The sequence below is a fragment of the Synechococcus sp. CCAP 1479/9 genome, from assembly GCF_019038535.1.
In the GTDB taxonomy this organism is placed as follows: domain Bacteria; phylum Cyanobacteriota; class Cyanobacteriia; order PCC-6307; family Cyanobiaceae; genus Cyanobium.
This window is the reverse complement of the sequence record NZ_JAFKRK010000005.1, coordinates 163,283-207,208: the sequence shown is the minus strand read 5'-3', so window position 1 is coordinate 207,208 and position 43,926 is coordinate 163,283. Positions and strand designations below refer to the sequence as shown.

Sequence of the window (43,926 nt, the reverse complement as noted above, 5' to 3'; positions counted from 1 at the left end):
GGCACGCCGGGAATCTGCCGCAGGTCAGGGATCTGCAGCCTCTGACGGAACCTCCCGTGGCAGGAGCCTTCGCCCCTCGATCCGGCGGCGTCTTTCCTCCCTCGGCGTGCTGGGTCTGGCCAGTGTGATGGTGGCCCCGACAGGCCTGAAGGCCTCGGTGCCCCAGGGGGTGGCGCCCCATTCCCCCTGGCGGGGTGCCGCGGCCGTGAGCGCCGCTCCCCAGGCTGGCCCCGCGTCCTCGGCCCCTCTGCCCCTCACGGTCACGGAGGTTTACAACGATCTTTACGTCCTCGGCCCCGGGGATGGTCTGCAACTCACCTTCACCGACCCTTCCGCCTCCGCCATCGGCGGCCCGGTCGTCATCCTTCCCGACGGCACCTCGACCCTGTCGCTGCTGGGATCGGTGCAGCTCACCGGCCTGACCATCGGTCAGGCCACCCGCTGGCTCACCTCCCTCTACGCCAAGCAACTGGTGCGGCCCGAGCTGATTCTCAGCCTCACCTCGCCCCGCCCCGTCAAGGTGACGATCATCGGCGAGGTGGGCCGTCCTGGCCTCTACCCCCTGGCCTCCTATTCCACCCCGGTCTCCGCGATCCAGACCGCCGGCGGCGTCACCCTGAACGCGGACATCCGCAAGGTGCTGCTGCGGCGTCTGGCCGGGCCCGACGGCAGCCAGAAGCAGACCGTTCTGGACCTGGCCCAGGTCTTCCAGGTCGGCAACCAGCGGCAGAACCCGATCCTGTTCGACGGCGACACGATCGTGGTCGCCCGCACGGAGGATCTGATCCCCGAGGAAATCCTCCAGATCGGAGCCACCAACCTGGCCCCGGCCACCATCAACGTCTCGGTGATCGGCGAGGTCCGCAGCCCCGGCAACCTCAGCCTTCCCGCCAACACCCCCCTGGCCGAGGCCATCTTCCGGGCCGGTGGTGCGGAAAACTGGCGGGCCAACAAGAACGACATCGAGCTCGTCCGACTCAACCGGAACGGCACCACCACCCGGGAGGTCTATAGCTACAGGGATGGGATCGGCGTCTCCAAGGGTCTGAATCCCCCGCTCCGGGACAGGGACACGATCATCGTCAACCGCACCTTCTACGCCGAGGCCCTCGACGTCATCAATCAGGTCATCGTTCCCCTCAGTCAGGCCGCCAGCTCCTATTATTTCTTCCGAGATACATTCAACGGCAACAGAAACAACAACAACTTCCGCTGACAACCGCTTCTCGAGCCCTCCCATGTACCGCGAACCCACCATCAGCCCCAAAGCCATCGCCTGGGCCCTGCTGAGCCAGTCCATCTGGCTGCCGCTGCTGGCCATCGATGCCCACGACCGCTGGCAGTCGCGGGTCAAGGACATGACCATCCCCCAGCCGGCTGATCCGAAGGGGACGGACGAAGCGATCGCCTCAGCGCCGGAGGCAGCGCCTGCCACCCCAGCGCCCGACACCTCCTCGCCCCTCGACGATCTGGGCACCACCACCGGCCATGTGCTGAGTTCGGCCTCCGAAAGGATCGGTTCGCTGCTGGATGCCCCCCTCGCACGCAGCCTCGATCTCAGCGGTCCCTCCAACGTGTCGCAGGCCCGGCCCGATCCCGGTCGCCGTCCCGCGGTCGCCCGCCGGAGCACCGCCCCGGTCCAGTTGGCCAAGGCCCCGTCCCGCCCGGCGTCCTTCCGCATTGATGGGCCTCCCCTCGGCACCACCGGCCTCGGCAGCGCCCAGACCCTGCTGCAGCGCAACTTCTCGAATTCCGAGCTCCTCGGTGGGGTGCTCACCATCCAGGACCTGGGCCTGCCCGCCATGCCCACCGTGGCCCGGGCGGAGCGGGCCCGCTGGGCCAGCAGCGGCGATCCGATGGCTCCCATTCCCCAGAACCTGAGGGAACCGATGCGCCAGGCGATCCGCACCCTTCCTGCCCCCACGCCCACCAAGACGGCCAAGCTCCAGCAGGCCCGGGTCATCCATGTGCCCTCGACCCGGGTCAGCAAGCCCACCCAGGTGCCCCTTGCGATCCAGGCGGACGGCAGCGTCGATGTGCTGAGCCAGCCGGATGATCCGGCGGTGATCGAGGACATCAAGGAGTGGTCCAGCCGCCAGCCGGCCCAGGCCCCCGGCACCGTCACCCCCACGGTCGTGAACCTGCAGCCGCTCCCGGCTGAGGACAGGGCCACCCCCGCCCCTGTGCGGGTCTCGCCGGTGGCCAGCAGCGCCCCGATCGCCCCGCCGCCGCCGCCGGCCGCTGCCACGGTGGCCCCTGCGGCGGAAGCTGCCGCCCCCACCCCGGCCCCGGCCGGTCCAGCCGGCGCCGCGGTGGCCCAGTGAAGCGCATCCGGCTCCACCCCGGCGGCACCCCCCTGGTGGGTCTTGCCTGCCTGGCCCTGGCTGCCGATCCGGGTCGGGCCCAGTCCCTGCCGGCGCCACCGGCTCCCTGGGTCCCCATCGCCCCGGAGCCCGCGGCGGCCGGCTGGGAACCCGTCACCGACGCGGCCACCCTTCCTGCCGACTACCTCCCGCCTCCGGCCAACCGGAATCCCGCCGAGTTGGCGATCGTGCCGCGCCAGGGCAAACCGATCGAGAACGTGGGCATCTACGGCATCGGTGGTGGCGTCAATTTCGGCAGTGACCTGCCCACCAGCGGGGTGTTCACCGGTCGGATCGGGTACAAACTCAATGAAACCCTGGCGGTCTCCCTGCGTCCCAGTGTGATCTTCGGCAACCGTGATGTGCTGGGCCGCTACAACGGCCAGACCTCCTTCCAGTTGCCCCTCACCCTGGATCTGTTCCGTCGCTCCGTGGTCTCCCCCTACCTGGGGGGCGGCATCGCCACCAACACCTATTCCACCGGCCAGACGAACGCCATGCTCACCGGCGGCGTCGATCTGAACATCACCCAGAACGTGACCCTCGGGTTCAACGTCAACTACGTCTTCCTGCCCGATGGCGTCACTTTCGACGCCCTTCAGGCCATGACGCTGCTCTACCTGAAGTTCTGAGGCCCAGGCCAGCATGTTGGTTGGGCTCGTGACTCAGTCGGCCACCGCTTCGATGGCGGCCGCGATCGCCTGACGCTGCTCGGCGTCGTACCCCCAGCGGTCGAGGAAGGTCCTGTCCTCCGCCACCGCCGTCTCGGCTCCAGCGTCCGCGGCTGCGGCCGCCAGCAGGGTCTCCAGGCGCTGCTTCACGGCCACGGGCTCCAGCTGGCGCAGCAGCTCGGTGCTGCGCCACTGCACCCGCTCCGAGCCGGCCTGGTGCTCCAGGTCCCCCGATCGCCGGTGGTGCAGCACCATCGCCGTGCTCATGGCCAGATTGCGCGCGGTGAGATCCACCACCCCCGGACCCGCCTGACGCAGGGCGGCAACCAGGGGTTCCGGCAGCCGGTCGAGCAGGGGCGCCTCACCGGTGAGGCCGACCACAAAAAAACCACGGGCCCCGTCCCTGCTCGCCACCAGCTCCCCCACCCGATCGGCCAGCACCTCGTCGCTGAGTTCCCCGGCTTCCCAGAGGCCGATCCACTGGGCTGCAATCTCCATGGCCTGGGGGAAGCTCGGCGCCAGCGGGGTCCCGTTCAGGGGAGTTTCGGTCAGCGGGGCGTCATCGGTCATGGCGGCGGACGGGCGGCGGGGCCCACGGACTGGCAGTGTTGAGGCTATGGACCCGAGCGCCCCGACCGCCAGCCCCGGCGATGCCCAGCCCGATGGGGGCAGCCCTGAAGCGCCTGTCTTCCGTTCCGGCTTCGTGGCCCTGATCGGCCGGCCGAACGTGGGCAAATCCACCCTGCTCAATCAGCTGGTGGGCCAGAAGGTGGCGATCACCTCCCCCGTGGCCCAGACCACCCGCAACCGGCTGCGGGCCATCCTGACCACCCCCGCCGCCCAGCTGATCCTGCTGGACACCCCGGGGATCCACAAACCCCACCATCTGCTGGGGGAACGCCTCGTCCAGAGCGCCCGGGGTGCCATCGGCGAGGTGGATGTGGTCCTGCTGCTGGTGGATGCCAGCCAGCCGGCCGGCCGGGGGGATGGGTTCATCGTCGACCTGCTGCGCCACAGCCGCGTGCCGGTGCATGTGGCCCTCAACAAGAGCGACCGGGTGGGCGCCGACGCCGAGGATCTGGCCACCACCTACCGGGAGCTGCTGGCGGATGGTGGCGATCGCCCCGTGACCTGGCCCCTGCACCCCTGCAGCGCCCTCAACGGTGACGGCTGTCAGGCCCTGGTGGAGGCCCTGGCGGCCGACCTGCCGCCGGGTCCCCTGCTCTACCCGGCCGACACGGTGAGCGACCAGCCGGAGCAGCTGCTGCTGGCGGAACTGATCCGGGAGCAGGTGCTGACCCTCACCCGGGAAGAGGTGCCCCACTCGGTGGCGGTGCGGATCGAGCGGATCGTGGAGGAGGAGGCGAAGGGCAAGGTGCGCACGGCCGTGCTCGCCACCGTGCTGGTGGAGCGCAGCAGCCAGAAGGGCATCCTGATCGGCAAGGGGGGCCAGATGCTCAAGGCGATCGGCCAGGGGGCGCGGCTGCAGATGCAGAAGGTGTTCGACGGTCCGGTGTACCTCGAGCTGTTCGTCAAGGTGGTGCCCAACTGGCGCAGCCATCCGGGCCGGCTGGCCGAGCTGGGCTACCGGGGCGACTGAGGCCGCCGGCGCTCCGCAGCCCCCACACCACACCCCTCCAGCGGGGGGTTTGCGAGGATCCCAACCGGGGCCCACCGGCCCCGATCTCCCGCCGCCCCCGCCGTGACCAGCGCGACCGAGCCGCCCGCCGCCCCCTTCCCTCCCGAGACAATCGCGGCGTTCCTGGCCTTCTGCGCCGGCGACTGGCTCTCCCTGCGCAGCTGCTTCAGCCTCGACGAGGCGGCAGAGGCGGCCCGCGAGGCCGAGGCGGACGAGGCCAGCTGGCACAGCTCCGAGCGGGGCGAACTGACGGTCACCTACCTGGCCCCTGAGCAGGGCGGCGAGCCGGGAGGGCTGGAGATCACCCCACCGGGCGGTGGCCGCCACCGGCTGCTGTTCCGCCCCGACGGCGGCTTCCAGGGCAGCGCCCCCGACGGGGCCGCCAGCACGGGGCACTGGCAGCTGTGGCCGGATGGGAGCCTGGAGCTGACCAGCGAACGGGCCGGGGCGTCGGTGCGGGAGCGGATCTGGTTCACCAAGGCCAACCTGCGCCTGCGCAGCAGCGTGGAGCACCACCCCGACGGCCGCCCGGGCCGGGCCAGCTTCAGCTCCGAGATCCGGCGGGTCAGCCGACCCGCCGGCTGAGCTCCCCATGCGCTTCGACGTGGTGAGCCTGGTGCCGGACGCCTTCACGCCCCTGCTGGGGCTGGGGGTGATCGGCCGTGCCTTCGCCGCCGGCATCGCCGAGGTCCACACCCACAACCCCCGCGACCACGCCACGGATCGCTACCGCAAGGTGGACGACGTGCCCTACGGCGGCGGTGCCGGCATGGTGCTCAAGCCCGAGCCGGTCTACGCCGCCTTCGAGGCGATCCCGGTGCTGCCGCGCCGCCGCGTGCTGCTGATGAGCCCCCAGGGCCAGCCGCTGCACCAGCGCGACCTGCGCCGCTGGGCCACGGAGCACGACCAGCTGGTGCTGCTCTGCGGCCACTACGAGGGCTTCGATGAGCGCATCCGCCCCCTGGCGGACGAGGAGGTGTCCCTGGGCGATTTCGTGCTCACCGGCGGCGAACTGCCGGCCCTGGTGGTGATCAGCGGCGTGGTGCGGCTGCTGCCCGGCACCGTGGGCTCGCCGGACTGCCTCGAAGCCGAGAGCCACAGCAGCCTGCTGCTGGAGCACCCCCATTACACCCGGCCCGCGGAGTTCCGCGGCATGGCGGTGCCGGAGGTCCTGCGCAGCGGCGACCACGGCGCCATCGCCCGCTGGCGCCAGGAGCAGCAGGTGGCCCGCACCCGCGAGCGCCGCGCCGACCTGCTGGCCCAGTGGCAGGCGGAGCAGGAGGCCTGAGGCGCGCCCCCCGAAGCGCGCCCCCCGAAGCACGCCATCACCCCGCACCGGCGACACTGGATCCGCCCCCACCGCCCCCCATGCAGCTGCGCATCGGCAACGGCTACGACATCCACCGGCTCGTCGCCGGCCGTCCCCTGATCCTGGGCGGCGTGCGCCTGGAGCACCCCGACGGCCTGGGGCTGGACGGCCACAGCGACGCCGATGTGCTCGTGCACGCCCTGATGGACGCCCTGCTGGGGGCCCTCAGCCTGGGGGACATCGGCACCCACTTTCCGCCGGAGGACGAGCGGTGGCGTGGCGCCGACAGCCTGGTGCTGCTGGAACAGGTGGTGGCGCTGGTGTCAGAGCGGGGCTGGCAGGTGCTGAACGTCGACACGGTGGTGGTGGCGGAGCGGCCCCGGCTCAAGCCCCACATCGCCGCCATGCGGGAAGCGATCGCCGGCCGCATGGGCCTGGCCCCCGAGCAGGTGGGGGTCAAGGCGACCACCAACGAGGGGCTCGGGCCCACGGGCCGCCAGGAGGGCATCGCCTGTCATGCGGTGGCGCTGCTGCAGCGGCCGTGATCCGTCGACCGAACCGCTGGCTGGCTACCTTGCTGGCCGCGTTCTTCCTGCTCACGCTCGTGCTGGTCGGCCTCCCCGCCACGGCCCAGGCCGCCACGCCGGCCGCCCTCGCCCAGCCCCAGGGGCCGGTGGTGGAGCACCTGAGGGTGAAGGTGCCCGCCGACGCCCGGGGGGCCTGGCTGCAGGCGGAGGAGGAGAGCTGGGGACCCTGGCTCCGCCGCCAGGACGGCTTCCTGGGCCGGGACCTGCTCTGGGACGCCGAACGGGAGGAGGGACTGCTGCTGATCCGCTGGCGCAGCCGCCGTCAGTGGCTGGCCATCCCGGCCAGCGAGATCGATGCGGTGCAGGTCCGCTTCGAGGCCGCGGCCCGCCGGGCCCTGAGCCGTGATCCTGAGGCCCGGGGGCTGGCCGCGGCCGCCAACCCCTTTCCCCTGGTCCACGCCGGCGAACTGGAGTGGGTGGCTCTGACGCCGCCGGTGGAGGAGCAGGGGCGTTGAGCGAGGACGCCCGGCTCGACCTGGGCCGCCGCGGGCGGCTCGGCATGGTGGAGGCGGTCTGGGGCGAGCACAAGAGCGTCGAGCAGATCGCCGCCGTGATGCTGGAGATGCGCCGGGCCGGGGAGCTGGCCCTGGTGACCCGCGTGTCGGTGGAGAAGGCCGCGGCGGTGGAGCGGCGGCTCCAGGAGCGCTTGGACGCCCTTGGGGCCCTCGGGGACGGGGAAGCCCCCGTCCACCATCCCCTGGCCCGCTGCCTCACCTGGCCCGCCCCGCCGCCGCCGGATCCCGCCCTCGGGCGGGTGGCGGTGCTCGGCGGCGGCAGCAGCGACCTCACGGTGGCGGCCGAGGCGCGACTGGCCCTGGCCTGCCATGGGGTGGCCAGCGACCTGGTGCTCGATGTCGGCGTGGCAGGACTGCACCGGCTCCTGGGGCAGCTGGAGGGGCTGCGCCAGGCCCGGGTGCTGATCGCCTGCGCCGGGATGGAGGGAGCCCTGCCCACCGTGCTGGCCGGCCTGCTGCCCCAGCCGGTGATCGGGGTGCCGGTGGCGGTGGGCTATGGGGTGAGCGCCGGCGGCCAGGCGGCCCTGATGGGCATGCTGGCCAGCTGCGCCCCCGGGCTCACCGTGGTGAACATCGACAACGGCTACGGGGCCGCCATGGCGGCCCTGCGGATCCTGCAGCTGGACCGGGCCGGCTGATCAGCCGCCGGGACGCAGGGGCCCCGCCGGAGGGGCCTCCAGCTCCAGCACGGTCTGGAGCCAGAGGGCCAGGGGGCGCGGCAGACGGCCCTGCTCGTAACGCTCGATGGCCTCCAGCAGCACCGGGGAGTTGATCCAACTGATCCGATGGGGAGGCATCGGCGCCTGCGGCTTCTGACGCGCAGTGTGGGGGACGGCAGGCCGGCCTGCAAGGCCGCGGATTCAGAGATGCTGCAGGTTGGGGTAGGCCGTGATCACCTGCTCGGTGGTGAGCACTTCACCGGCCCCTTCCGGCTGCCAGATGACCTCGATGGCCAGCAGATCGTCCGCGCCGACCGCACCGAGCTTCTGGAGCGAATCGCGCAGGTCGTCGGCGGTGCCGGCCCCCTTGATCGCCAGGTTGCGGCGGCTGGCCACCAGCAGGGTGACGACGATGAAATCGCTGGCCGCGTCGCTGGCCCCGGGGGCCACGGGGGCGGGCTCACTGAAGCGGCGTCCGGCCACGTTGGCGGTGAGTTCGCGCTCCAGCTTGCTGCGCTCCTGCATGGAGAGCCGGTTGAAGGTGGATTCGGCGCTGGCGAAGGGCACCTGGCCCACCTCGCCGTTGGCATACACCCAGAGATCGGGATGGCGCAGCAGGGACAGGCTGGTTTCCTGCAGCACCCGCTGCAGGCCGCTGCTGCTGGAGGTGTCCGACGAACCGGCCAGCCGCCGCAGATCGTCCTGGAGGTCGCGGGCGGAGGCCAGCAGGCCCACCTGGACCTGGGCGATCGAGACCGGACCGTCCGGGCGCGGCCTGTAGGCCAGCTCGGAACCGGAACCCGCCAGGGCGGGCCCGCCGCCGCCGCCGCGCAGGGCGTTGACCACCACGCCGGCCACGGCCATCAGGATCAGGAAACCGAACAGGCCGCCGCCGCCGAAACCGAAGATCGGCACGATGAAGGGGAAGCCGATGCCGCCGCCCCGGTAGCCGCCGCCGCCGAAGCTGCCGCCCCCGTAGCCACCGCCGCCGCCGTAGCTGCGGGGCATGGAGGGCGCCGAACGGAAGCTGCCACCCCCGATGCGACCGCCGCTGGCGGCCTGGGCCGGCGGCGGGGAGGCGATCACCAGGCCGGCCACCAGCACGGGCACGACCATCAGACCGGCCAGGCGCCGGAACAAGCGGGAACCCATGGGGTACGACGTTGCGATGGCAGGAATCTAGGAACCGCCCCCCACGATGGTGACCACTTCCAGCACATCGGATTCCACCACAGCCTGGGCGGGCCAGCGATCCCTGGGCAGGATCTCACCGTTGAACTCCACCACCACCAGACGCGGCTGGTAGCCGAGCGCCACGAGCACGGCATCGAGGCACAGACCCGCCGGGCAGCGGCGCGCTTCCCCGTTGACCCGCAGCAGCAGATCTCCCGTCATGCCACTCGTCATGCCTCAGCCTCCAGCCCCGCCAGCAGGGCGGCGACCGCCGCGGCGGGGTCCTCGGCGGCCGTGATGGCCCGCACCACCGCCACCCGATCCGCCCCGGCACGGCGCACGGCGGCCAGGCTGCCCGGATCGATGCCGCCGATGGCGAAGAAGGGCAGGGGGCATTCCGCCGCCGCCTGGGTCACGTAGGCCAGCCCCACCGGCTCGCGGCCGGGCTTGGTGGGCGTGGCGTTGACGGGCCCCACCCCCACGTAGTCGCAGCCATCGGCGACCGCCTGGCGCAGGTCCTCGAGCCGGTGGGTGCTGCGGCCGATCAGCCGGTCGGGCCCCAGCAGGCGACGGGCCACCGAGGGCGGCAGGTCGCCCTGGCCGAGGTGGACGCCATCGGCCCCCACCGCCAGGGCCAGGTCGATGCGGTCGTTGACCAGGAACAGGGCGCCATGGCGGTGGCAGAGCTGGCGCAGGGCGTTCGCCTGCTCGAAGCGGTGCCGGTCATCCAGGGGGGCGTCGGGTTTGGCGCGGTACTGCACCAGCCGCACCCCCGCCGCCAGGGCGGCGGCCACCACGGCCTCCAGGCCGTCCACCGGGCTGGTGACCAGGTACAGATGGCAGCGGCGCAGCAGGGCCCGGCGCCCGTCACCGTCAAGGCCAGCCTGAAGCAGGTCCACCTCCACGTCGTAGAGGGCGTAGCGGATCGACGCCGCCTCGGCCGCCAGCTCCGGGTCCTTGAGCCGGCCGAACTCCTCCAGCACCCGCAGGGCCTCCTGCACCCGCCCGGCGTTGGCGGCCAGCACACTGGCGCCGTCCTGCCGTTCGGCCTGGGCCGGATGGGCCAGGCCCGTGGCCGGGTCGCTGGCGGTGTGCCGGGCCAGCTTGTAGGACGTCCGATGCAGCCGACCCAGGCGCTGGCGCAGGTCCTTGGTGCGGGCCACCAGGTCGGGACGGTCGAGGGCGAAACGGGCCCAGTCCTCCAGCACCCGCAGCCCCTCCCGGGCCCGATCGAGGTTGGCATCAAGCAGCCGCTCGATGGCGGCACGCTCGCTGGCAGCACGCTCACGGCCGGACACCGGCGGCGACGGGACTGGGGGCTGGGGCGTCACCGGACCGGGGCGGGTGAGGCCTCCAGGGTATGGGAGGGCTTCTTCCGGCGGTCGGAGCTGATGTCCTGCCCCTAGGTCGAGGCCTCCCCAGGGGGTCCGAGTGTCCGGCAGAGTTCGCCGGCCCGATCGGCATCCAGCTGGATCTGACGGCTGAGGTCCTCGAGGCTGGCGAACGCCTGCTGGCGCCGCAGCAGCCGCAGGGGCTGCACGGTCAGATGGGCCCCCACCAGCTCCAGCCGGCGCTCCAGCAGGTGCACCTCCACCGCCGAAGGGGCCAGGGGATCGACAGTGGGCTGGGGACCCAGGTTCATTACCGCCGCCATCGGCCCCTCACCACCCTCCCCCTCCCGCCAGGCCAGGGCCGCATAGACCCCTTCCAGCGGCAGGAACTTGCGGCCGTCCACCGCCAGATTGGCGGTGGGCCAGCCCAGCTGGCGCCCCAGGCCCCGACCGCTCACCACCTGGCCGCTGAAGCGGTAGGGACGCTCCAGCAGCCGCGCCGCCTCGTCGATGTCGCCGGCCGCCAGGGCCCGCCGGATGCGGCTGCTGCTCACCCGCTCGGCCCCATCCCAAAGCATCGGCACCACCTGCACGTCGATGCCGAAGCTGGCGCCGATGCGGGCCAGGTCGTCCACGTCCCCGCGGCGATCGACCCCGAAGCGGAAGTTGGTGCCCACCGCGATCCTGCGGGCCTGGAGCCGTTCGGCCAGCACCTGGCGCACGAAGGGCTCCGGGGTCAGCGCCGCCAGCTCGCGGGTGAAGGGCACCAGCACCAGCTGCTCGATGCCGAGGGGTTCGAGCAGTTCCAGCTTCTCCTCCGGGAGATCGAGCCGCAGCCGCGTCTCGCCATGGAGCACCTCGCGGGGATGGGGCCAGAAGCTGACCACCGTGGGCACAGCCCGCTCCTGGCCGGCGGGCATGGGCGCGGTGACGGCGGCGATCACGCGGCGGTGACCCCGATGCAGGCCATCGAAGCTGCCCAGGGCGACGGCGGTGGGGCGCAGGGCGCTGGAGGGGTCGTGAAGCGGGATCAACGGCCTCGGCCCTCGCCGGCTGGATCCTCCCATGCCAAGTTTGGGATCATCGCTCCCGTCTCCATGGCCGACCAGCTGGACCTGCAGCGCATGGCCAACGCCCTACGCCGCACGGGCTGGGTGCGCTTCTGGATCCAGCTGGCCCTCGGGGTGGTGGTGGTGGTGGTGCTGCTGTTCAACAACATCGGCGGCCGCCTGGCGGCCAACTCCTCCCGCGCCCTGGGGCTGGGCCCCGGCCTTTCCCTCACCACTCTCTCGTTCCTGGTTCTGCTCTGGAGTCTTTGGCAATCCTGGCTGGTGGTGCGCTGCGGCCGTGCCCTGGCCAGCCCGGTGCGTCCCAGCCGGGGGGAAACCTCCCGCCTGGTGAAGCGGGGCCTGGTGGCCGATGTGGCCGGGCTGACCCTGGCCTCCGTGGGTTACCAGGCCCTGGCCGGCAGCCTGTTCGTGCAGGCCTCCCAGCAGGTGCCCGGCTTCCTCGGGGCCCAGCTGCCGGCGACGGCGGGCAGCGGCGGCCGGGTGGTGGGGCTGCCGATCACCTCGATCGAGATGCTCTCGGTGCTCAGCAACACCCAGGTGCTGTTCGCCCACGTGCTCGCCCTGATCATCAGTCTCTGGCTGCTGCAACGGATCTACCGCAGGAGCTGATCCCGGCGACCCAGCGCCTCCACGGACGGCAGCGACGCCACCGGACCGCGCCAGAACAGCTCGGGCTGCAGGGGCGTCAGGGACGGTCCGCCCTGCTGCACCCAGGCCACATCGGTGGGCCATTCGGCCGGACCGGCGCCGGTGCCCTCGAGATCGTCGACCACTTCTCCGGCCAGCCAGTAGTAGGTGCGGCCACGGGGATCGGTGCGTTTCTCGAACTGATCGATATAGCGCCGCACGGCCGTGCGGCACCAGCGCAGCGGGGCGAGGTCTGCGGCGGGCCGGGGCGGGACGTTGAGATTGAGCAGCAGCCCCTCGGGCCAGCTGGTGGCCAGCATCCCCTCGGCCACATCGATGGCCAGGGCCGCCGCCGCCTCGAAGCGACGCCAGTGGAAATCGGCGCTGCTCACCGCCAGGGCCGGCAGGCCCTCGATCGTGCCCTCCATCGCCGCCGACACGGTGCCGGAATAGAGCACGTCGGTGCCGAGGTTGGGGCCGTGGTTGATGCCGGAGAGCACCAGATCCGGTGGCTGCTCCAGCAGCCGGAACAGGGCCAGCTTGACGCAGTCGGAGGGGGTGCCGCTGCAGGCCCAGGCGGTGACGCCCGCCGCGAAGAGTTCGTCGGCCCGCTCCGCCCGCAGTGGGGTCTGGAGGGTGAGTCCGTGGCCGGTGGCAGAGCGCTCCCGGTCCGGGCAGACCACGGTGACGGTGTGGCCGCGACCGACGGCCTCGGCCGCCAGGGCCTGGATGCCGTCGGCGAACACCCCGTCGTCGTTGCTGATCAGGATCCGGAGCGGTGCCATCGGCCTCGACCGCGTGGACTGCCGGCAAGCTAGACGCTGCTGCCTACAGTCGCTTCCTCCCCCCGATCCGTGCCGTGAGCACCACCGTCAGCCTGCAGCAGCTCACCGACCAGCTGGAGCGCCTGGAGGCGGAGGCCGCCGCCGCCATCGCCGCCGCCGGAGACGCCACGGCCCTTGAGGAGCTGCGGGTGGGCCTGCTGGGCAAGAAGGGACGGCTCTCCGGGGTGCTCGGTGCCATGGGCCGCCTCCCCGGTGAGGAGCGCCCCCTGGTGGGCCAGCGGGCCAACCTCCTCAAGGAGCAGGTGCAGCAGCTGCTGGGCGCCAGGCTTGAGGCCGTCCGCAGTGCCGCCATGGCGGAGCGGCTGGAACGGGAGCGGATCGATGTGACGGCGGGCTGCAGCTACGTGCCGCCGGGCCACCGCCATCCGCTGCAGAGCACGATCGAGGAGATCGTCGACATCTTCGCCGGCCTCGGCTACCGGGTTTCCGAAGGGCCCGAGATCGAAACCGACCACTACAACTTCACCGCCCTCAACATCCCCGAGCACCACCCGGCCCGGGACATGCAGGACACCTTCTACCTGGGGGGTGACCGGCTGCTGCGCACCCACACCTCCCCCGTGCAGATCCGCCACCTCGAAGCCAACCCCCCGCCGGTGCGGGTGATCGCCCCCGGCCGGGTCTACCGGCGCGATGCGGTGGATGCCACCCATTCGCCGGTGTTCCACCAGGTGGAGGTGCTCGCCCTCGACGAGGGGCTGGATTTCAGCCACCTGCGCGGCACGGTCACCACCTTCCTGCAGCAGTTCTTCGGTGATCTGCCGGTGCGGTTCCGGGCCAGCTATTTCCCCTTCACCGAGCCCTCCGCCGAGGTGGACGTGCAGTGGCGGGGCCGCTGGCTGGAGGTGATGGGCTGCGGCATGGTGGATCCGGCGGTGCTGGAAGGCCTGGGCATCGATCCGGAGCGCTGGAGCGGCTTCGCCGCCGGTCTGGGTGTGGAGCGGTTCTGCATGGTGCGCCACGGCATTGACGACATCCGCCGGCTGTTCAACAGCGATCTGCGCTTCCTGGAGCAGTTCTGATCAGCGATCTCTGAGATCGGCCCCGCACCGTGGTCGATCGCCCCCTCCTGATTCAGCCTGCTCAGATCGGTGAACTCCTGGGCAGGTCTGCGGCGAGCTGCTGGCCCATTCGATAGAAGCGGTGATTCAGACGCCTGGCCGGGCCGTTGATGAGATAGGCCAGAAGAATGGCATCATCGGTGAACCACCGCTGGTCGTAGCGGACATGGCTGCGATTGCGCATCAGGAAGTCCTTGTTCCCCATGGCGATGTGCGATCTCGTGTTGGCGATGTCCAGGCTGGGGAGGGGGGCTTCCTCAACCATCGCCAGCAGCGCGTTGACCTGGCCAAGCGTATCGAGACAGAGATGTTCGTAGAGGTTGATGCGATGGGGGATGGAAGGATCGGTGGCCAGAACGTTCAACCAGGTGCTATTGGCATGGCTCCAGTAGTTCATCGAACGGAAAGCAGAAAGCAGCCCCTTGCGGCCACTCTTGCGCTTCATCGAAGCCGTGAAGCTGCGCACATCCTTTGCCACAAGGATGAGACCGAATCGATCCTGGCTGGCAGCTTCGCTCCGCAGGGCACTGCGCAGGGCGCCCAGGGCTTCCACGGACTTGGAAGAGTCCGTCACCAGCACATCGTCACCAAGGTGGCGTCGAATGAAACTGATCAGCTGGGCATATTTCTCGACCAGGGGAAGGTCTGAATTCAGGCCATTGAGATGGGTGAGCTGTCCCCAGAAGGAACAATCCTCCCAGTCACTGCCACAGGAACAGCGACGCACGTCGTCATGATCTCCCCAGGCACGGAGATAGGCCTGCATGTGGGAGGGAGAGAAGAAGGAAGCGATCTCTCCCAGGCTGAGGCTACGGGAATGACTGCTCAGCAACTGCTCGGTGAGGGTGGTCCCGCTGTGCTCGAGACCACCGATGTAAAGAAGCTTCACCGGCAGCAGCCGACGGGACGAAGTGCCCGGATGTTAACGCTGTCGCTTTGCCTCAAACCATCCGGGCACTGGCGACTCGGCCTGCAGGCCCTGTTCTGCGACGACGGCCAGGGAGGCCGAAAGGCCATCTCCCCAACCTGGTTTCCGCCGTCCCCTGCAGCCGTGGCTGCCGTACCGCCTCCTCCTAGAGTCTCGCTGCCATTCAGCCTGCGATCGGTGCCCCGGGTCGGACTGATCGTCAATGACGGCAAGGATCTGGCGATCAGCACCGCCGACCTGATCGAGAACCGGCTGACCGCCGCCGGGCTGGAGGTCGCACGGGTGAGCAGCTCCGGTGGCGTGGTGGGTTTCGCCAATCCCGACCAGCACCTGCGCTCAAGGGGCTACGCCGCCTGCGTGCCCGCCAGCTTCGATGAGGAGATGGCCCTGGCCCTGGTGCTGGGGGGGGACGGCACGGTGCTCTCCGCCGCCCGCCAGACCGCCCCGATCGGCGTGCCGATCCTGACGATCAACACCGGCCACCTCGGCTTTCTGGCCGAGGCCTACCTCAAGGACCTGGACCAGGCCCTGGCCCAGGTGGTGGCCGGGGAATGGACCGTGGAGGAGCGCTCCATGATGGTGGTGAGCGTGATGCGGGGCGAGCAGCGGCGCTGGGAGGTGCTCTGTCTCAACGAGATGGCCCTGCACCGGGAGCCGCTCACCAGCATGTGCCACTTCGAGATCGCCATCGGCCGCCACGCCCCCGTGGACATCGCCGCCGACGGGGTCATCCTCTCCTCCCCCACCGGCTCCACCGCCTACGCCCTCAGCGCCGGAGGGCCGGTGATCACCCCCGACTGTCCGGTGCTGCAGCTGACACCGATCGCCGCCCATTCCCTCGCCTCCCGGGCCCTGGTCTTCAGCGACCAGGAGCCGGTGACCGTGTTCCCCGCCACCCCCGAGCGGCTGATGATGGTGGTCGATGGCAGCGCCGGCTGTTACGTCTGGCCCGAGGACCGGGTGCTGGTGCGCCGCAGCGAGCATCCGGTGCGCTTCGTGCGGCTGGCCGACCACGAGTTCTTCCAGGTGCTGCGCAACAAGCTGGGCTGGGGCCTGCCCCACGTGGCCAAGCCCTCCAGCAGCCACGCCGACGCCCCCCTGTGACCACGCCACCGCCGACCACGTCCTCACCACCGACCGTGGTGCTGCTGGTGGGTCCGGAGGCCGCCGACCTCGCGCCGCGGCTGGAGGTCTCCGGTTACAGGCCGCAGCTGCAGGAGTCCGGGGAGGACCTGCCGGCGGCGGTGGTCCTGTCGCCCGGCAGCGAAGCGCGGATCCCGGAGCTGCGCCGCCGGTTGGGGGCCCGCCCGCTGCTGCTCGGCATCACCAGCGACAGCGTCGAGAGCCGCAGCCATTGCCTGGAGTGGGGCGCGGATGATTTCTGGCTGCCCAGCCTGGGCACGAGCGACCTGCTCACCCGGCTGCGGCTGCACCTGGGCTTCGCCCGGCGCCAGGCCCCCATGCCGGTGTCCACGCTGCTGAAGGTGGCGGATCTGCGCATCGATCCGGTGGCCTGCCAGGGGTGGCGCGGTCAGCGCCAGCTCAGCCTGACGGCCCGGGAATACCAGCTGCTGCTGCTGCTGCTGCGCCACAAAGGCACAGTGGTGAGCCGGGAGCAGATCCTCGAGGAGATCTGGGCTGATCAGGGCGGGGGTGCCAGCAACGTGATCGAGGTCTACGTGCGCTATCTGCGCCAGAAACTGGAGCAGGACGGGGAACCGCGGCTGATCCACACCGTGCGGGGGCGGGGCTACTGCCTCGGTGACGGGCGACCCCCCGTGGGGCCCGTGCCATGAGCCGTTCCCTGCTCCGGAGCCTGACCATCGTCGGCGTCGTCGGGCTGATCGGCTGCGGGCCGGGCCTGAGTCAGAGCCCGCCCCAGTTCCTGCCCATCACCGCCCAGTGGTGCCTGGAAGGGCCGCCGCCGGCGCGCTGCATCCAGCTGGAGGTGCCCCGGGGCGAGCGCCAGTACGCCATGGGGCTGCAGATGCGCCCGCCCCTGCCCCACCTGCGGGGCATGTGGTTCCCCTACGACCCTCCGGCGGTGGCCCGGTTCTGGATGCACCGCACGCCCGAACCCCTGGACATGCTGTTCATCCGCAACGGTCGTGTGGCCGCCCTGGAGACGGATGTGCCCCCCTGCATGAACCTGCCCTGCCGCAGCTACGGCCCCGACACGCCGATGGACGGGGTGCTGGAACTGGCCGCCGGCCAGGCCGCCGTGCTCGGCATCAGTGTGGGAACGCCGGTGCGAATCACCCCGCTGCCGGGCGCGACCCCTTCAGCACCAGCACGGGATTGAGGGGCGCCAGGCGGGTGCCCTCCGCCAGGGGGGCGCCGCGCCAGGCCTGGATCTGGCTGACCGTCACCCCCAGGCCGGCCTGCTCCAGCTGGGGCCTGAGCTCGGCCAGGGCTTCGACCGTGGCGAGGGGCAGAACCACCACCCCGCCGGGCCGCAGCCGGCCCAGCACCACCTCCAGCACCGCGCGCCGGTCCCGGCCGCCGCCGCCGATCAGCACCCGGTCGGGATCGGGCAGGGGGCCCAGGGCGGCCGGGGCCTCCCCTTCCAGCACCGCCGCGGGACGCACCCCCAGCCGGTCCGCATTGGCGCCGATCAGGGCGGCGGCACCGGGCCGGCGCTCCACGGCCCACAGCTCCAGGGCGGGGCGCAGGCGCAGCGCCTCCAGCCCCACCGACCCCACCCCGGCGCCGATGTCCCAGAGCACCCCGATCTCGGGCAGCTCCAGATCGGCCAGCAGCTGGATGCGCACCTCCCGTTTGGTCATCAGCCCCGGCTGATCGGGGTGCTGCAGCCAGAGTCCGTCGGCCAGACCGAACAGGGGCAGGGCCCCCGGGGGAGGCACGGCGGGCTGGACAGCGATCAACAGCACCAGGTGCAGGGGATCGAGATCGGGCGGCAGGGGGTCGGCGGGCGCCAGCCGCTGCAGCCGCTCCGACGGATGGCCCAGGCGCTCCCCCAGCCAGAGCTCGTAGGCCGCCTCCAGTCCCGACGCCCGCAGGATTCGGCGCACCTCGGCGGCTCCTCCCCGGGCCGGATCGGTGAGCACCGCCAGGGCGGTGGGCCGCTGCTGCAACCGGGCCGCCAGCGGCTCGGGTTCGCGACCGTGGAGGCTGATCCAGGAGGCGTCCTGCCAGGGCCGCCCCAGGCGGGCGAAGGCGAGCTGCAGGGAGGTGGGGGCCGGATGGAAGCGGAGGCGTTCGGCGGGAAGGTGCTGCAGCAGCAGACGGCCGATGCCGAACCAGAGGGGGTCGCCGCTGGCGAGCAGCACCACCCGCTGGCCGGTGGTGAGGGCCCGCTCCAGCCGCGGCAGCAGGTCGGCGGGCCGGTCGCTGGCCAGCAGCTCCGGTGCGGGGGCCTCACCACACCAGGCCTCGAGGTCCGCCAGGAGACGCCGGGGGGCCGCCACCAGATCGGCCTGCCGGATCCGGTCCTGCCAGTGGCGGGAGAGACCCGCCAGGCCGGCGGCATCGGTGCCCAGCACCTCCAGCAGCGAACCCTCCTGCAGCGAACCCTCCAGCCGTGCCCCTGCGCCACTTCTGGCCATGATGCTCCCGGACGTGCCGGCCCACCCCCCTGCCCATGAGCGATCGACGCCAGCGGATCCACAGCCTGGTGATCGCCCTGCTGGCCCACCAGAGTGATCTCGAGCTGCTCGATGACGACCGCTCAGGCCCGGGCGGCCATCCACTCGGGGGCGGTGGGGACGCCGGAAACTGGCTGGAGCGCAACCGGCGGGTGGTGCAGCGCTACCAGTCCCTGGTGCGCAGTGCCGTGACCCTTGATGCCCTGATCGAGCAGGAGCTGGGCAGCGATCAGCTCGGTGGCGGCGCCCCGTCCGCCTGACCCTCGAGGAAGGCCATCAGGCGGGGATAGAGCAACAGGGCACCCGCGTTGGTGAGGTGGGTCTCGTCGCTGTAGAGGGGCGTCCCGGCCCGGACGCTGGAGCAGACGGCCTGCGTCGGCGGGCAGATGCTGTCGAAGGGGTTGAACAGGCGCGTGCCGGCCAGGTCGCGGATGGTGCGCTCCTGCAGGCGCTGGGCCGGAGCGATCGCGGCCAGCTCCTGCCGGCGCGGCCGCAGCACCGGCTGGCACTGGGAACCGAGGGACCAGGCGGGACGGAACCATTCCGTCTGGCAGAGGGTGAGCGGACCGCCGATCTTCAGCTGGGGGAAGGTGGGCAGGGGGCCGAACACCACCACGTCCGCCCCACGGCGACGCACCTCGGCATCGAAACGCCGCAGCGCGGCGGCATAGGAGGCCTCGGCCTTCAAGCGGGTCTCCCCCTGGATTCCCTCCAGGTGGCCGGCCAGATTCGACACCAGCAGGACCCGATCTCCAGGCCGCAGGCGGGCCAGTACCCGGCGCTCCTCGTTGTCGGCGAAGGGGCGACAGCGGCGGTAGCGGGCCTGCTCCGGGGCGCCATCCGCCCAGCGGGGGAAGAAGGGCACCGGGCAGCCGCCCCGGGCCATGAAGAACACGTTGAAGCGGCCGCTGGCCAGCAGCTTCTCCCCGAGGGGAATCAGCACGTGGGTGTGGCTGTCCCCCAGGAAGAAGAGGGTGGGAAGGTCCTTCCCCTTCGGCCCCAGGGCCAGGCAGGGGTCGGGCCCATCACCCCTGACTACCGGATCGGTGGGCTCCTGGAAGCAGTGGACCGTGTCGACGGTCGTGCCGCCGATGCGCTTCATGTTGGCCGTGGTGCCGACGGCGTGGCGGCGCTCACCGACAAACATCCGGCCCAGCAGCGGCCCCTGCAGGCCCGCATTGAAGACGGCGACCAGCACGGTCGTGGCCGGATAGAGAAGGCCGGGGATGGCGGGGTGGCCGTAGCGGAACAGGCACTCCAGCCGGTAGGAGAGGGCCGTGCACAGGGTGATCAGCACCAGCACCGGCGCCAGGGTGACGGCGTTGAACCCCACCGTCCAGCGGGCCAGCACGATCACCGGCCAGTGCCAGAGATAGAGCGAGTAGGAGACCATGCCGATGGCCAGGCAGGCCGGATGGCACAGCCAGCGGCCGATGCCCCTGGCGGGCTGGAGCAGCAGCAGCAGCAGCGCCGTCAGCGCCGTGATCCCAACGGTGGTGCCCAGGCTCCAGGCCTCCGGCAGCAGCAGCAGGCCCAGCAACGCCACCAGGGCCAGCAGGGCCAGGGGCTGGCGCCAGCGGGGCAGGGCCAGCTTCTGGCCCAGGTCGCGGGCGCTGCCGCTGCCGCGATGCAGCAGGTACGCCCCGCAACCCGCCGTCAGCTCCCAGAACCGGGCGGTGGTGAGAAAGAAGGCCCTTTCGGCGTTGCCGCCCAGGCTGAGGCCCACATAGAGGGCCAGGGACAGGGCCAGCAGCAGCAGGCTGGCCAGCTTGAGCCGCCGCAGGGCGCCGCTGCCGGCCCCGGCCACCCCCAGACCGCAGAGCAGCAGAACCGCCGGCCAGACCAGATAGAACTGCTCCTCCACCCCCAGCGACCAGGTGTGCATGAAGGCGTTGAAGTGGTTGTCGGTGGCGAAGTAGTTCGAGCCCTGCCGGAGCAGGTAGAGATTGGAGACCCCGAACAGGGCGGCCAGGCCGGTCCGCATCACCGGCGCGAAGAAATCATCGAGCGGCGAGACCAGCATCGAGAACAGGGCCGAGACGACCGCGATGTTCACCACCAGCGCCGGCATCAGGCGTCGGATCCGGCGGCCGTAGAAGCGGCGCAGGAACTGCCAGCGGCTGCCATCCCGCCGCGCCAGCAGCGACGAGGTGACCACATAGCCCGAGATCACGAAGAAGATGTCGACGCCGAGGAAGCCACCCGGCAGCCTGCGGGGATCGAGGTGATTGATCAGTACCGCAATGACGGCCACGGCCCGCAGGCCGTCGATCTCGGGCCGATAGGCCCTGGAGCGCTGCGGCGGCAGGATGCCCGTGCCGAAAAGCCGCACCAGAGAATTCACGCCGCCCCGACGATTGCTGGCAGGGTAATGGCGATCTGGATGGGCACTCGCTGAGGGGCCAGCTCTGACAAGCTGGGCCCACCTCGTCTGGCCCCATGGCGCCCTTCGGCCTCTCCGCTCTCCACAACCTGCGGCGCGGCAGGAGTCCCTGGCAGCCCCCCGAGGCCAGCTGGTCGCGGCCCTTCGGCCAGGGCTGGAGCCAGCCCTACACAGTGCGGTACGCCAGCAACCTCGACGACGGCCCCAACCACGGCATGCCCCTGGGGGGCTTCGGCGCCGGCTGCCTGGGGCGGGGCCTCGACGGCGCCTTCAACCTCTGGCATCTCGACGGAGGCGAGCACTGGTTCGGCGTGCTGCCCGACTGCCAGTTCGCCCTCTTCGAGCAGGACGGCGACGGGCGGCGGGCCCATGCCCTGGCCACGACCCCCGTCTCTGACGCTTCCCGCCCCGACGCCGGCCCGCCGCTGGCCGCCTGGAGCTGGTACCCCGCCGCCACGCTGGAGCAGCCGAGCGGCACCGTGGCGGTGCGCTACCCGATCAGCTCCCACCACTACGCCGCGGTGTTCAGCGCCGACGTGCGTTGCGAGGCCTTCAGCCCGATCCTTCCTGGCGACTATCAGCGCACCAGCTACCCCGTCGCCGTCTTCGCCTGGACGTTCAGCAACCCAACGAATCAGCCGCTGGATCTGTCCCTGCTGCTGAGCTGGCGCAACACCGTCGGCTGGTTCACCAACACCGACCCGGCGGCGGAGGTCCACTTCCGGGATGACGGCAGCCCGGAGCACAACTACGTGCCGGCGATCGGCCGCGGCCAGGGACAGCGCAACCGCTGGGTCGATGCCCCCGGCCTCAAGGGCCTGCTGCTGGAGGGGGAGCGCTCCCAGCCCCTGGCCGAAGGGGAAGGGCAATGGTGTCTGGCGGTGCCCGACGAGGCGGCGCTGAACCACCCGGGGCTGGAGGTGTTCCGCTGCAGCCGCTGGGATCCCAGCGGCGACGGGGCGGAACTCTGGGAACCCTTCAGCCGCGACGGCTCGATCCCCGACAGCGACAACGACCGCCGCAGCACCGGCGACGATCCCCTCAGCGCCGCCCTGGCGGTGCGCTTCCGGCTGGAGCCGGGCGCCTCGCTCGAGATCCCGGTGGTGATCAGCTGGGACATGCCGGTGACGGCCTTCGCCACCGGCACACGGGCCCTGCGCCGCTACACCGACTTCTTCGGCGCCGAGGGAGACGGCGCCGCCGCCATCGCCGGCGAAGCCCTGGCCGAGTGGCGCGACTGGCAGGCCGCGATCGAGGCCTGGCAGGCGCCGGTGGTGCAACGCCACGACCTGGCGGAGCCGCTGCGGATGGCGCTGCTCAACGAGCTCTACGACCTGGCCAGCGGCGGCAGCCTCTGGACGGCCGCCAGCCCCGGCGATCCGGTGGGTCGCTTCGGGGTGCTCGAGTGCCTCGACTACGCCTGGTACGAAAGCCTCGACGTGCGGCTGTACGGCTCCTTCGCCCTGCTGCAGCTCTGGCCCGAACTCGACAAGGCCGTGCTGCGCAGCTTCGCCCGCGCCATCCCGGCCGCCGATGCCACACCGCGGCCGATCGGCTGGTACTTCACCCAGGGACGGGGCCGGGTGGAGGCGGCCCGCAAGGTGGCCGGCGCCACCCCCCACGACCTCGGGGCCCCGAACGAGCGGCCCTTCGACGCCACCAACTACACCGCCTACCAGGACTGCAACCTCTGGAAGGACCTGGCCAGCGATTTCGTGCTGCAGGTCTGGCGCACCTACCGGCTGGCCCCCAGCGGCCCGGACATCGCCTTCCTGGCGGACTGCTGGCCGGCGGCCGTGACCGCCCTCGACTACCTCAAGCAGTTCGACGTCAACGACGACGGCCTGCCCGACAACGGCGGAGCCCCGGACCAGACCTTCGACGACTGGCCCCTGCAGGGGGTAAGCGCCTACTGCGGAGCCCTCTGGATCGCCGCCCTGGAGGCGGCCCTGGCCATCGGCCAGCAACTGCAGCTGGAGCTGGGGCTCGACACCGCCGAAGAGCAGCGGCGCTTCGGCGGCTGGCTGGAGCAGTCCCGAAGCCATTTCGATGCCCTGCTCTGGAACGGCGAGTATTACGCCATCGATGCCGGCAGCGGCACCCCGGTGGTGATGGCCGACCAGCTCTGCGGCGACTTCTACGCCCGCCTGCTGGGGCTGCCGCCGGTGGTGGCCGACGAGCGGGCCCGCTCGGCCCTGAACGCGATCCGCGAGGCCTGTTTCGAGTCCTTCGAGGGGGGCCGCCTCGGGGTGGCCAACGGCCTGCGCCGCGACGGCACCCCCCTCGATCCGAAGGGCACCCACCCGCTGGAGGTCTGGACCGGCATCAACTTCGGTCTTGCCGCCTACTACCGGCTGATGGAGCAGAGCGGCACCGCCTTCGCCATCACCGGCGCCGTCGTGCGTCAGGTGTACGAGGGGGGCCTGCAGTTCCGCACCCCGGAGGCGATCACCGCCGCCGGCACCTTCCGAGCCTGCCACTACCTGCGGGCCATGGCGATCTGGGCCCTCTGGGCCACCCACACCGGCTGGCAGCCGATCCCCGGCGCCGAGCGCCAGCCATGAGCCAGCGGATCTGCGGCCGGATCGAGCTTCTGCTGCTGGCCCCCCTGCTGGCCCTGATCCTGGCCATCGCCCCGTCGCCGGTGCTGGCCCAGGTCCATGCCCACCCGGACGCCGAAGGCACACCGGTGGTGCGCAGCCTGGAGAGCCTGCGCGACCTCGACGACCAGAGCTGGCAGGTGGTCGCCTACCGGGAAGGGCCGCCGGGTGGGCCGCTGCGGCTGCGGATCGTGGGCTACCCCGGCAAGGTGCGCCTGGACCATCCCACCGCCCTGGAGGTGCGCAGCGGCCGGCTGCGCTGGGAGCTGGAGGACGTCACCCTGGCCAGTGCCGCCCTGGCCCGGGACAACCGCGCCGCCGCGGCCGAGTTCGACCTGGCTCCGCTGCTGGCCGATCTGGAGCGCAACCGGCCCCTGCGGCTGCGGCTGCCGCGGGTGTTCAGTGAACTGGCGGTGCCGCCCTACGTGGTGGCCGAATGGCGCAGCCTGGCGGACGCCCCCGCCCCATGAGCCCAGGCTCCCCCTGGCATCCATGGATGGCCCGGGCCCTGCAGCTGGCCGCCCTCGCCGAGGGCCGCACCAGCCCCAATCCCCTGGTGGGCGCCGTGGTGCTCGACCCAGGCGGACAGCTGGTGGGGGAGGGATTCCATGCCCGCGCCGGGGAGGCCCATGCGGAGGTGGGGGCCCTGGCCCAGGCGGGGGAGCGGGCCAGGGGCGGCACCCTGGTCGTGACCCTGGAACCCTGCTGCCACCACGGCCGCACCCCCCCCTGCAGCGAGGCGGTGCTCGCCGCCGGCATCGGCCGGGTGGTGCTGGCCATGGCCGACCCCAACCCCCGGGTGGCCGGCGGTGGCATCGCCCGGCTGCGGGCGGCGGGCGTGGAGGTGATCGAAGGGGTGATGGAAGCCGAGGCGCGCCGGCTCAACCGGCCCTTTCTGCACCGGATCGCCACCGGCCGGCCCCTGGGGATCCTCAAGTGGGCCATGAGCCTGGATGGCCGCACGGCGCTGCCCAACGGCGTCAGCCAGTGGATCAGCGGTCCGGGGTCCCGGGACTGGGTGCACCGCCTGCGGGCCCGCTGCGATGCGGTGATCGTGGGTGGCGGCACGGTGCGGGCCGACGACCCCCTGCTCACCAGCCGGGGGCGGCGCACGCCCGAACCGCTGCGGGTGGTGCTCAGCCGCGGCCTGGATCTGCCGGCGGCGGCTCAACTCTGGGATCCGGCCCCGGCGGCGACGCTGCTGGTCCATGGACCGGAGGCGCCCCAGGATCGCCGCGACCGGTTCGATCGGCTGGGGGTGGAACGCCTGGCCCTGGAGGCCTGCGAACCGGCGGCGCTGGCGATCGCCCTGGCCCGGCGGGGCTGCAACCGGGTGCTGTGGGAGTGCGGGCCCGTGCTGGCGGCGGCGGCCCTGCGCCAGGACTGCGTGCAGCAGCTGGCCGCGGTGATCGCACCCAGGCTGCTCGGCGGCCACGCCGCCCGCACCCCCCTGGCTGACCTGGGCCTGGAGAACCTGGAGGACGGCTGGTCCCTGGGGGACGCGGCCATCGGCTGGCTGGGCCGGGACCTGCTCTGGCAGGGTGCTGTGGAAGGAGGTGCGCCGCTCAGCGCAGCTCCGGATGCCGGGGATCCCCCTTGAACGGTCCCTCCACGGCACTGGTGATCCAGCCGCCGTAGAAGCCGCCGGGCTGGGGGACCACCCGCTCCCCATCCACCCAGCAACCGTCCATCAGCGCCGGGTAACAGGCCAGCCAGCCGGCCAGGGCCTCGAAGGCCGGGGTGGGTGAGGGGTAGCTCCACAGCGCCCGCCGCAGGCGGCGCTCGCCGCCTGCGCCGTCCGGTGCCACCAGGTCGAAGTAGCGGGCCACGCCCTTCCATTCGCAGAAGCTGGAACCGGCCGCGGACACCAGCAGGGTCAGATCCACATCCTCCGGAGAGAGATAGAAGACGGGGGGATGGAAGGTTTCGAGCACCCGCAGGCTGCGATGGGTGTCGCAGAGCACCCGCCCCAGGGCCTCCACCCGCACGTGCTGGCTGCAGGTCAGCAGTGCCGGGGGCCGGGGATAGCTGGCAACGGGCTCGGCCATGGGGATCAGCCGGGAATGAAGTGGCGCAGGCGCCGGGCCTCGGCCCCTGCCCGGGCCTGCAGCTCCTCGTCGCTGAGGCTGGCCTCGGCCCGTTGCTGGGCGGCGATCACATCGGCCTCGTCGACGGCGAAACCGGCGCCGCGGGCCAGGGCCAGAAACGCCGCCAGATCGGGGGGGTCGGCCGGATCGTGGAGGCGACGATCGAGGGCGGCATCGGTCCTGGCGTGGGCCAGAAACGCATCCAGCTGGTCGAGGCTCATGGGACCGGCATCAGGGCCACCCCTCTCTAGCGGCCCGGCGGGTCGCCCGCGGCAGCGGCCAGCAGATCGAGCTGCACGCTGGCCGGCTGCCCCATCTCCAGCTTCACCGCCTCCCAGGGCGCCGGGTCCCAGGGGGCCATCAGGGGTTCCAGGGCCCGCAGGGCCGGGCCATCGACGGGCTCCAGCCAGGCCTCCTCGAGCCCGTCGGGGATCACCACCGGCATGCGGTCGTGCACCCGGGCCAGCAGGTCGTTGGGGGCGGTGGTGAGCACGACGCAGGTCTCGAGCTCCCCCCCGTCCGCCCCCAGCCAGCGATCCCACAGCCCGCCGAGCCAGAAGGGGCGCCGATCCCGCCGCCGGAACAGCCAGGGCTGCTTGACGGCACGGCCCTCCACCGTCCTCGTCTGCCATTCGTAGAAGCCATCGGCGGGGATCAGGGCCCGGCGGTGGCGCCAGGCGCCGCGGAAGAAGGGTTTCTCCCCCACCGTCTCGCTGCGGGCGTTGATGGGTCGGCGGCGACCCGCCGGGTCAGGGCACCAGTCCGGCACCAGCCCCCACAGGGCCAGGGCCACCTCCAGGCGGCCGTGCTCCTGGCGCTGCAGCAGCACCGGCTCCCCCGGCCGCACCTGGGTCCGGGGGGCGTAATGGTCCTCCAGCCCCGGGGGCAGCGGGCCCTTCAGCCGGGGCAGCAGCCGGTCGAGGCGGGTGGCCAGGGAGTAGCGGCCGCACATGGGGGGTGGGAAGCCGAGGGGCGGGGCGTTCGGTTCTCCCGACCGGGGGCGGGAACGGCGGGTGACGACCAGACCTAGCTTGGGCCCATTCGACGTTGCGCGCAGCATGGCCATCCGTCAGGACGACAATCGCCCCACCAGGCGTTTCGGCATCGTCAACCTGCTCCTGATCGGCTTCGGTGTGCTGCTGCTGTTCAGCAACTTCCTGCCCAACCCCGCCACCCAGGTGCCCCGGGTGCCCTACTCCCTGTTCATCGACCAGGTGAACGACGACAACGTCAAGCGGGCCTACATCACCCAGGACCAGATCCGCTACGAGCTCACCAAGCCCCCCGAGGAAGGCGCCCCCACGGTGCTCTCCACCACGCCGATCTTCGACATGGAGCTGCCCCAGCGGCTGGAGCAGCACGGGGTCGAGTTCGCCGCGGCGCCGCCGAAGCGGCCCAGCTTCATCACCACGGCCCTGAGCTGGGTGGTGCCGCCGCTGATCTTCATCCTGGTGCTGCAGTTCTTCGCCCGCCGCAGTGGCATGGGAGGCGGTGGCGCCCAGGGGGCCCTGAGCTTCACCAAGTCGAAGGCCAAGGTCTACGTGCCCGATGAGGAGTCGCGCGTCACCTTCGCCGATGTGGCCGGCGTCGACGAAGCCAAGACCGAGCTCACCGAGATCGTCGACTTCCTCAAGACGCCCCAGCGCTACATGGACATCGGCGCCCGTATCCCCAAGGGCGTGCTGCTGGTGGGTCCTCCGGGCACCGGCAAGACCCTGCTCTCCAAGGCCGTGGCCGGTGAAGCCAGCGTGCCCTTCTTCATCATCTCCGGCTCCGAATTCGTGGAGCTGTTCGTGGGGGCCGGTGCCGCCCGCGTTCGCGACCTGTTCGAGGAGGCCAAGAAGAAGGCGCCGTGCATCATCTTCATCGACGAACTCGACGCCATCGGCAAGAGCCGCTCAGGCTCCATGGGCGTGGTGGGCGGCAATGACGAGCGGGAGCAGACCCTCAACCAGCTGCTCACCGAGATGGACGGCTTCACCGCCCAGGACAAGCCGGTGATCGTTCTGGCGGCCACCAACCAGCCCGAGACGCTGGATGCCGCCCTGCTGCGGCCGGGCCGCTTCGACCGCCAGGTGCTGGTGGACCGTCCCGACCTCTCCGGCCGCAAGATGATCCTCGACATCTACGGCAAGAAGGTGAAGCTGGCCGAGGGTGTCGACCTCGACAAGATCGCCCAGGCCACCAGCGGCTTCGCCGGCGCCGACCTGGCCAACCTGGTGAACGAGGCGGCCCTGCTGGCGGCCCGGGTCTATCGCACCACCGTGGAGCAGGCCGACCTCAACGAAGCGATCGAACGGGTGGTGGCGGGTCTCGAGAAGAAGAGCCGCGTGCTGCAACCCGACGAGAAGAAGGTGGTGGCTTATCACGAGGTGGGCCACGCGATCGTGGGCCACCTGATGCCCGGCGGCAGCAAGGTGGCGAAGATCTCGATCGTGCCCCGCGGCATGGCGGCCCTCGGCTACACCCTGCAGCTGCCCACCGAGGAGCGGTTCCTGAATTCCAAGGAGGATCTCGAAGGCCAGATCGCCACCCTGCTGGGTGGGCGGTCTGCCGAGGAGGTGGTCTTCGGTGAGGTCACCACCGGCGCCGCCAACGACCTGCAGCGGGCCACCGACATCGCCGAGCAGATGATCGGCACCTACGGCATGAGCGAGACCCTCGGCCCCCTCGCCTACGACAAACAGGGCGGCAGCCGCTTCCTGGGGGGTAACTCCAACCCCCGCCGGGCCGTGAGCGACGCCACCGCCCTGGAGATCGACAAGGAGGTGCGCGGTCTGGTGGATCGGGCCCATGACCGGGCCCTGGCGATCCTGCACCACAACCGCGAGCTGCTGGAAACCATCTCCCACAAGATCCTCGAGAAGGAGGTGATCGAGGGCGACGAACTCAAGCAGCTGCTGGCCTCCAGCCAGCTGCCCGATGCGGCGGTGCTGGAGGGGGCCGCCGCCTGAGGCGGGTCTGCCGTCCGGCGGGCCCAGTTAAGGGGACGAACCGTAGATTCACCCTGGCGTCCTGCGGCAGGCCTGGGTGAAGGACGACATCGATCCATGGCCCCCCAGCGCTTCCCACCGGCCGCGACAACTGGTTGGGGCGGCCATGACGGGGCTGCTGATCCTGTTCTGCCTCACGATGGCGGGCCAGGGTCTGACAACGGCCTACTCCTACTGGTCGGATGAGCTCTGGTCCGTGGCCGCCAGTCGGGCCGACTGGGTTGGGCTGCTCCATGACTGGCTGATCCCCGACCTCCATCCCCCCCTCTACCAGGCCCTGCTGAAGCTCTGGATCGGGGTCTTCGGCACCGGGGAGCCCGCCACCCGCAGCCTCAGCTTTCTGATCGCCGCCCTGGGCCTGGTGGCGGCGGCCCTGGGCAGTTCAGGGCGCGGTGCAGGCCGGCGCCTGTTCACGGTGGCCTTCCTGGGCACCAGCCCCGCCTTTCTCTTCTATGCCCAGGAGACGCGCAGTTACGCGCTCTCCATGCTGCTCTCCACGCTGATGCTGGGCACGGCCCTGCGGCTGCGTCAGCGGAAGGGGCGCCACGAAGCCGCCCTGCGCTGGGGGTTCGCGATCTCCGCGCTGCTCCTGTCCCTGACCCACTACTTCTCCCTGATCTTCGTGGTGGTGGTGCTGGCGGTGGTCACGGCCGAGGGTACGGTCTTCCGATCGCGGAGCCATGCGATTCCCCTGCTGCTGCTCCTGATGCTGTGGCCGCTCAGCCACGGATTGTTGAGTTCCCCCGCGGAGAATCTCACCCGCATCAACTGGATTGAGGTCACGCCGATCAGCGGCACCATCACCCAGTTCCTTGCCGGAACGCTGCCGCTGCTCGATCCGCGACAGGGTCCGCGAGGCCTGCTGATCCTGATCGGCCTCGTCGGCGGCATCGGAGCCGCCACCCTTCCCCTCCTCAAGCCCGGAGCCTCCAGCCGCAAGGCACCCGCCATGGGGGAAGCGCGCTTCCTCCTGACGGTGATCCTCGCCTTCGTGGGACTGATGCTGGCGATCGATCCGTTCCGGCCGATGTCGCAGAGCCGGTATTACATCGTGGTGCTGCCGGCCCTCGCCTACCTCGTGGGAATCGGCTGGGAGCTCAGCGTCGGCCTCGGCCGGATTCGCCGCGTCGCCCTGGCCACTCTGCTCTGCGCTGTACTGCTCCTGCAGCTGCGAATCGGCACCCAGCAGCTGTCCGTCAAGCGAGCGCCCCTGGAGAACTACAAGCTCCTGGCCAGCTTCGTGGCCGAAAGCGACCTCTGCGGCCCGGGCAAGGGATGCTGGTCCACCGGCTGGTTCCCGGAGGCGCTCACGCATACCTATTTCAGCTCCCGCCAGCTGCTGCCGTTCGATCCCGGTAGCCCGCTGGCCCAGACGCGGCTGGATCGTCCGCTGCTCGGATTTCGACGGGCTTACCCGAAGCTGAAGGGCCTCATGGCCAACAACCCCGAGATGGCCTGCTGGGAGGCACCAGGCGCCTGGAAAGCCACCGTGTTCATCCTGCTGCCCCGCACCAGCCCGGTGCAGCCCGCACGCCATGGCCTGCGGCCCTGCCCTTGACGTAGGGGGGGTCGATCTCGCATAAGGGTTCTTTGGGACGTGGGCCATGGTGTCCCCCTCAGCCCCGCTCGCCGCCCTCAAGGGCGGCGACCTGCTCTCCTCGGCCGACCTCGACGGTCCCCAGACCTTCGCCCTGCTGGAGCTGGCCCGCCAGCTGAAGGGCGGCGAGCGACGCATCGACCTGGCCGGCCGGGTGCTGGGGCTGATCTTCTCCAAGGCCTCCACGCGCACCCGGGTGAGCTTCATCGTCGCCATGGCCCGGCTGGGCGGCCAGACGATCGACCTCAACCCGGCCGTCACCCAGGTGGGCCGGGGCGAGCCGATCGCCGACACCGCCCGGGTGCTGAGCCGCTACTGCGATGCCCTGGCGATCCGCACCTTCGCCCAGGAGGACCTGGTCGACTACGCCCACTGGGCCTCGATCCCGGTGATCAACGCCCTCACGGACCTGGAGCACCCCTGCCAGGCCCTGGCCGATGCCCTGACGATCCAGGAGAGCTTCGGTCACGGCCCCACCGACCTGCACGGCCTCACCCTGGCCTACGTGGGCGACGGCAACAACATGGCCCATTCGCTGATGCTCGTCGGGGCCCTGCTGGGGATGGACGTGCGCATCGGCAGCCCCGACGGTTTCGCCCCCAGCCCGGCGGTGGTGGAGCAGGCCCGGTCCCTCAGCGGCGGGCGGAGCTCGATCAGCGTGCTGCAGGACCCGGTGGCGACGGCTCGGGGGGCCCATGTCCTGTACACCGATGTGTGGGCCTCCATGGGCCAGGAGGAGGAGCAGGCCCAGCGGGAGCAGGCCTTCAGCGGCTGGTGCCTCGACGAGGACCTGCTGGCCGAGGCGGATCCGCGGGCGATCGTGCTGCACTGTCTCCCCGCCCACCGGGGCGAGGAGATCAGCGCCGGTGTGATCGAGGGGGCCGCCAGCCGGGTGTTCGACCAGGCGGAGAACCGCCTGCACGTGCAGCAGGCCCTGCTCGCCACCCTGCTGGGGGGCGTGAGCGACTGAGGGCGCCGGCAGCGGGCTCCGGGCGGCGGGCACAGGCCCGGCCCTGGACAAACCGCGCGCGGGATGGCAGAAAGGGAGTGGTTCATCCGTACTGCCCGTGGTCGTCACCCACCAGGAGCTCACCGAGGCCCAGCGGCAGCTCTATGACTGGCTCGCCGACTACATCGGCAGCCACCGTCACAGCCCCTCGATCCGCCAGATGATGGAGGCCATGGGCCTGCGGTCGCCGGCGCCGATCCAGAGCCGCCTGCGCCACCTGCAGCAGAAGGGCTGGATCACCTGGCAGGAGGGCCAGGCGCGCACCCTTCAGCTGCTCGGCGAGAGCCACCCGGGCATCCCGGTGCTCGGGGCGGTGGCCGCCGGTGGCCTGGTGGAAACCTTCGACGACGTGCAGGAGCACCTCGATCTGGCCCCGGTGCTCGACACCCGCGGCCTGTTCGCCCTCACCGTCAACGGCGACTCGATGGTGGACGCCCACATCGCCGATGGCGACGTGGTGCTGATGGAGCCCGTGGCCGACCCCTCCCGGCTGCGCGAGGGCACGATCGTGAGCGCCCTGGTGCCCGGCAGCGGCACCACCCTCAAGCACTTCCACCGCCAGGGGGCCCAGGTGCGGCTGGAGGCCGCCAACCCCGCCTACGCACCGATCCTCCTGCCCGCCGACCAGGTGAGCGTGCAGGGCCGCCTGGTGGCGGTGTGGCGTCAGGTGTGAGGGGCGGGGGCCGACCGGCCACGTTGTAAGCTCCTCAAGCACCGGTTAACCGGCGCACCAATGGGGCCATAGCTCAGCTGGTAGAGCACCTGCATGGCATGCAGGGGGTCAGCGGTTCGAGTCCGCTTGGCTCCATTTTTTTGATCCAGGGCTCCCCTGGGGCTTCTTTGATCGGGCCCCTGGGGGGCCTTGTTGCTGTGGTCAAGCTGGCTGAGCCGGAAATGGCCGGCGCCGGTGCGGCCGACAGGATGGCCCGATCCCCTGCCCGCTGCCCCTTGACCACCCGCCCCCCCCGGGCCCCATGGCGGCGACGCCGGGCCACCGGCCTCATGGTGGGCCTGGCGCTGCTCGTCCCGTCCGTCTTTCCCCCCATCGGCCAGGCGCAGGGGATCGTGGAACCCGACAACGGCTCCCTGGCGCCGATCGATCGGGAGGTCTTCCGGCAGCAGTACGGCCAGGAAGGACTGTTCCGGCTGCGGCTGGGAGTCGATGCGGCCGAACAGCCGCCCATGGCTGGAGCCACTCCCCAGAGCTGCCCCGCCGCCACCTGGGCCGGCTCGCCGCAGAAGCAGCGCTACGACGCGGCGATGGGCCTGCGCAAGTTCTACGCCGCCGGCGAGGCCCTGGGGGAATGGCGGCGGCTCTGCCCCGCCAGGCCCTGAGGCACCTCGGGTTGAGGCACCTCGGGAGCCTGGGCGTCTGGGTCACTCACTGGCCGCCTTCGTGCGCATGGCCGCCTCCAGGCTCTTGATCTCCTCCGGCGACAGCTTGGGCCGATCCAGCTTGAGGGTGAGCTTGTCGAGGGTGCCGGTGAAGCGGAACGGCGGCTGGTAGTCGGCGTCGTTGACCCCGGTGAGGGTGTCGGAGCCGATGTCGAAGCTTTCGTCCCACTGCAGGATCATCGGCAGGGTCTTGGCCATGGTTTTGGTGGCCACCACCTTGCCGTCCACCTTGAGGGTGCCGGTGCCGGGTCGGCCGACGCCGCTGAAGTCGTTGAAGGCCAGGGTGCCGGCCCCCTTGCCGTCGTAGACGAAATCAAACTCGACCTTGTGCTTGCCGGGGGTGAGGGGATCGGTGCCCTCCCACTTGAGGCGCTCCAGATCCACCATGTTCCAGACCCACACGGGCTTGCTGTTCTTCAGGTAGAAGCCATAGCCGCCGAAGCGGCCGCCGGAGGTGAGCAGCATGCCCTCGGCACCGCCGGCCGGCACCTCGATGTCGGCGGTGACGGTGTAGGAGGTGTTGAGCAGCACAGGGGAAGCGCCCTGGGGCAGGCCCACCATCGGATGGGTGTAGACGAATTCGCTGCGGCCGGCGGTGATGTTGGGCCGGGGCGCCACGATCCGCGCCGCCACCGAGGCATCGAGCGGGAACACCTGGTACTTATTGGCCTCAGTGATGAAGGCCGCCTTCATCTCCTTCACCTTGCCGGGATTCTGGGCCGCCAGGTCGGTGGTCTGGCTGAAATCCGTGTTGAGGTTGTAGAGCTCCAGGGTCTGGTTGTTGAGCGGATCCGGGTTGGCCGGGCCGAAGGCGTCCCAGGGGGCCCGGTTCACCTTGGTGCTCAACAGCCAGCCCTTGTCGTAGAGGGCCCACTGACCGAACATCTCGAAGTACTGGCGCTCGTGCCTGGAGGGCACCTTGGCGTTCTTGGCATCGAAGGTGTAAACGAAGCTCGTGCCCTCGATCGGCTTCTGGGGGATGCCATCCACCACCTCGGGCGCCCGCAGCCCCGCCGCCTCCAGGACCGTGGGCACCACGTCGATGACGTGCACGAACTGCTCCCGCAGGCCGCCCCTGTCCTTGATGCGCGCCGGCCACGAGACCACCATGTTCTGGTTCACGCCACCGAGACGGGAGGCGTTCTGCTTGAACCAGCTGAAGGGGGTGTCGAAGGCCCAGCTCCAGCCCGCTGACATGTGGTTGTAGGTGAGATCGGTGCCCCACACGTCGTAGAACTTCATCTGCACCTCGACGGGCAACTTGTTGAGGCCGTTGAAGAAGGCCACCTCGTTGGGGGTGCCCAGGGGACCGCCTTCGGCGCTGGTGCCGTTATCGCCGTTGATGTAGATGATCAGGGTGTTGTCGAGCTTGCCGAGGTCGTCGAACTGCTGGATCACCCGGCCGATTTCGTCATCGCTGTAGGCGGCATAGGCGGCGAACACCTCCACCTGGCGGATGAACAGCTTCTGGGCCTCCGGGGTCAACTTGTCCCAGGGGGTGATCACATCGGCGGGCCAGGGATCGAGCTTGGCGTCTTTCGGGATCACGCCGAGTTTCTTCTGGTTGGCGAAGATGCGCTCCCTCAACTTCTCGTAGCCGTCATCGAAAAGATGCATGGCGTGGATCCGGTCCACCCACTCCTTGGTGGGGTGGTGGGGCGCATGGGTGGCCCCGGGGGCGTACTTGATGAACAGCGGCTTGCTGGGGTTGATCTGGTGCATCCGCGTCATGTAGTCGATGGCGTCATCGGCCATCGCCGTCACCAGGTTCCAGGTGCCGGGCTGCTTGTCCTCGAAGGGATAGATCTGGGTGGTGTTGCGGAACAGGTTGGGCTGCCACTGGTTGGCGTCCCCACCCACGAAGCCGTAGAAGTACTCAAACCCCATCCCAGTGGGCCACTGGTCGAAGGGCCCGCTCTGGCTGGCCTGGAACGCCGGCACGTTGTGGTCCTTGCCGAACCAGGCGGTGGAATAGCCGTTGTCCTTGAGCAGGCGGCCGATCGTGGCCTTGTCCCGCTCGATGATGCTGTTGTAGCCGGGGAAGCCGGTGGACTGCTCCGAGATCACGCCGAAGCCGGCGGAGTGGTGGTTGCGGCCGGTGATCAGGGCGGCCCGGGTGGGGGAGCAGAGCGCCGTGGAGAACATGCGGTTGTACCGCAGCCCCGCCTTGGCGACCCGGTCCATGGCCGGCGTGGGGATCACCCCGCCGAAGGTGCTGGGCACGCCGAAACCGGCGTCATCCGTGATGATCAGCAGCACATTGGGTGCGCTCGCGGGAGGCGTGATCCGCGGCGCCCACCAGGGCTTCGACTGCAGCGCCCCGTCCTTGATCACTCCACCGAAGGGTGGCGCCGGGGCGGGCAGCTGGGTGCCGGGAATCGTGGTGGTGGCATTGGGGGCTCCCGGCGTGCCGGTGATCCGCTGGGCCAGGGCCGGCACGGCCCTGAACGACCAGCCCAGCAGGGCCAGGGCCAGGCACGCCGGCACCAGGCGCCGCAGCAGGCGACCCAGCGCGACGCTCAGGCGGGACAGGGGACGCTCAGGCATGGGTCGTCAGGGCGGGGGAAACGAGTCGGAAACCGATGTGGGAGGTGCCGGTGTCGGGGCTTTCGGCCTCCCGCGCCGCCGGCCGGTAGCGGCTGCAGTAGTTCGGGGCGCACAGGAAGGAGCCCCCCTTGATGACGTGCTTGGCCACCCCGGGCTCCCGCGGATCGCTGCTGGCGGCCGAGTCGGCCAGCACGGGATCGTCCTGGTCGGTGAGGCGATCGTGGCCGGGCCGGTACCAGTCCGCCGTCCACTCCCAGACATTGCCGGTCATGTCCTGCAGTCCGTAGCCATTGGGGGGAAAGCGGCCCACCGGCGCGGTGCCGGTGAAGCCATCGTCAGCGGTGTTGCTGACGGGAAACTCCCCCTGCCAGGTGTTGGCCAGACCTGGCCGCCAGGTGTTGCCCCAGCTGAAGGCCCGATCCCGCAGTCCGCCGCGGGCGGCGAACTCCCACTGGGCCTCGCTGGGGAGGGCGGCGCCGGCCCAGGCCGCGTAGGCCTCCGCATCCGCCAGCGACACCTGCACCACCGGATGGTCGAGCCGGTCGTCGATGGAACTGCCGGGGCCCTCGGGGTGGCGCCAGTCGGCCCCTGGCACCCACTGCCACCAGCTGAGCTCCGCCAGGGGCTCGCCGGGGGAAGGCGGCCGGAACACCACCGAGCCGGGGCGGCGCTCGGCGGCGGAGAGTTCCGGGAACTGCTCCTCGGGCAGGGGCTGCTCCGCCTGGGTGCGATAGCCGGTGGCGGCCACGAAGGCGGCGAACTCGCGGTTGGTCACCTCGGTGCGGCCGATGCAGAAGGGCTGCAGCCGCACCGGCGCCTCCGACGGCGCCTCCTCCGGCAGGCGGCCCGCCGCGCCGATGCGGTAGCGACCGCCGGGGATGGGGGCCATCGACGGCGGGCAGGGGTCCGCCGCCGGGGCGGGAGCGGGCCACAGCAGCACCACCCCCATCCCCAGAGCCAGGATCAGCAGGGCGGCCAGCACGGGAAAGCCCCAGGCCTCAGGACGATGCACGAGCAAGGATTCGAACAAGCACGGATTCGCTGGGCCCTGCGGATGGCTCACGGCCCGCATTGTGGGGGCGTGAAAGAGCGGTTCAGGGTCGCATCGATCACCTTCGACACACTCGTTGGCACAACGGATTGGCACAGCGCACCCCATCCCCATCGGCGGCCCGGCCGCCGATGAACGCAGGACGGCAAGACTGTCGCAGCGGCGCAACAGTGCGGCATGGATCCTGTCAGCAAAGGCGGGCCACGTGGCACGGTGTGGCGAGTCAGACGATCGGAACCCCGCCCATGACCTCCCCCCTGTTCCGGCTCGCCAGCTCGGCGCTGCTCGCCACCCTGGGGTTCGGCATCGCCGTGGCCTGCCCCGGCGCCGGGGCGCAGCCGCAGGCGAGCCCTGATCAGAAGGCGGCGCTCAATGCCGTGGCCCGGATGATGGAAGCGCAGCGCACCTACTACCAGAAGAACGGCGCCTTCCGGGCCACGGTCTCGAACATTCAGCAGGATTTCGGCATCACCCTGCCGGCGTCCTTCGACTACGCCGTCCGCACCACCACCGAAGCGGCCTACAGCTATGTGATTCCGGCCCAGACCGCCAAGGTGGGCCAGCTCAATGCCTATGTGGGAGCCGCCTTCCTCACCCCCACCCAGAACCCCAGGATCACCACGATCATCTGCATGAACATCCAGCCCGGCCAGATCCGTCCGGCGGACCCCCAGCTCGTGCTCGGCAGCCTGGTGGCCAATCCCACCGGCCGGATCGTGCAGTGCGGTGATGCCTCGGTCGAGGTCACTGCCTCGATCGTCAACGAATGACGGCCGGCGGTAGCTTCAGCTGGCTGGCCCCCGCGCAGCCCTGATGCCGCCCGTTGAACCCACCGGCACGGTGCCGCTGACGCTGCTGGAGTCCCGGGCGGTGGAGGTGACCGATTCCGACGCCCTGCTGGCGCGGGTGGCCCAGACCTTCCCCCTGAGCGCCTTCCTCGAGGGTCCGCAGGAGAGGGGCTTCTTCCATCGCAGCGGCGTGATCTGTGTCGGCAACGTGGCGGTGTCCTGCAGCCGCCACTCCCCCCTGGAGATCAGCTTCGACGACGGCGACCTCGCCACCCTGACCCTGCCGCTGGCGGGGGAGGGCCAGGTGGGAACGGATGGACAGACGCTGCGGCTGCAGGGGGGTCCGATGGCCGCCTACCTGCCCGGTGCCGCCTTCACGGCCAGCACCGGAACCTTCGAGGAAGTGATGATCTGCCTGGATCGCCGCAGGCTCGCCGCAACGGCCTCCACCCTCGCTGGCAACGGCAGGGATCCCGGCCGCCATCGGCCGCGCTTCGAAAGCCCCCTGGTGGTGGATGGCAGCCAACCGGGCCAGCAGGCGGATCTCCTGCGCCACCTCCACCTGGCGCTTCGGATGCTGGACGCGCCACTGCTGGGACCGGTGGGCGGACTCGCCGCCCCCCAGCTCGAGGATCTGCTTTATCGCCTGGTGGCCGCCCTGGTGTGCCCGGAAGCGGTCCGGGGGATCGATGGTTCCCTCGCCGACCCGCATCGGGATCGCCCCTTCGACGAACTCCTGCAGTGGATCCAGGCCCACCTGCACACCCCGATCACCGCCACCGAGCTCAGTCGGCGCAGTGCCTACTCCCGGCGCAACCTGCAGTATCTGTTTCAACGGCGCTTCGGCTGCAGCCCCATGCAGTGGGTGAAGCGGCAGCGACTCGAGGCTGTGCACCGTGATCTGCAGCGGGCCCAGCCCGGGGAGACCGTGGCCGTCATTGCCCGCCGCCATGGCTTCCTGCAGCTGTCATCCTTCGCCGCCGGCTTCCAACGCCGCTACGGCATCGCCCCCTCGGTGCTGCTGCGCCGATCACGGACCGGCGCCGACTGAGGCCAGCGGCCCCCACCCATGGTGGAGCGCTTCGCTACCGACAGGCCGCCCCCCGCAGACTTAGAGCAAGACCAGCGTCCTTCCCCCTCACGCCGATGTCCAGCTCCTTCACCCAGGCGGTCGAGGCCCTCACCGCCCAGGCCCAGAGCCTGATCGCCGCCACCACCGGCGAAGTCGACGCCCTGCGCGAAGAACTGGAGCAGGAGCGCCGCTTCCGGCGCCACCTGGAGGCCGCCGCCGCCACCCGGGCCCACGAGGTGGCGGCCCAGCTGGAGGACGCCCGACTGGAACGGGAGCGGCTCGCGGCCGAACTGGCCGAGGCCCTCGATGGCCGGCGCCAGGCCGAAGCGGAGGTGGAGCGCTTCCACGAGGCCATCCGGCAGCAGCTGGCCATCGCCGAAGCGGAGCAGGCGGCCCTGGAGGAGGCCGAGCGGGAGCGGGACCGTCGGCGCGAGGAGGCCGTGGAGCAGCGGCTCCAGGAGGCCGCCGAGGCCGCTGCTGCCCGGGAAGCCAAGCTCCAGGAGGCCGCGGAGCACGAACGCCGGACCCTCCTTCAGGACCTGGAGCAGGAGCAGCGGGCGCGCCTCAGGTTGGAGCGACGCCTGTCGGGGGTGCGCCAGGCCGTGATCGAGCTGCTCGACCCCCAGGATGGCGAGCTGGACGGATCGGAGCCTGCAGCGGAGCTGGTCGCCCCGGACGCCGGCGCCGAGCCGGATGGGCCGTCTCGCCTGGCCCTGCGCAAGATCCTGGTGTCCCGGCCCGCCGGCCAGCCCCCCCAGCCGGTCCTCACCTGAAGCCCGCCCCGTGGGGCCCAGGCAGCCGAGGGCCCATGCAAGGGTGATCCCCTTTCCTTTCAAGCGATGAGCCCCCCGGGATTCGCCCTGGCCATGGCACTCGCCCGCGTGCTGCTGGGCTCAGCGGCCGTCTGGCTGGTGGTGCGGCTGCTGCGGCGCCGGCTGTTGCGCCTGGAACGGCCGCCGGAGGGCGCCGCTGGCCCTGGAGCCGATGGCGCGATCACGCCCCTGCTGCTCCACAGCCTGGCCTCGCTCGGCTATCTGGCCATGGTGGTCTGGGGCTGGCGGTCCCTGGTGAGGGACTGGGCGCTGCTGCGCTTCGACCCCGGACCGGACCGGCTGGTGGAGGGGGCGGCCCTGCTGGTGGCGACGGTGCTGGTGGTGCGCCTGCTCAACCGCAGCCTGCTGCTGCTGCTGGAGCGCTCCCTTCAGCGCCTGGGGCGGGAGGAGCAGACCAGCACCCTCCGGGCCCTGGCCCCGATGATCCGGGCCCTGTTCTGGGGGCTGGGAACCCTGGTGTTCCTGCAGCAGCAAGGGGTGCCGCTCGGGGCCGTCTACGCGTCCCTGGCGGGGGCCGGCATCGGCGTCGGCCTGGCCCTGCGGGGGCCGTTGAGCCACTTCATCAACTACCTCACCATCGTCATCGACAAGCCCTTCCAGATCGGCGATCTGATCGGCTTCAGCGATGTGCTCGGACCGGTGGAGCGGGTGGGGATCCGCTCCTCCTCGATCCGCAGCCTCAGCGGCGAGCGGATCGTGATCGGCAACGAGGAACTCCTCCAGAAGACGATCCGCAACTTCGGTGATCTGCCCCGGCGGCGGGTCGCCCAGACCCTGCGCCTGTCGGATCGGATGGCGGCCGAGAAAGCCGCGTCCATCGCAGGGCTGGTGGAGGAGGTGATCCGCGCCCATCCGCCGGCAGCCTTTGATCGCTGCCACTTCCTGCGCTTCGCCGACGGCGCCCTGGAGTTCCAGTACGTGTTCTTCGTCCCCGACAGCAGTGTCGTGGTCTATCTCGACCTGCAGCAGGCCATCAACCTCGGGATCCTGCAAGCCTTCCAGTCGCAGGGCATCGAGTTCGCCGCCGCGGCCCCGGAACCGGCGGCGGCCCGGATCAGCCCGGCGCCCGGCTGAACCAGCGCCAGGCCCCCGCCAGCAGGGCGAGGCCGATCAGGGGCTTCTCGCCCCAGCGGTCGTAGGGGGTGAGCGTTGAGCGCTGCTGCACGGTGAGAAGGCCGGTGGCGGGGCGGCCCGGGGGCAGCGTCTCCAGCACCTGCCCGCCGGCGTCCACCAGCAGGCTCGGGCCGGTGTTGGCGGAACTCACCAGCCAGCGGCCGGTCTCGATGGCGCGCAGCTGGGCCAGGGCGGCGAACTGCCCCTGCAACTGCAGGGGGTAGGGATCGAGGTTGGCGCTGGCCAGCAGCCAGCGGGCCCCCTCCCGGGTGGCGGCGGCCAGGGCCGCCCCATCGGAGAGCTCGTAGCAGATGGCCACGCCCACATCCCCCCCCGGCCGCGACAGCAGCCGGGAGGCTGTCCCCGGTTCAATCCCCCCCACCGCCGAAAGACCGCTCCAGCGCCACAGGCTCGCCAGGGGCACCCATTCACCCAGGGGCACGACCCGGTGCTTGTCCACCCAGCCGCCGGCCTGGCGCTCGCCAGGCTCGAAGCGCAACAGGCTGCTGCGCAGCTCCAGGCCCTCGCGGCGGAAGCCGCCGCTGAGCACCTCCACCGGCGCCGCCTCCGGCAGGAGCTGGCCGAGGGCCAGGGATCCTTCGGGCAGCAGCACCCCCTGGACCGGTGGTTCGGCCGCGGCCGCCTGGCGCTGGGCGGAGGCCAGCCGCAGCAGCAGCCGGCGCTGCTGGTCGGCTTCGAACTTCTCCCGGGTGGGGATGGCGGGCTGCAACACCAGCCAGCGCTCGGCCCTGCCGCCATCGCCGCTGCCATCGCCACGGCCATCACCATCGCCGCCCCCGGCCCCGGCCTGGGCCAGCAGGGCCAGGCCGGCCAGGTGGCAGGTGGCCACCAGGCCCAGCGTGACCAGCAGCCAGCGGGCACGCTGGGCGGGCAGGGCCCGCAGCGCCCGCCACAGGCCCCAGCCGATCAGCAGCTGCAGCGCCGCCAGGAAGCCGGCCCCCCCCAGGGCCGCCAGGCCGGCCAGGGCCCGGTCCCCCGGCAGGGCCGCCGCCCCCAGTCCCAGCCAGAACAGGGGACCCTTGGCCAGCAGCACCTCACTCAGGCCCCACAGGGCCGCCGCCAGCAGGGCCGTGCTGGGCCGGGCGGGATCAAGCCGACCCACCAGGGCCGTCCAGGCCCCCACCAGCAGGGCACCGGCCAGGCCGATGGCCAGCCACAACGCCAGGCAGATGGGCAGGCTCAGGGGACCCGGCACCCCGATCCAGTCGAGGGGGTGGAGCCAGAGCAGCCAGCGATGGCTCACCAGCACCGCCGCCAGCCCCCACAGCCCACCGCGCCGGAACCGCCGCGGCGCCGAAACCGTTCCGGTGCGGCTCTCCGTCAGGGACCAGAGCAGCGCCACGGCGGGCCAGAGCAGCCAGGGCCAGCCCACCGGCGGCAGGGCCGCCCCCGCCAGCAGCCCCCCGGCTGCGGCGGCGACCCAGCCGGCACGCCGGTCATTGCCCATGGCCGCCGGGGCCGAGAGGCGCCAAGGTCAGACAAGAGTCACGCCGTTTCCCCAAGGAAACCTCTTTCATGGACCAGGGCAATCTGCTGCAGATGCTGCTGCTGCGCGGCCTCGGCACCACCTCGCTGGTGGCCGACCGACTCAAGTACGTCAGCCAGGAATGGGTGAGCAGCGGCCGCCTCGACCCCAGCCACGCCTCCGCCCTGGTGGAGGACGTCATGCGTGCCCTGCGGGGCGAGACGCCCGAGGTGGAACAGCAGGCCGAGCGCCAGCTGGAGCGCAACCGTGACCAGCTGCTGCAGGACCTGGGCCTGGCCAGGCAGCGGGAACTGGACGAGCTGCGCGGCCGCATCGACCGGCTGGAGCAGGCCCTGCGGCAGCGGCAGGCGAACGGCGAGAGCACGCTTTAAGGCCGTTTTCAGCCCAAACGCAGCAACGTCACATCAATTGATAGGTTGACGGGCGGTTCTTTTCCTGCGTCGTCCTTTGGCGATTCCCTCCCCCGTCATCGGACTCTCCCCCTCCACGTTGAACGTGCTGTACGGGGACGCAGGGAATCTCCAGCTCATCTTCAATGAGTCGGTCGCCACGGGGTACGAGCCCTGGGTGGAGCTCCAGGTCACGTCCCCGAGCGACAACCTCAGCTTCGGGACCGCCCGCTGGGCCGGGCTGGCCCTCACCACCCAGACCTACACCTTCACCCGCAGCGGCAGCAGCGGCCCCTTCACGCTGGTGCACCCCATCACCGGGGTCACCCTCTCCAGCGCCACCCCCGACACCCTGCTGATCTGGCAGCTGCCCATCGGCAGCTACACGGCATCGGCCCCCGAACTGGTGGTGGATGTGCCGGTCACGGTGGTCGCCACCGCGCCGCTCCTGGGACCGGTGCCGGTCCGGGCCGGCGGCGGCTATGCCCTCGGAAGCGATCCGCTCGACAACCCGCTGACGGATCCGCCGATCAGCGCCCCGAACGTGACCGGCCAGGTCATCCCGACACCGCTCACCTTCAGCAAGAGCAACAACCTGGCGGAGTCGGAAACGGTCACCGGGCCCAACTTCGGCGGCTTCTGGCGGCTCTCCGCCAACATCGCTGATGGGGCCCAGCTGAACAATCTGCTGTTCAGTGACAGCCTGCCCAGCAATCTCAACCTACTGGGGATCAACCCCAGCCTGGTGATTACCGGGAACGTCGTCCAGGCGCCAGTGGCGAATCCCACGGCCCCAGGGAACGACAGTGTCGTCATCGATTACGGCGGTCCCATCACCGGAACCACAAGCCCTGAGGAGGCTGCCGCCCAGATCAATTTCTACATTGCCGACACCCTCGACCCCACCACAGGCGGGGCGGTCACCTACACCAACACCGCCGAAGCCACCAGCAGCTGGAGCAATTCCCCCAACGGCAGCGTCACGATCGACACGCCGGCCAGCGATACGATCACCGCCAGGGCGCTGGCGATCCAGAAGGCCGCGAGCACCGCCCAGGTGGTGCCCGGCGACAGCGTGACGTTCACGCTCTTTTTCCAGATCTCCGATTACTTTGCTTTCGGCGATCTGATCGTCAGCGATCTGCTTGGCGATGGCCTCACCTTCACCCCCGGCAGCGCCAGGATCAACCTCAATGAGCAGGGCGTCTCGCTCACTGGCAATGGGTCGATTGGCTTCAATCCTGCGTACATCAGCTACCTTCCGGACTTCGCCGGTCCAGGTGCCGACGGCAAAGACCGCCTCAGCTTCGATCTCAGCGGCTGGCTGAGGTCGATCGGCAACGACGGCATCCTTCAGGGCGGCCGGGTCTTCAGCACAACCGCCGGTGCCACTGGCGGCTCCATCACCTTCACCGCCAGCGTCGACGACAGTTTCGTCGCCCCCAGGACGGCCGGTCAGAACATCAAGGCCGGTGACACGCTGGTCAACGACGTCACCCTGCAGGGGGACATCCAGAGGCAGCTGCCGGGCGGTCTCTTCTTCAACACCAACCGCCAGGTCACCGACACCAGTTCGGTCGACCTGAACGTGGCCGACATCACCTCCTCCAAGTCGGTGGTGGCCCGCAACGGCCAGGCCCCGGGTGCCGGCCCCCTGGTGCTCACGCCCGGAGACACGGTCACCTACCGCCTCACGGTGACCTTCCCCACCGGCGACATCCAGGGCTTCAGCCTGAGCGACTTCCTGCCCACCCCCATCTACGACGTTGACAGGGAGGCCAGCGGCGCCGGCAGCCCCGCCGCCTTCGACTTCAGCGGTGGGGCTGCGGGCAGCCTGCCCCCATCCGGCCAGTTCAGCTATGGGAGCCTGCACAACGCTCCAGCGCTGGTGGACAACCAGCTCAAGACCGGGCCGGCGGTCAACGATCTGGTGGCAACGATCGCCAACAGCAGCGACCCGGGCAACACCCCCACAACGGTCGACATCTACTACACGGTCACGGTGACGGGCGCCGCGATCAACGACCGGCTGCCGATCACCAACATCGCCACCGCCAGCACGGTGGACTCCAACGGCGTCAACCGCCCCACCCAGATCTCACCGGTCACCGGCGAGGTGCTGGCCCCCAACCTCAAGATCCGCAAGGGCATCGTCGTCACCAGCCGCGACAGCCTCACC

45 protein-coding genes and 1 tRNA gene (1 of these 46 running past the window's edge) are annotated in these 43,926 nt (G+C 71.0%); 30 read left to right on the top strand and 16 right to left on the bottom strand.

What is annotated here, in order from left to right:
• The 3 genes from KUG38_RS02595 to KUG38_RS02585 all read left to right on the top strand — a co-directional run.
• Positions 1–1,216: SLBB domain-containing protein (locus KUG38_RS02595; protein WP_216918898.1), on the top strand; the 1,216-nt coding region annotated here is incomplete at its 5' end.
• A 22-nt stretch (positions 1,217–1,238) separates the two neighbouring features.
• Positions 1,239–2,324, top strand: coding sequence for a hypothetical protein (locus KUG38_RS02590; protein WP_216918897.1), 1,086 nt, complete (start codon positions 1,239–1,241; stop codon positions 2,322–2,324).
• The gene (locus tag KUG38_RS02585) at positions 2,321–2,995 is read left to right on the top strand and encodes a porin family protein (RefSeq protein ID WP_216918896.1); all 675 of its coding nucleotides are present in this window, start codon (positions 2,321–2,323) and stop codon (positions 2,993–2,995) included. The genes KUG38_RS02590 and KUG38_RS02585 overlap by 4 nt, the downstream gene beginning before the upstream one ends.
• A 33-nt stretch (positions 2,996–3,028) precedes the next feature.
• On the opposite strand, the gene KUG38_RS02580 is transcribed toward KUG38_RS02585, so the two are convergent.
• On the bottom strand, positions 3,029–3,604 hold the full coding sequence (locus KUG38_RS02580; protein ID WP_216918895.1) for a sll1618 family protein: 576 nt from the start codon (positions 3,602–3,604) through the stop codon (positions 3,029–3,031).
• 46 nt (positions 3,605–3,650) lie between these two features.
• On the opposite strand from KUG38_RS02580, the gene era reads away from it, so the two are divergent.
• From era to larB, 6 genes are all read left to right on the top strand, one after another.
• Positions 3,651–4,634, top strand: coding sequence for a GTPase Era (gene era / locus KUG38_RS02575; RefSeq protein ID WP_286195549.1), 984 nt, complete (start codon positions 3,651–3,653; stop codon positions 4,632–4,634).
• Positions 4,635–4,736: 102 nt separating this feature from the next.
• Positions 4,737–5,258 (top strand): phycobiliprotein lyase, encoded by a 522-nt coding sequence (locus tag KUG38_RS02570; RefSeq protein WP_216918894.1) that lies wholly within the window; start codon positions 4,737–4,739, stop codon positions 5,256–5,258.
• Between the two features lie 7 nt (positions 5,259–5,265).
• Positions 5,266–5,961, top strand: coding sequence for a tRNA (guanosine(37)-N1)-methyltransferase TrmD (gene trmD / locus KUG38_RS02565; RefSeq protein ID WP_216918893.1), 696 nt, complete (start codon positions 5,266–5,268; stop codon positions 5,959–5,961).
• An 80-nt stretch (positions 5,962–6,041) separates the two neighbouring features.
• Complete coding sequence (gene ispF, locus KUG38_RS02560) at positions 6,042–6,527, top strand: 2-C-methyl-D-erythritol 2,4-cyclodiphosphate synthase (protein ID WP_216918892.1); 486 nt, start codon at positions 6,042–6,044, stop codon at positions 6,525–6,527.
• 29 nt (positions 6,528–6,556) lie between these two features.
• Positions 6,557–7,024 carry a TIGR03792 family protein gene (locus tag KUG38_RS02555; RefSeq protein WP_216918891.1) on the top strand — a complete coding sequence of 156 codons (468 nt, stop codon included), beginning with the start codon at positions 6,557–6,559 and terminating at the stop codon, positions 7,022–7,024.
• Positions 7,021–7,722: a nickel pincer cofactor biosynthesis protein LarB gene (gene larB, locus KUG38_RS02550; RefSeq protein WP_216918890.1), complete on the top strand. Its 702-nt coding sequence runs from the start codon at positions 7,021–7,023 to the stop codon at positions 7,720–7,722. The genes KUG38_RS02555 and larB overlap by 4 nt, the downstream gene beginning before the upstream one ends.
• Here the strand turns inward: larB and KUG38_RS02545 are convergent, their stop codons facing one another.
• The 5 genes from KUG38_RS02545 to KUG38_RS02525 all read right to left on the bottom strand — a co-directional run bounded on the left by KUG38_RS02545 (position 7,723) and on the right by KUG38_RS02525 (position 11,281).
• The gene (locus KUG38_RS02545) at positions 7,723–7,881 is read right to left on the bottom strand and encodes a hypothetical protein (protein ID WP_094585460.1); all 159 of its coding nucleotides are present in this window, start codon (positions 7,879–7,881) and stop codon (positions 7,723–7,725) included.
• A gap of 63 nt (positions 7,882–7,944) precedes the next feature.
• The gene (locus KUG38_RS02540) at positions 7,945–8,895 is read right to left on the bottom strand and encodes a DUF1517 domain-containing protein (RefSeq protein WP_216912981.1); all 951 of its coding nucleotides are present in this window, start codon (positions 8,893–8,895) and stop codon (positions 7,945–7,947) included.
• A 27-nt stretch (positions 8,896–8,922) separates the two neighbouring features.
• Positions 8,923–9,150 (bottom strand): sulfur carrier protein ThiS, encoded by a 228-nt coding sequence (thiS, locus tag KUG38_RS02535; protein ID WP_286195548.1) that lies wholly within the window; start codon positions 9,148–9,150, stop codon positions 8,923–8,925.
• Positions 9,147–10,214, bottom strand: a complete 1,068-nt coding sequence (locus tag KUG38_RS02530) for a thiamine phosphate synthase (protein WP_216918914.1) — start codon at positions 10,212–10,214, stop codon at positions 9,147–9,149. Before KUG38_RS02530 ends, thiS begins: the two co-directional genes overlap by 4 nt.
• 104 nt (positions 10,215–10,318) lie before the next feature.
• Positions 10,319–11,281, bottom strand: coding sequence for a bifunctional riboflavin kinase/FAD synthetase (locus tag KUG38_RS02525; RefSeq protein WP_216918889.1), 963 nt, complete (start codon positions 11,279–11,281; stop codon positions 10,319–10,321).
• A 63-nt stretch (positions 11,282–11,344) separates the two neighbouring features.
• Between KUG38_RS02525 and KUG38_RS02520 the strand changes: the two genes are divergently transcribed.
• A complete protein-coding gene (locus KUG38_RS02520; RefSeq protein WP_216918888.1) occupies positions 11,345–11,926 on the top strand; it encodes a DUF3611 family protein in 582 nt (193 codons plus the stop codon).
• Here the strand turns inward: KUG38_RS02520 and surE are convergent.
• Positions 11,911–12,729 (bottom strand): 5'/3'-nucleotidase SurE, encoded by an 819-nt coding sequence (gene surE, locus KUG38_RS02515; RefSeq protein ID WP_216918887.1) that lies wholly within the window; start codon positions 12,727–12,729, stop codon positions 11,911–11,913. The two genes, KUG38_RS02520 and surE, sit on opposite strands and share 16 nt — an antisense overlap.
• Positions 12,730–12,803: 74 nt before the next feature.
• Here surE and pheS point away from each other — a divergent pair, with 74 nt between their 5' ends.
• Entirely contained in the window at positions 12,804–13,811 is a 1,008-nt protein-coding gene (gene pheS / locus KUG38_RS02510; RefSeq protein ID WP_190611052.1) for a phenylalanine--tRNA ligase subunit alpha, read from the top strand.
• Positions 13,812–13,872: 61 nt separating this feature from the next.
• On the opposite strand, the gene KUG38_RS02505 is transcribed toward pheS, so the two are convergent.
• Positions 13,873–14,739 (bottom strand): sulfotransferase, encoded by an 867-nt coding sequence (locus KUG38_RS02505; protein ID WP_216918886.1) that lies wholly within the window; start codon positions 14,737–14,739, stop codon positions 13,873–13,875.
• 216 nt (positions 14,740–14,955) lie between these two features.
• Between KUG38_RS02505 and KUG38_RS02500 the strand changes: the two genes are divergently transcribed.
• The 3 genes from KUG38_RS02500 to KUG38_RS02490 are packed head-to-tail and all read left to right on the top strand — an operon-like array spanning position 14,956 to position 17,080.
• Complete coding sequence (locus KUG38_RS02500) at positions 14,956–15,882, top strand: NAD(+) kinase (protein WP_216918885.1); 927 nt, start codon at positions 14,956–14,958, stop codon at positions 15,880–15,882.
• Positions 15,879–16,574 carry a winged helix-turn-helix transcriptional regulator gene (locus KUG38_RS02495; RefSeq protein WP_216918884.1) on the top strand — a complete coding sequence of 232 codons (696 nt, stop codon included), beginning with the start codon at positions 15,879–15,881 and terminating at the stop codon, positions 16,572–16,574. Before KUG38_RS02500 ends, KUG38_RS02495 begins: the two co-directional genes overlap by 4 nt.
• On the top strand, positions 16,571–17,080 hold the full coding sequence (locus KUG38_RS02490; RefSeq protein WP_216918883.1) for a DUF192 domain-containing protein: 510 nt from the start codon (positions 16,571–16,573) through the stop codon (positions 17,078–17,080). The genes KUG38_RS02495 and KUG38_RS02490 overlap by 4 nt, the downstream gene beginning before the upstream one ends.
• Here the strand turns inward: KUG38_RS02490 and cbiE are convergent.
• Positions 17,034–18,344 (bottom strand): precorrin-6y C5,15-methyltransferase (decarboxylating) subunit CbiE, encoded by a 1,311-nt coding sequence (gene cbiE, locus KUG38_RS02485; protein WP_286195546.1) that lies wholly within the window; start codon positions 18,342–18,344, stop codon positions 17,034–17,036. The two genes, KUG38_RS02490 and cbiE, sit on opposite strands and share 47 nt — an antisense overlap.
• 35 nt (positions 18,345–18,379) lie before the next feature.
• Here cbiE and KUG38_RS02480 point away from each other — a divergent pair, with 35 nt between their 5' ends.
• The gene (locus KUG38_RS02480) at positions 18,380–18,643 is read left to right on the top strand and encodes a DUF8678 family protein (protein WP_216918882.1); all 264 of its coding nucleotides are present in this window, start codon (positions 18,380–18,382) and stop codon (positions 18,641–18,643) included.
• On the opposite strand, the gene KUG38_RS02475 is transcribed toward KUG38_RS02480, so the two are convergent.
• Positions 18,613–20,727, bottom strand: coding sequence for an acyltransferase family protein (locus KUG38_RS02475; RefSeq protein WP_216918881.1), 2,115 nt, complete (start codon positions 20,725–20,727; stop codon positions 18,613–18,615). The genes KUG38_RS02480 and KUG38_RS02475 overlap by 31 nt on opposite strands.
• A gap of 95 nt (positions 20,728–20,822) precedes the next feature.
• Between KUG38_RS02475 and KUG38_RS02470 the strand changes: the two genes are divergently transcribed.
• From KUG38_RS02470 to ribD, 3 genes are read left to right on the top strand one after another with little or no spacing between them, the layout of a single operon-like run.
• Positions 20,823–23,330, top strand: a complete 2,508-nt coding sequence (locus KUG38_RS02470) for a GH116 family glycosyl hydrolase (protein ID WP_216918880.1) — start codon at positions 20,823–20,825, stop codon at positions 23,328–23,330.
• Positions 23,327–23,836 (top strand): DUF3122 domain-containing protein, encoded by a 510-nt coding sequence (locus KUG38_RS02465; protein WP_216918879.1) that lies wholly within the window; start codon positions 23,327–23,329, stop codon positions 23,834–23,836. Before KUG38_RS02470 ends, KUG38_RS02465 begins: the two co-directional genes overlap by 4 nt.
• Positions 23,833–24,966, top strand: a complete 1,134-nt coding sequence (ribD, locus tag KUG38_RS02460; protein ID WP_286195545.1) for a bifunctional diaminohydroxyphosphoribosylaminopyrimidine deaminase/5-amino-6-(5-phosphoribosylamino)uracil reductase RibD — start codon at positions 23,833–23,835, stop codon at positions 24,964–24,966. Before KUG38_RS02465 ends, ribD begins: the two co-directional genes overlap by 4 nt.
• Here the strand turns inward: ribD and KUG38_RS02455 are convergent.
• Genes KUG38_RS02455 through KUG38_RS02445 form a run of 3 tightly spaced genes read right to left on the bottom strand, consistent with a single transcriptional unit; the run spans position 24,932 to position 26,405 of the window.
• A complete protein-coding gene (locus tag KUG38_RS02455) occupies positions 24,932–25,414 on the bottom strand; it encodes a DUF427 domain-containing protein (RefSeq protein WP_216918878.1) in 483 nt (160 codons plus the stop codon). The two genes, ribD and KUG38_RS02455, sit on opposite strands and share 35 nt — an antisense overlap.
• A 5-nt stretch (positions 25,415–25,419) precedes the next feature.
• Entirely contained in the window at positions 25,420–25,674 is a 255-nt protein-coding gene (locus tag KUG38_RS02450) for a Nif11-like leader peptide family RiPP precursor (RefSeq protein ID WP_190611036.1), read from the bottom strand.
• Positions 25,675–25,700: 26 nt separating this feature from the next.
• On the bottom strand, positions 25,701–26,405 hold the full coding sequence (locus KUG38_RS02445) for an SOS response-associated peptidase (RefSeq protein WP_216918877.1): 705 nt from the start codon (positions 26,403–26,405) through the stop codon (positions 25,701–25,703).
• Between the two features lie 106 nt (positions 26,406–26,511).
• On the opposite strand from KUG38_RS02445, the gene ftsH reads away from it, so the two are divergent.
• The 6 genes from ftsH to KUG38_RS02415 all read left to right on the top strand — a co-directional run bounded on the left by ftsH (position 26,512) and on the right by KUG38_RS02415 (position 32,387).
• Positions 26,512–28,407, top strand: a complete 1,896-nt coding sequence (ftsH, locus tag KUG38_RS02440; protein ID WP_216918876.1) for an ATP-dependent zinc metalloprotease FtsH — start codon at positions 26,512–26,514, stop codon at positions 28,405–28,407.
• A 145-nt stretch (positions 28,408–28,552) separates the two neighbouring features.
• Positions 28,553–30,004, top strand: coding sequence for a glycosyltransferase family protein (locus tag KUG38_RS02435; RefSeq protein ID WP_216918875.1), 1,452 nt, complete (start codon positions 28,553–28,555; stop codon positions 30,002–30,004).
• A 46-nt stretch (positions 30,005–30,050) separates the two neighbouring features.
• Positions 30,051–31,013, top strand: coding sequence for an ornithine carbamoyltransferase (gene argF, locus KUG38_RS02430; protein WP_216918874.1), 963 nt, complete (start codon positions 30,051–30,053; stop codon positions 31,011–31,013).
• A gap of 97 nt (positions 31,014–31,110) precedes the next feature.
• Positions 31,111–31,725, top strand: a complete 615-nt coding sequence (gene lexA / locus KUG38_RS02425) for a transcriptional repressor LexA (RefSeq protein ID WP_216918873.1) — start codon at positions 31,111–31,113, stop codon at positions 31,723–31,725.
• A gap of 62 nt (positions 31,726–31,787) precedes the next feature.
• A tRNA-Ala gene (locus tag KUG38_RS02420) sits at positions 31,788–31,860 on the top strand.
• A gap of 140 nt (positions 31,861–32,000) precedes the next feature.
• On the top strand, positions 32,001–32,387 hold the full coding sequence (locus KUG38_RS02415) for a hypothetical protein (RefSeq protein ID WP_216918872.1): 387 nt from the start codon (positions 32,001–32,003) through the stop codon (positions 32,385–32,387).
• A 42-nt stretch (positions 32,388–32,429) separates the two neighbouring features.
• On the opposite strand, the gene KUG38_RS02410 is transcribed toward KUG38_RS02415, so the two are convergent.
• A complete protein-coding gene (locus KUG38_RS02410) occupies positions 32,430–34,994 on the bottom strand; it encodes an arylsulfatase (protein WP_216918871.1) in 2,565 nt (854 codons plus the stop codon).
• Positions 34,987–36,006 carry a formylglycine-generating enzyme family protein gene (locus KUG38_RS02405; protein ID WP_502988676.1) on the bottom strand — a complete coding sequence of 340 codons (1,020 nt, stop codon included), beginning with the start codon at positions 36,004–36,006 and terminating at the stop codon, positions 34,987–34,989. The genes KUG38_RS02410 and KUG38_RS02405 overlap by 8 nt, the downstream gene beginning before the upstream one ends.
• A gap of 284 nt (positions 36,007–36,290) precedes the next feature.
• Here KUG38_RS02405 and KUG38_RS02400 point away from each other — a divergent pair, with 284 nt between their 5' ends.
• The 4 genes from KUG38_RS02400 (at position 36,291) to KUG38_RS02385 (ending at position 39,812) form a co-directional block, all read left to right on the top strand.
• Positions 36,291–36,815, top strand: a complete 525-nt coding sequence (locus tag KUG38_RS02400) for a type IV pilin-like G/H family protein (RefSeq protein ID WP_216918870.1) — start codon at positions 36,291–36,293, stop codon at positions 36,813–36,815.
• Between the two features lie 43 nt (positions 36,816–36,858).
• On the top strand, positions 36,859–37,884 hold the full coding sequence (locus KUG38_RS02395) for a helix-turn-helix domain-containing protein (protein ID WP_216918869.1): 1,026 nt from the start codon (positions 36,859–36,861) through the stop codon (positions 37,882–37,884).
• A 95-nt stretch (positions 37,885–37,979) separates the two neighbouring features.
• A complete protein-coding gene (locus KUG38_RS02390; protein WP_216918868.1) occupies positions 37,980–38,678 on the top strand; it encodes a hypothetical protein in 699 nt (232 codons plus the stop codon).
• A 66-nt stretch (positions 38,679–38,744) separates the two neighbouring features.
• Positions 38,745–39,812, top strand: a complete 1,068-nt coding sequence (locus KUG38_RS02385) for a mechanosensitive ion channel family protein (RefSeq protein ID WP_216918867.1) — start codon at positions 38,745–38,747, stop codon at positions 39,810–39,812.
• Here the strand turns inward: KUG38_RS02385 and KUG38_RS02380 are convergent.
• Complete coding sequence (locus KUG38_RS02380) at positions 39,793–41,319, bottom strand: apolipoprotein N-acyltransferase (protein WP_216918866.1); 1,527 nt, start codon at positions 41,317–41,319, stop codon at positions 39,793–39,795. The two genes, KUG38_RS02385 and KUG38_RS02380, sit on opposite strands and share 20 nt — an antisense overlap.
• A gap of 68 nt (positions 41,320–41,387) precedes the next feature.
• Between KUG38_RS02380 and KUG38_RS02375 the strand changes: the two genes are divergently transcribed.
• Complete coding sequence (locus tag KUG38_RS02375; RefSeq protein ID WP_216918865.1) at positions 41,388–41,729, top strand: phasin family protein; 342 nt, start codon at positions 41,388–41,390, stop codon at positions 41,727–41,729.
• Between the two features lie 76 nt (positions 41,730–41,805).
• Positions 41,806–43,926 carry the 5' portion of a beta strand repeat-containing protein gene (locus tag KUG38_RS02370; protein WP_216918864.1) on the top strand. The gene runs 8,655 nt beyond the window's last position, so only the first 2,121 of its 10,776 coding nucleotides appear in the window; its start codon is at positions 41,806–41,808; the stop codon falls past the right edge of the window.

What these genes read in the sequence shown, in the direction of transcription:
- KUG38_RS02590 (WP_216918897.1), top strand. Translation starts at nt 1,239, where the DNA reads ATGTACCGCGAACCCACCATCAGCCCCAAAGCCATCGCCTGGGCCCTG.
- KUG38_RS02580 (WP_216918895.1), bottom strand. Translation starts at nt 3,604, where the DNA reads ATGACCGATGACGCCCCGCTGACCGAAACTCCCCTGAACGGGACCCCG.
- era (WP_286195549.1), top strand. Translation starts at nt 3,651, where the DNA reads ATGGACCCGAGCGCCCCGACCGCCAGCCCCGGCGATGCCCAGCCCGAT.
- trmD (WP_216918893.1), top strand. Translation starts at nt 5,266, where the DNA reads ATGCGCTTCGACGTGGTGAGCCTGGTGCCGGACGCCTTCACGCCCCTG.
- ispF (WP_216918892.1), top strand. Translation starts at nt 6,042, where the DNA reads ATGCAGCTGCGCATCGGCAACGGCTACGACATCCACCGGCTCGTCGCC.
- KUG38_RS02545 (WP_094585460.1), bottom strand. Translation starts at nt 7,881, where the DNA reads ATGCCTCCCCATCGGATCAGTTGGATCAACTCCCCGGTGCTGCTGGAG.
- KUG38_RS02540 (WP_216912981.1), bottom strand. Translation starts at nt 8,895, where the DNA reads ATGGGTTCCCGCTTGTTCCGGCGCCTGGCCGGTCTGATGGTCGTGCCC.
- thiS (WP_286195548.1), bottom strand. Translation starts at nt 9,150, where the DNA reads ATGACGAGTGGCATGACGGGAGATCTGCTGCTGCGGGTCAACGGGGAA.
- KUG38_RS02520 (WP_216918888.1), top strand. Translation starts at nt 11,345, where the DNA reads ATGGCCGACCAGCTGGACCTGCAGCGCATGGCCAACGCCCTACGCCGC.
- surE (WP_216918887.1), bottom strand. Translation starts at nt 12,729, where the DNA reads ATGGCACCGCTCCGGATCCTGATCAGCAACGACGACGGGGTGTTCGCC.
- KUG38_RS02490 (WP_216918883.1), top strand. Translation starts at nt 16,571, where the DNA reads ATGAGCCGTTCCCTGCTCCGGAGCCTGACCATCGTCGGCGTCGTCGGG.
- cbiE (WP_286195546.1), bottom strand. Translation starts at nt 18,344, where the DNA reads ATGGCCAGAAGTGGCGCAGGGGCACGGCTGGAGGGTTCGCTGCAGGAG.
- KUG38_RS02480 (WP_216918882.1), top strand. Translation starts at nt 18,380, where the DNA reads ATGAGCGATCGACGCCAGCGGATCCACAGCCTGGTGATCGCCCTGCTG.
- KUG38_RS02470 (WP_216918880.1), top strand. Translation starts at nt 20,823, where the DNA reads ATGGCGCCCTTCGGCCTCTCCGCTCTCCACAACCTGCGGCGCGGCAGG.
- KUG38_RS02465 (WP_216918879.1), top strand. Translation starts at nt 23,327, where the DNA reads ATGAGCCAGCGGATCTGCGGCCGGATCGAGCTTCTGCTGCTGGCCCCC.
- ribD (WP_286195545.1), top strand. Translation starts at nt 23,833, where the DNA reads ATGAGCCCAGGCTCCCCCTGGCATCCATGGATGGCCCGGGCCCTGCAG.
- KUG38_RS02455 (WP_216918878.1), bottom strand. Translation starts at nt 25,414, where the DNA reads ATGGCCGAGCCCGTTGCCAGCTATCCCCGGCCCCCGGCACTGCTGACC.
- KUG38_RS02450 (WP_190611036.1), bottom strand. Translation starts at nt 25,674, where the DNA reads ATGAGCCTCGACCAGCTGGATGCGTTTCTGGCCCACGCCAGGACCGAT.
- KUG38_RS02445 (WP_216918877.1), bottom strand. Translation starts at nt 26,405, where the DNA reads ATGTGCGGCCGCTACTCCCTGGCCACCCGCCTCGACCGGCTGCTGCCC.
- ftsH (WP_216918876.1), top strand. Translation starts at nt 26,512, where the DNA reads ATGGCCATCCGTCAGGACGACAATCGCCCCACCAGGCGTTTCGGCATC.
- KUG38_RS02435 (WP_216918875.1), top strand. Translation starts at nt 28,553, where the DNA reads ATGACGGGGCTGCTGATCCTGTTCTGCCTCACGATGGCGGGCCAGGGT.
- argF (WP_216918874.1), top strand. Translation starts at nt 30,051, where the DNA reads ATGGTGTCCCCCTCAGCCCCGCTCGCCGCCCTCAAGGGCGGCGACCTG.
- KUG38_RS02410 (WP_216918871.1), bottom strand. Translation starts at nt 34,994, where the DNA reads ATGCCTGAGCGTCCCCTGTCCCGCCTGAGCGTCGCGCTGGGTCGCCTG.
- KUG38_RS02400 (WP_216918870.1), top strand. Translation starts at nt 36,291, where the DNA reads ATGACCTCCCCCCTGTTCCGGCTCGCCAGCTCGGCGCTGCTCGCCACC.
- KUG38_RS02395 (WP_216918869.1), top strand. Translation starts at nt 36,859, where the DNA reads ATGCCGCCCGTTGAACCCACCGGCACGGTGCCGCTGACGCTGCTGGAG.
- KUG38_RS02390 (WP_216918868.1), top strand. Translation starts at nt 37,980, where the DNA reads ATGTCCAGCTCCTTCACCCAGGCGGTCGAGGCCCTCACCGCCCAGGCC.
- KUG38_RS02385 (WP_216918867.1), top strand. Translation starts at nt 38,745, where the DNA reads ATGAGCCCCCCGGGATTCGCCCTGGCCATGGCACTCGCCCGCGTGCTG.
- KUG38_RS02380 (WP_216918866.1), bottom strand. Translation starts at nt 41,319, where the DNA reads ATGGGCAATGACCGGCGTGCCGGCTGGGTCGCCGCCGCAGCCGGGGGG.
- KUG38_RS02375 (WP_216918865.1), top strand. Translation starts at nt 41,388, where the DNA reads ATGGACCAGGGCAATCTGCTGCAGATGCTGCTGCTGCGCGGCCTCGGC.